Origin of the sequence: Kitasatospora azatica KCTC 9699, assembly GCF_000744785.1 — a bacterium.
Lineage (GTDB): Bacteria > Actinomycetota > Actinomycetes > Streptomycetales > Streptomycetaceae > Kitasatospora > Kitasatospora azatica.
In genome coordinates, this window is sequence record NZ_JQMO01000003.1 from 3,312,157 (window position 1) to 3,369,827 (window position 57,671).

General features: G+C 71.5%; 47 protein-coding genes and 1 pseudogene (2 of these 48 only partly in view). 22 read left to right on the forward strand and 26 right to left on the reverse strand.

Annotated elements, in window-relative coordinates:
• A protein-coding gene (locus tag BR98_RS25360; protein WP_051970208.1) for an MDR family MFS transporter crosses the window boundary here: on the reverse strand, window positions 1–170 show its 5' portion. It extends 1,414 nt beyond the left edge of the window; 170 of the gene's 1,584 nt are visible here — the first part of the coding sequence; the start codon lies at window positions 168–170; its stop codon lies off the left edge, out of view.
• 174 nt (window positions 171–344) lie between these two features.
• Between BR98_RS25360 and BR98_RS25365 the strand changes: the two genes are divergently transcribed.
• Entirely contained in the window at window positions 345–959 is a 615-nt protein-coding gene (locus BR98_RS25365) for a TetR/AcrR family transcriptional regulator (RefSeq protein WP_051970209.1), read from the forward strand.
• Between the two features lie 26 nt (window positions 960–985).
• Here the strand turns inward: BR98_RS25365 and BR98_RS41560 are convergent, their stop codons facing one another.
• Window positions 986–1,975 carry a M23 family metallopeptidase gene (locus BR98_RS41560; protein ID WP_051970210.1) on the reverse strand — a complete coding sequence of 330 codons (990 nt, stop codon included), beginning with the start codon at window positions 1,973–1,975 and terminating at the stop codon, window positions 986–988.
• Window positions 1,976–2,301: 326 nt separating this feature from the next.
• Between BR98_RS41560 and BR98_RS25375 the strand changes: the two genes are divergently transcribed.
• Complete coding sequence (locus tag BR98_RS25375; RefSeq protein ID WP_051970211.1) at window positions 2,302–3,486, forward strand: threonine aldolase family protein; 1,185 nt, start codon at window positions 2,302–2,304, stop codon at window positions 3,484–3,486.
• A 73-nt stretch (window positions 3,487–3,559) separates the two neighbouring features.
• Window positions 3,560–4,429 carry a hypothetical protein gene (locus BR98_RS25380; RefSeq protein ID WP_035847802.1) on the forward strand — a complete coding sequence of 290 codons (870 nt, stop codon included), beginning with the start codon at window positions 3,560–3,562 and terminating at the stop codon, window positions 4,427–4,429.
• 91 nt (window positions 4,430–4,520) lie between these two features.
• On the opposite strand, the gene BR98_RS25385 is transcribed toward BR98_RS25380, so the two are convergent.
• Window positions 4,521–5,279 (reverse strand): AfsR/SARP family transcriptional regulator, encoded by a 759-nt coding sequence (locus tag BR98_RS25385; RefSeq protein ID WP_035847805.1) that lies wholly within the window; start codon window positions 5,277–5,279, stop codon window positions 4,521–4,523.
• Between the two features lie 387 nt (window positions 5,280–5,666).
• Here BR98_RS25385 and BR98_RS25390 point away from each other — a divergent pair, with 387 nt between their 5' ends.
• The 4 genes from BR98_RS25390 (at window position 5,667) to BR98_RS36675 (ending at window position 13,021) form a co-directional block, all read left to right on the forward strand.
• The gene (locus tag BR98_RS25390; protein ID WP_232247541.1) at window positions 5,667–8,639 is read left to right on the forward strand and encodes an AfsR/SARP family transcriptional regulator; all 2,973 of its coding nucleotides are present in this window, start codon (window positions 5,667–5,669) and stop codon (window positions 8,637–8,639) included.
• A gap of 143 nt (window positions 8,640–8,782) precedes the next feature.
• The gene (locus tag BR98_RS39670) at window positions 8,783–8,971 is read left to right on the forward strand and encodes a hypothetical protein (protein WP_035847807.1); all 189 of its coding nucleotides are present in this window, start codon (window positions 8,783–8,785) and stop codon (window positions 8,969–8,971) included.
• 118 nt (window positions 8,972–9,089) lie between these two features.
• Entirely contained in the window at window positions 9,090–9,416 is a 327-nt protein-coding gene (locus BR98_RS25400) for a trypco2 family protein (protein ID WP_035847809.1), read from the forward strand.
• Window positions 9,413–13,021, forward strand: a complete 3,609-nt coding sequence (locus tag BR98_RS36675; RefSeq protein WP_051970212.1) for a tetratricopeptide repeat protein — start codon at window positions 9,413–9,415, stop codon at window positions 13,019–13,021. The genes BR98_RS25400 and BR98_RS36675 overlap by 4 nt, the downstream gene beginning before the upstream one ends.
• A 102-nt stretch (window positions 13,022–13,123) precedes the next feature.
• Here the strand turns inward: BR98_RS36675 and BR98_RS25410 are convergent, their stop codons facing one another.
• The 17 genes and pseudogenes from BR98_RS25410 to BR98_RS25490 form a co-directional block, all read right to left on the reverse strand.
• On the reverse strand, window positions 13,124–15,475 hold the full coding sequence (locus BR98_RS25410) for an immune inhibitor A domain-containing protein (protein WP_035847811.1): 2,352 nt from the start codon (window positions 15,473–15,475) through the stop codon (window positions 13,124–13,126).
• Between the two features lie 383 nt (window positions 15,476–15,858).
• Window positions 15,859–18,375, reverse strand: coding sequence for an ATP-dependent Clp protease ATP-binding subunit (locus BR98_RS25415; RefSeq protein WP_035847813.1), 2,517 nt, complete (start codon window positions 18,373–18,375; stop codon window positions 15,859–15,861).
• A gap of 636 nt (window positions 18,376–19,011) precedes the next feature.
• A complete protein-coding gene (locus tag BR98_RS25420; RefSeq protein ID WP_035847815.1) occupies window positions 19,012–19,362 on the reverse strand; it encodes a histone-like nucleoid-structuring protein Lsr2 in 351 nt (116 codons plus the stop codon).
• A gap of 93 nt (window positions 19,363–19,455) precedes the next feature.
• Window positions 19,456–19,983 carry an amino-acid N-acetyltransferase gene (locus tag BR98_RS25425; RefSeq protein WP_035847817.1) on the reverse strand — a complete coding sequence of 176 codons (528 nt, stop codon included), beginning with the start codon at window positions 19,981–19,983 and terminating at the stop codon, window positions 19,456–19,458.
• Between the two features lie 10 nt (window positions 19,984–19,993).
• Window positions 19,994–20,398, reverse strand: a complete 405-nt coding sequence (locus BR98_RS25430; protein WP_035847818.1) for a BlaI/MecI/CopY family transcriptional regulator — start codon at window positions 20,396–20,398, stop codon at window positions 19,994–19,996.
• Between the two features lie 91 nt (window positions 20,399–20,489).
• Window positions 20,490–20,651, reverse strand: coding sequence for a hypothetical protein (locus BR98_RS40525; protein ID WP_035847821.1), 162 nt, complete (start codon window positions 20,649–20,651; stop codon window positions 20,490–20,492).
• 4 nt (window positions 20,652–20,655) lie between these two features.
• Window positions 20,656–22,284 (reverse strand): annotated as a pseudogene (lysX, locus tag BR98_RS25440) (bifunctional lysylphosphatidylglycerol synthetase/lysine--tRNA ligase LysX); the annotation flags it as partial.
• A gap of 22 nt (window positions 22,285–22,306) precedes the next feature.
• The gene (locus tag BR98_RS25445) at window positions 22,307–24,004 is read right to left on the reverse strand and encodes a hypothetical protein (RefSeq protein WP_035847823.1); all 1,698 of its coding nucleotides are present in this window, start codon (window positions 24,002–24,004) and stop codon (window positions 22,307–22,309) included.
• A 181-nt stretch (window positions 24,005–24,185) separates the two neighbouring features.
• Window positions 24,186–24,911, reverse strand: coding sequence for a hypothetical protein (locus BR98_RS25450; RefSeq protein WP_198042280.1), 726 nt, complete (start codon window positions 24,909–24,911; stop codon window positions 24,186–24,188).
• A 65-nt stretch (window positions 24,912–24,976) separates the two neighbouring features.
• Window positions 24,977–25,753, reverse strand: a complete 777-nt coding sequence (locus tag BR98_RS25455) for a type III pantothenate kinase (protein WP_035847826.1) — start codon at window positions 25,751–25,753, stop codon at window positions 24,977–24,979.
• Window positions 25,754–25,824: 71 nt separating this feature from the next.
• Entirely contained in the window at window positions 25,825–26,808 is a 984-nt protein-coding gene (gene nadC / locus BR98_RS25460) for a carboxylating nicotinate-nucleotide diphosphorylase (protein ID WP_035847829.1), read from the reverse strand.
• Window positions 26,809–26,812: 4 nt separating this feature from the next.
• Complete coding sequence (locus BR98_RS25465) at window positions 26,813–28,474, reverse strand: L-aspartate oxidase (RefSeq protein ID WP_035847832.1); 1,662 nt, start codon at window positions 28,472–28,474, stop codon at window positions 26,813–26,815.
• A 9-nt stretch (window positions 28,475–28,483) separates the two neighbouring features.
• On the reverse strand, window positions 28,484–28,903 hold the full coding sequence (gene panD, locus BR98_RS25470; protein WP_035847834.1) for an aspartate 1-decarboxylase: 420 nt from the start codon (window positions 28,901–28,903) through the stop codon (window positions 28,484–28,486).
• 37 nt (window positions 28,904–28,940) lie between these two features.
• Window positions 28,941–29,837 (reverse strand): pantoate--beta-alanine ligase, encoded by an 897-nt coding sequence (gene panC, locus BR98_RS25475; RefSeq protein WP_035847836.1) that lies wholly within the window; start codon window positions 29,835–29,837, stop codon window positions 28,941–28,943.
• 3 nt (window positions 29,838–29,840) lie between these two features.
• Entirely contained in the window at window positions 29,841–30,755 is a 915-nt protein-coding gene (locus tag BR98_RS25480) for a Rossmann-like and DUF2520 domain-containing protein (protein WP_035847838.1), read from the reverse strand.
• 62 nt (window positions 30,756–30,817) lie between these two features.
• Entirely contained in the window at window positions 30,818–31,519 is a 702-nt protein-coding gene (locus tag BR98_RS25485; protein WP_035847840.1) for a response regulator, read from the reverse strand.
• A 37-nt stretch (window positions 31,520–31,556) separates the two neighbouring features.
• Entirely contained in the window at window positions 31,557–32,762 is a 1,206-nt protein-coding gene (locus BR98_RS25490) for a sensor histidine kinase (protein WP_035847841.1), read from the reverse strand.
• A 94-nt stretch (window positions 32,763–32,856) separates the two neighbouring features.
• Between BR98_RS25490 and BR98_RS25495 the strand changes: the two genes are divergently transcribed.
• Window positions 32,857–33,846 (forward strand): SAM-dependent methyltransferase, encoded by a 990-nt coding sequence (locus BR98_RS25495; protein WP_035847843.1) that lies wholly within the window; start codon window positions 32,857–32,859, stop codon window positions 33,844–33,846.
• Window positions 33,843–35,000 (forward strand): NADH-quinone oxidoreductase subunit D, encoded by a 1,158-nt coding sequence (locus BR98_RS25500; RefSeq protein ID WP_035847846.1) that lies wholly within the window; start codon window positions 33,843–33,845, stop codon window positions 34,998–35,000. The genes BR98_RS25495 and BR98_RS25500 overlap by 4 nt, the downstream gene beginning before the upstream one ends.
• A gap of 21 nt (window positions 35,001–35,021) precedes the next feature.
• Here BR98_RS25500 and BR98_RS25505 read toward each other — a convergent pair whose 3' ends face one another.
• Window positions 35,022–35,855 carry a hypothetical protein gene (locus BR98_RS25505; protein ID WP_035847849.1) on the reverse strand — a complete coding sequence of 278 codons (834 nt, stop codon included), beginning with the start codon at window positions 35,853–35,855 and terminating at the stop codon, window positions 35,022–35,024.
• A 53-nt stretch (window positions 35,856–35,908) separates the two neighbouring features.
• Entirely contained in the window at window positions 35,909–36,664 is a 756-nt protein-coding gene (locus BR98_RS25510) for an alpha/beta fold hydrolase (protein ID WP_035847851.1), read from the reverse strand.
• A gap of 119 nt (window positions 36,665–36,783) precedes the next feature.
• Here BR98_RS25510 and BR98_RS25515 point away from each other — a divergent pair, with 119 nt between their 5' ends.
• The 5 genes from BR98_RS25515 to BR98_RS25535 all read left to right on the forward strand — a co-directional run bounded on the left by BR98_RS25515 (window position 36,784) and on the right by BR98_RS25535 (window position 42,055).
• Window positions 36,784–37,725, forward strand: coding sequence for a Ppx/GppA phosphatase family protein (locus tag BR98_RS25515; RefSeq protein ID WP_035847853.1), 942 nt, complete (start codon window positions 36,784–36,786; stop codon window positions 37,723–37,725).
• Window positions 37,726–37,970: 245 nt separating this feature from the next.
• The gene (locus BR98_RS25520) at window positions 37,971–38,774 is read left to right on the forward strand and encodes a sugar phosphate isomerase/epimerase family protein (RefSeq protein ID WP_035853916.1); all 804 of its coding nucleotides are present in this window, start codon (window positions 37,971–37,973) and stop codon (window positions 38,772–38,774) included.
• Window positions 38,775–38,835: 61 nt separating this feature from the next.
• The gene (locus BR98_RS25525) at window positions 38,836–39,600 is read left to right on the forward strand and encodes a class I SAM-dependent methyltransferase (RefSeq protein ID WP_035847857.1); all 765 of its coding nucleotides are present in this window, start codon (window positions 38,836–38,838) and stop codon (window positions 39,598–39,600) included.
• 82 nt (window positions 39,601–39,682) lie between these two features.
• A complete protein-coding gene (gene ilvD, locus BR98_RS25530; RefSeq protein WP_035847861.1) occupies window positions 39,683–41,527 on the forward strand; it encodes a dihydroxy-acid dehydratase in 1,845 nt (614 codons plus the stop codon).
• Between the two features lie 54 nt (window positions 41,528–41,581).
• Window positions 41,582–42,055, forward strand: a complete 474-nt coding sequence (locus BR98_RS25535; protein WP_035847863.1) for a hypothetical protein — start codon at window positions 41,582–41,584, stop codon at window positions 42,053–42,055.
• Between the two features lie 4 nt (window positions 42,056–42,059).
• On the opposite strand, the gene BR98_RS25540 is transcribed toward BR98_RS25535, so the two are convergent.
• From BR98_RS25540 to BR98_RS25550, 3 genes are all read right to left on the reverse strand, one after another.
• Window positions 42,060–43,313: an SCO2583/SCO2584 N-terminal domain-containing protein gene (locus tag BR98_RS25540; RefSeq protein WP_035847865.1), complete on the reverse strand. Its 1,254-nt coding sequence runs from the start codon at window positions 43,311–43,313 to the stop codon at window positions 42,060–42,062.
• A gap of 103 nt (window positions 43,314–43,416) precedes the next feature.
• On the reverse strand, window positions 43,417–43,863 hold the full coding sequence (locus tag BR98_RS25545; RefSeq protein ID WP_035847866.1) for a hypothetical protein: 447 nt from the start codon (window positions 43,861–43,863) through the stop codon (window positions 43,417–43,419).
• Between the two features lie 79 nt (window positions 43,864–43,942).
• Window positions 43,943–44,533: an HAD family hydrolase gene (locus BR98_RS25550; protein WP_035847871.1), complete on the reverse strand. Its 591-nt coding sequence runs from the start codon at window positions 44,531–44,533 to the stop codon at window positions 43,943–43,945.
• 439 nt (window positions 44,534–44,972) lie between these two features.
• On the opposite strand from BR98_RS25550, the gene BR98_RS25555 reads away from it, so the two are divergent.
• The 5 genes from BR98_RS25555 to BR98_RS25575 all read left to right on the forward strand — a co-directional run bounded on the left by BR98_RS25555 (window position 44,973) and on the right by BR98_RS25575 (window position 52,765).
• On the forward strand, window positions 44,973–46,316 hold the full coding sequence (locus tag BR98_RS25555; RefSeq protein WP_232247543.1) for a sugar phosphate nucleotidyltransferase: 1,344 nt from the start codon (window positions 44,973–44,975) through the stop codon (window positions 46,314–46,316).
• A 47-nt stretch (window positions 46,317–46,363) separates the two neighbouring features.
• On the forward strand, window positions 46,364–47,056 hold the full coding sequence (locus BR98_RS25560; protein ID WP_035847875.1) for an NAD(P)H-binding protein: 693 nt from the start codon (window positions 46,364–46,366) through the stop codon (window positions 47,054–47,056).
• A 174-nt stretch (window positions 47,057–47,230) separates the two neighbouring features.
• Complete coding sequence (gene glgX / locus BR98_RS25565) at window positions 47,231–49,354, forward strand: glycogen debranching protein GlgX (RefSeq protein WP_157537934.1); 2,124 nt, start codon at window positions 47,231–47,233, stop codon at window positions 49,352–49,354.
• Window positions 49,351–51,516, forward strand: a complete 2,166-nt coding sequence (locus tag BR98_RS25570; protein WP_035847882.1) for an AGE family epimerase/isomerase — start codon at window positions 49,351–49,353, stop codon at window positions 51,514–51,516. Before glgX ends, BR98_RS25570 begins: the two co-directional genes overlap by 4 nt.
• A 73-nt stretch (window positions 51,517–51,589) precedes the next feature.
• On the forward strand, window positions 51,590–52,765 hold the full coding sequence (locus tag BR98_RS25575; RefSeq protein WP_232247545.1) for an IS701 family transposase: 1,176 nt from the start codon (window positions 51,590–51,592) through the stop codon (window positions 52,763–52,765).
• 129 nt (window positions 52,766–52,894) lie between these two features.
• On the opposite strand, the gene BR98_RS25580 is transcribed toward BR98_RS25575, so the two are convergent.
• Complete coding sequence (locus tag BR98_RS25580; RefSeq protein ID WP_035847885.1) at window positions 52,895–53,854, reverse strand: SDR family NAD(P)-dependent oxidoreductase; 960 nt, start codon at window positions 53,852–53,854, stop codon at window positions 52,895–52,897.
• Between the two features lie 345 nt (window positions 53,855–54,199).
• On the opposite strand from BR98_RS25580, the gene BR98_RS25585 reads away from it, so the two are divergent.
• From BR98_RS25585 to BR98_RS25595, 3 genes are all read left to right on the forward strand, one after another.
• Window positions 54,200–55,678 carry an MFS transporter gene (locus tag BR98_RS25585; RefSeq protein WP_051970213.1) on the forward strand — a complete coding sequence of 493 codons (1,479 nt, stop codon included), beginning with the start codon at window positions 54,200–54,202 and terminating at the stop codon, window positions 55,676–55,678.
• A gap of 133 nt (window positions 55,679–55,811) precedes the next feature.
• Window positions 55,812–56,723, forward strand: a complete 912-nt coding sequence (locus tag BR98_RS25590) for an NAD(P)/FAD-dependent oxidoreductase (RefSeq protein WP_035847887.1) — start codon at window positions 55,812–55,814, stop codon at window positions 56,721–56,723.
• A gap of 44 nt (window positions 56,724–56,767) precedes the next feature.
• Window positions 56,768–57,671 carry the 5' portion of a low temperature requirement protein A gene (locus tag BR98_RS25595; protein ID WP_035847890.1) on the forward strand. The gene runs 401 nt beyond the window's last position, so the window shows 904 of its 1,305 coding nt (coding positions 1–904); its start codon is at window positions 56,768–56,770; its stop codon lies beyond the right edge, outside the window.

The following is a 57,671-nucleotide window of genomic DNA, read 5'->3' on the forward strand; positions in this document are numbered from 1 at the left end:
GGCATCGCGGTGCCGACGATCAGGTTGTCGAGCATCGCGAGCAGCATCGTGATGACCAGCCCGATCATCACCAACCGAATTTCGCGCGCTGAGCGGGCTGGGCGCTGGTCGCCGCCCCCGTCGGCGGCGGGCGGGGTGTCCGCCGTCGCGTCGACCTGCTGTTGTGCCATGGTGCGTCTCCTGGAAGCGCGTGTGGTCCGCGTCTCGCGGCTCTGCTGTCTCTTGCTTACTTGCCGACCGGCTAGTTGTTTCTCCGGAGGCACGGTAAGGTCTGCGTAAGCTGGCGTCAAGCCGATTTCGGCCGCGCCCCTCCTTCCGCAGCTAGCTAGGCAGGCCACGAAGCCATGAGTACGACGCAGAGCCCCCGCAGCGACACCCGGGCGCGGATCATCGCGGTGGCGCTGGAGCTCTTCTCCGAGCAGGGGTACGAGAAGACCTCGCTGCGGGAGATCGCCGACCGGCTGGGCGTGACCAAGGCCGCGCTGTACTACCACTTCAAGACCAAGGACGACATCGTCCACGGCATCGTGGAGACGATGGCCGCGCCGATCGACGAGACCATCGCCTGGGGCGAGAAGCAGGACTGGTCTCCGGCGGTGCGCGACGAGCTGCTCCGCCGGTTCGCGGCGGGCATGGCCGAGCGGGCGCCGCTGCTGCGCTTCTTCCACGAGAACCAGCCGGCGCTGCGCGACTCGCCGGCCGGTCTGGAGTTCAAGGAGCGGATGATCAGGATGATCCGCCTGGTGCAGGGCCCGGGAGCCTCCTTCGAGGACCGGCTGCGCGCCACCATGGCGCTGTTCTCGGTGAACTCGGCCTTCTTCCTGCTCAAGCACGACCAGGAGGGCCACGACCGCGCCGAGCGGCCGCTGGGTGGCGCGGGCCGGGTGGACTCCGTGGAGGACGCGATGCGCGGGGCGCTCACGGTGGCGCTGGAGATCTCCCAGCTGATCAAGGGCTAGCGGGCTCCCGGTCGGCAGGCCCTCGGTCAGAGGCCGGTCACACCCCGGGCGGTGAGGTAGGCCACCGGGTCGACCACCGCGCCGTAGCGGTCGGCGGTGCGGATCTCGAAGTGCAGGTGCGGGCCGGTGGCGTTGCCGGTGCTGCCGGAGGCGCCGATCCGCTGACCCGCCGTCACCTGCTGGCCGGCGCGCACCGCCAGCTGCGACAGGTGCGCGTACTGCGCGAAGTGGCCGTCCGGCAGGCGCAGCACCACCTCGTTGCCGTAGGCGCCGTCCCAGCCCGCCGAGACCACCGAGGCGTTGCCGACGGCGAGCAGCGGGGTGCCGGAGTTCACCGCGAAGTCCACACCGGTGTGGTACCCGGCCGCGTAGCCGCGGTCCGGGCGCCCGTAGGGGTTGCTGATCGGCGCGCCGGGCGCGGGAGCCGACCAGGCCGGCTGAGCGGGCGCCGGGGCCGGGGCTGGGGCCGGAGTCGGCGCGGGTGCGGGGGTAGCAGCGGGCGCGGCAGCCGGCGACGGAGCGACTGCCGGGGCCGCAGCCGCAGCCGGCACGTCGGGCGCCAGGTTCGCCGCCACCGCCACCGCCTGCTGCGAGGCATGGGCGCCGCCGGGCATCCGGTACGAGGTCGGCGCCGCCACCTCCACCAGGTTCCGCGCCGGCCCCGACCCGTGCGGCGCGGTGAAGGCCGAGCTGCCGGGGGTGGTGGGCCGCACCGTCTGGGCCGCCGCACTGCCGGGCACCGCTGCCAGCGCCAGGCCGAGCAGCAGCGCCCCGGCCGCCGCCGAGGTCACCGCCTTGTGCCGGTGCGGCCCGGCGAAGACCGCGTACGGGTCCAGCCGGGGCAGCTGCAGCGGCCGGCTCGGCCACAGCTCCAGCCGGGGCAGTTGGAGCGGGCGGCTCAGGCGGAGCGGGAACGGTACGGCCAGGGGCAGGCGCGGCCGGGCGTGCCGGCCGTGGCCGCCACGCAGCCGGGCGAGCGTGTGCAGGCCGCGCTGAAGACTGGGACGGGACGCCATGGAGTGCTCCACCTCGCAGCGATCGGACCAGCGTGCCGTTGGGCGAGCGCACTGGGCGGGGACCAGACAGATGTAACCGTCCGCGAGCCGGTAGCGAAATCCGATGACCTACTACGGCGTGTAGTGCGAAGCATCCAAGAATTCCAGCCGATCGGCGGATTGATCCGCTGAGCCCACTTGTCCGACCGGTTTTCGGCCTACTACCACCGCTCGTATCAGTCCCACGCGCTGTGACCAGTACCACCGGCCACAGCATTCCCAACCCGTTCTCCGCGGGAGCTGTCACGGCCATTCCCGCCGACCGGCGCCGGGCGGACCATCAGGGGATGACCGACGAATCGAACCTCCCCACCGAGTCCGGTCCCACCCCCGAGGACCGCCGCTTCGCCCTGTGGCGCTCGGCCCGCCGGATCCTCTCCGGCCCACGACCCGTCACCCTGCACGAGCGCCTGGCCGAACTCGGCGCCGACGCCCGCAGCTGCGTCGGCCCCGGCGAGCGGCCGGACTTCTACGGGGACGCGGTGGTCGCCGCGCTGGAGCAGCGGGTGGCCGACCTGCTCGGCAAGCCCGCCGCGGTCTTCTTCCCGACCGGCACCATGGCCCAGCAGGTGGCGCTGCGCTGCTGGGCCCGACGGCGCGGCTCCCGGGTGGTGGCCGGCCATCCGCTGGCCCACCTGGAGACCCACGAGCGCCGCGCCTACACCCGGCTCACCGGACTGGACACCGTCTGGCCCACCGTCGCCCCGCGGCTGCCCACCGCCGCCGAACTGCGCGCCTTCGACGAGCCCTACGGCGTGCTGATGCTCGAACTGCCGCTGCGTGCGGCCGGTTTCGTGCTGCCCGGCTGGAACGATCTGGTCGAGCTGGTGGCCACCGCCCGCGCCGCCGGGGCGCCGGTGCACCTGGACGGCGCCCGGCTCTGGGAGTCGGCGGTGCACTACGGCCGTCCGCTGCCGGAACTCGCCGCCCTGGGCGACTCGGTCTACGTCTCCTTCTACAAGGCGCTGGGCGGGATCAGCGGCGCCGCGCTGGCCGGCCCGGCCGAGCTGGTGGCCGAGGCCAGGACCTGGCGCCACCGCTACGGCGGCCTGCTCTACCAGCAGTGGCCCGCCGCGCTCTCGGCGCTCGGCTCGCTGAGTCGCGAACTGCCCCGGTTGCCGGGCTACCTGAGCCAGGCCCAGGTGCTGGCCGACGGCCTGCGGCAGGCACTCGGGACGCTTTCCGGCGGCCGGATCCACCCCGACCCGCCGCAGACCCACCAGTTCCAGCTCTGGCTGCCGTACCCGGCCGAGCTGCTCACCGAGGCGAGCCTGCGCCACGCCGAGCAGACCGGGGACGGGCTCTTCGGGACCTGGTGGGAGAACAGAATTCCCGGTTTGTCGATGACCGAGATATCGGCACTGAGTCCGTCGTTGATCTGGACCGCGGACCAAGTCGCGGGCTCCGTCGAGGTATTCCTGGCCGAAGTCGGGAAAATGGTGGACGGTAAGGGACCGGCTCGGGCCGGATGATGGCCCGAAAACAGGTCTTTCATAGACCGTGGCGGCAGGCTCGTCGCGTAGCCACGACAGAAGGCGGTAGGAGATGGCGACCGAGAGCACGGGCTGGGAGGAGTGGCCGGTCCAGGTGTCCGAGCCGGCCGGTCGCGATCTGCGTGCCGCCCTGGCCCGTGGCACCGGACCGGCCGGGCGGGCCGGTGCGCTGATCGCCGCGGCCGAGGCCGCCGCCCTGCTGGCCGACCGCTCGGTGCCGGCGCTGCCGGCCGAGGCCGAACTCACCAAGGCGGTGCTCGCCGTGACGCTGCCTCAGTTGATCGCGCCAGGGCTGCCGTTGGCCGACGTCCAGCCGCTGGTCGGGCACTTCCCGCAACTGGTACGGGGGTTCGCCGCCGAGCTGGTGGACCGGGACGGTCTGGCGGCGGCCGTGCTGGGCCGACCGGCGGCCGACCCCTCGGGTCCGCTGCCCGCCCGCGGCTGCGCCCAGTCCACCCGCAGCTGCGCCCAGTCCACCCGCGGCTGCAGCGCGGTGCAGGCCCTGCCAGGCCTGTTACGCACCCTGCCGGGGCGCGGCGCGCCCCGGCAGGTGCTGGACGGCGCCACCGCGTTGCTGGCCGCCGGCGACGAGCTGCACCGCCGGATGGCCGAGACCCGCTCGGCAGCCGAAACCGCCGCCCGCCCGCTGGCCGAGGCGTACGGCACGCTCTACGCCGGCGCCGCCGCCCTGCACCTGTGGGCCGCGTACGCCGAAGCCCGGGCCGCGCACCCGCTCTGGGCGCAGGCCGGCTGGCTGCGGGCGGTGCTGGCCGAGTTGGCGGTGCGGCTGGCCGGCCAGCTGGGCGAGCCCGTCCCGTACCCCGTCGAGGCCTTGGACGGCCGCCGCTACGGCGCGCTAATGGCGCTCGCCGCCCGGACGCACGCCCCGCTGACGCCGTTCGGGAGCCCGAAACAGCCGTAGCGGTGACGTCCGGACAGACAGCGCGGACGGACGGCGGGCGGTGGCAGCCCCACGCCGCCACCGCCCACCGCCCACCGCCCGCGCCCGTCGTTCAGACCAACTGGTGCGGCATCAGGGTCCGGACCTCGCCGCTGAGGATCGCCTCGTAGGTGCGCACCAGCAACCGCCCCGGCTCCACCCCGAGTTCGTCGACCAGGATGCGGCGCCCGTCCCGGAACAGCGACATCGCCTCGGCCTGCCGCTCGGAGCGGTAGAGCGCGGTCATCAGCAGGGCCCGGAACCGCTCGCGCATCGGGTGCCGGGAGACCAGCCGGGTCAGCTCAGGGATCAGCTGCCGGTGCCGGCCGAGGATCAACTCCGCCTCGATCCGGCCCTCCAACGCCTCCAGCCTGGCCTCCTCCAGGCTCGGCCGCTCGGCCTCGACGAGCTGCTCGGTGGTGTCGGCCAGTGCCTCGCCCCGCCACAACGCCAGCGCCCGGGTCAGCTGCTCGGCCGCCCGGGCGTACTCCTGGGCTCGCAGTGCGGCCAGCCCGTCCCTGGTCCGGTGCGCGAACTCCACGTGGTCGCAGGGGACTTCCTCGGCCAGCAGGCGGTAGCCGGCGCGGCTGCGGAGCAGCGGGGTGTGCGGGTCGAGCCGGCGGCGGATCCGCGAGGCGTAGGTGTGGATCTGTGCGGCCGCGGTGTTCGGTGGGCTCTGGTCCCAGAGCAGCCGGCTCAGGTACTCGTCGGAGACCGCGCGGCCGCCGGCCACCACCAGTGCGGCGAAGGTGGTGCGCTGCTTGGTGCCGCCGAGGGCGTCCTCCTGCCCCGCGGCCCAGATCTGGACCGGTCCGAGGATCCGGTACTCCATGGTCTCGCCTGCCCTCCTGCTGGTCGTGGGCCCGCCACGGGCCCAGGCAACACCGTGAAGATTAGGTAGTTCTCACATCGGCCGGTTATTGCCTCGATATCGGCTGCTGACCTGGCACTTCGAAAGCCGGGCGGTGCCGGTGCGTCCCAACTGGGAGGGTTCGCGTGCGATCACTCGGTTCTGACGAGTAATCAGGCATCACAAGGACTAGGAAGAACATCCGCACCGGGTGGAGACGCTTCACAGGATTCGCCGTTGCACTGCCCCTCCCGCTGACCTTGACCTCACGTAGTCTGGGCGCCGCCGCTCCCCGCCACCGTTCGGGCACCGAGAACACTTCGAGAGCCATGGCGCAGGGGTCGTCGCAGCGATGCTTCGGGGGGAATTGTGAACGGCGGGCTCGAATTCGGCGTACTCGGGCCGCTGTCGGTGGCCACCGGCGGCCGGCGGATCACGGTGGGCGGTGCCCGCCAGCGCACCATCCTGGCCCTGCTGGTGCTCGCCGCCGGTCGGATCGTCTCGGTGGACACCATGGTGGAGGCGGTCTGGCAGGGCGAACCGCCGGCCACCGCGCGGACCCAGGTGGCGATCTGCATCGCGGCGCTGCGCAAGACCTTCAAGGCCGAGGGGTTCGGCGAGGAGCTGATCTGCACCGCCCACCCCGGCTACCAACTGGACCCCACCGGGCACCGGGTGGACCTGCTCTCCTGTACCGAGCTGGTCCGCGAGGCCGAGGCGCTGGTCGAGCGGGGCCAACCGGCCCGGGCCGCCGACAGCTACGAGCAGGCGCTGCGGCTGTGGCGCGGGCCGGCGCTCGGCGGGGTGACCGGGCGACGGGTCGAGGAGGAGGCCGAGCGGCTGGAGGAGTGGCGGCTGGTCCTGTACGACGAGACCATCGCGCTGCAGCTCGCGCTCGGCAACCACCAGGAGCTGATCGGCCAACTCGCCTCGCTGGTCCGCGAGCACCCGCTGCGTGAACGCACCAGGCACTCGCTGATGCTGGCCCAGTACCGGGCCGGCCGGCGGGCCGAGGCACTGGAGACCTTCCGGGACGGCCGGCAGATCCTGATCGAGGAGCTCGGGATCGAACCGGGCCCGGCGCTGCACGAGTTGCACGAGGCGATCCTGCGCGACGAGCCGGCGCTGACCCTGGCGGTGGCGGCGGTCCCCGAGGAACTGCCCGAGCCGACCCCGCTGCCGCCGGCCGAACTCCGGGTCACCCCCTCCGACCTGCCGCCGAACATTCCGGCGTTCACCGGCCGGACCGAGGAGATCGCCAGGCTCGACACCCTGCTCGGCGAGCGCCGCGACGACCAGCCGCCGGCGATCGGCTTCATCACGGGCGTGGCCGGGGTCGGCAAGACCGGCCTGGCCGTGCACTGGGCCCACCGCGCCGCCCGGCAGTTCCCCGACGGCCGGCTCTTCGTGGACCTGTGCGGACACGACGAGGCGAACGAACCCACCGCCGCCGCCGAGGTGTTGAGCCGCTTCCTGCGCTCGCTCGGAGTGCCGGCCGAGCAGATCCCGCCGGGCCTGGAGGAGCGGGTCTCGCTCTACCGCAGCATGCTCGCCGACCGGCGGCTGCTGGTGGTGCTGGACAACGTCCGCTCGGTCGCCCAGATCCGCCCGCTGCTGCCGAGCAACGGACAGTGCTGCGTGGTGGTCACCAGCCGCGACCCGATGGAGCAGCTGATGCTGCGCTACGGCGCGGTGCGGGTCCAGCTGTCGGTGCTCCCGGCGGCCCAGGCGGTCGAGCTGCTGGCCCGGATCGTGCCCGCCGAGCGGATCGCCGCCGACCCCGAACAGTCGGTCCGGCTGGCCGAGTTGTGCGACCACCTGCCGCTGGCACTGCGGATCGCGGCGGCCCGGCTGGCCTCCAAGCCGCACTGGACGGTGCGCCACCTGGTCGGGCGGCTGGCCGACGAGCGACGCCGGCTGGACGAGCTCAGCCAGGGCGAGTCCCAGGTCCGGGCCGGCTTCGCCCTCAGCTACCGCTACCTCGGCCTGGACGCCGCCCGGCTCTACCGTCGCCTCGCACTGCTGCCGGTGCCCGACTTCACCGTCTGGGTCGGCGCCGCCGTGCTGGACTGCGACCAGTTCGAGGCCGAGCGGCTGGTCGAGCACCTGGTGGACGTGCAACTGCTGGAGGTGGTCGGCGCGGACGCCACCGGCCAGCTGCGCTACCGCTTCCAGAACCTGCTGCGGCTGTTCGCCCGGGAGCGGGCGCTGCAGGAGGAGCCGCCGCAGGAGCTGGCGGCGGCCCAGGACCGGGCGTTCCGGGGCTGGCTGACCGTCGCGGAGCTGGCGCACGACCGGGAGTTCGGCGGCCGGTTCGGGATCCTGCACGGCAGCACCCCGCGCTACCCGGTGGACGCCGCCCTGGTCGAGGAGCTGATCAGCACCCCGCTCGACTGGTACGAGGCCGAGCGCCTGTGCCTGGTGGCGGTGATCGACCAGGCGGCCCGGCTCGGCCAGGACGAGCTGGCCTGGGACCTGACCGGCTCGACCCTGGTGCTCTTCGACATCCGCAACTACTTCGAGGACTGGGAGCTCTGCTGCCAGCGCGCACTGGCCGCCACCCGGGCGGCCGGCAACCTGCGCGGCGCCGCCCACATGCTGACCGAGATCGCGGCCGGCCGGGTGCGCAGCGGCTCGCTGGAGGAGGCCGTCGGCTACCTCGACTCGGCGCTGGAGACCTTCGCGCGGATCGACGACGAGCACGGCCGGGCCATGGCGCTCGGCCACATGGCGGTGGCCGACCGGCTCCAGGGCCGGCCCGCCCAGGCCGCGCTGCGGCTGCGCGAGGCCGCCGAGATCTACCACCGGGTGGGCGACGCCGGCAGCGAGGCCCATGTGCTCGGCCAGCTCGCGCACAGCGCGCTGGAACTCGGCGAGGTGGCCGAGGCGGTCCGGCTCGGCGGCCAGGCGGTGCAGGTGGCGCGGGCCACCGGGGAGAGCCGGATGACGGCCCAGGCCGTCTACCGGCTGGGCCGGGCCTACGCCACCCAGGGCGACCTGGACCGGGCGGTGGCGGCGTTCCTGGATGCCGAGCAGATCGTCCGGGCCAAGGGCGACCTGCTCGGCATCGCCTACACCCTGCTGGGACTCGGTGAGGCGCGGGCCGCCAGGGGCGAGACCGGCCCGGCCCGGGAGAACCTGACCGAGGCACTGGAGCTGGCCCAGCGGATGGCGGTGGACCATGTGCGCGGACTGATCCTGCTCGCCCTCGGCCAGCTGCACCGCGACATCGGCGAGCCGGCGCTGGCCCGGCGGTACTGGCGGCAGTCCTGCGAGGCACTCGGCCGGGTCGACTCCCTCGCCTCGTTGCAGCGGGCCGAGAAAGCTCTGGCCGAGCTTTAAAGCTCCACCCGGCGGGCGATAACGCCGCAGGTCACCGAGGGGTCGCCGGAGTAAAGGAAGCGATAGGAAAGCGAAGTTGCGGCTTTCTACTGTTTTTCCCGTCAGCACAGCACGAATCGACACCGACTCGAAAGAGGTCGACAATGCGCCGCACGGGCAACTCGGTCAAGCAGCAGGTCGCACTGGTCATCGCCACCGGCGCCGCCGTGGTGGCCGGCGTGTCGGGCCTCCTCGCCCCCGCCGCGACCAGCGCGATCGCTGCCCCCGCCGCCGGCCCGACGATCGCCGCGACCACCCCGGACGGTCCGACCGACATCAAGGACTGGGCCTGAACCGACGCTGGAAGCCCCGTGCTTGACGCATAGACGGACTTCGTCAAGGCTGATGGTGACCAACCGTCACATCCGCCGACTCCCGTCGGCTGACGTCACGCCACCAGGGGGTAACTGCGTGAACGACCGGTTCGCGGACATCGAACTCGCGGAAGCCGTGGAGTCCGTCCGCCGCCAACTCGCCACCGCCGCCGAACGGGCCGTCAACGAGCGGTTCCAGTTCGAGGTCGGCACGGTGGAACTGGAATTCTCGGTGGAACTGCGCCGCGACGCCAAGGCGGGCGGCAAGGTGCAGGCCTGGATCCTGTCGGCCGGGGCCGAGGGCAGCGCCGGTCGGACCACGGCCCACCGGGTGTCCGTCACCCTCACCCCCAAGGACCTCGCCACCGGCGAGAACGTCCGGGTGGGCCATGAGGACCTCGGCAGCCGAGACGGCTTCCGTTGAGCCTGACGGCTCAGCGCATCGCCGCCATCAGGGCGGCGCGGCAGGGCAGTGGGGTCCTGCTCACCACCCGACTCATCCTCACCGCCGCCCACCTGCTGCCCGCCCCGTCCCCGCGGGAGGCGCCCACCGTGATCGAGGCGGTGGTGCCGGGCGGCAACGGCTGGGTGCGCTGCACCGCGATCTGGCAGTCGGACACCGCCGACGTCGCGCTGCTGCTGGCCGGCGCCGACCTGGTCCGTCCCGAAGTCGCGGCCTCCTTCGGCGAGTTGCGCTGGGGCCGGGTCGGCGGACTGGAACCGGTCCCGCTCTGCCACGCGATCGGCTACCCGGCTGCCGGGCGCGAGGACGGCGGGGTGCTGCGCAGCCACCAGCTGGTCGGCACCCTGGCACCGGCCACCGGCCTGGGCGGCGGCCGCTACGTCCTCAGCACCGCCCACCAGCCGCCCGGTCCAGTGAGCGGCGCCGAGTCCCCGTGGTCCGGCATGTCCGGCGCCCCGATCGTCTTCAACAACCTGCTGATCGGCCTGGCCACCGCCGACCTGGCACCGGGCGTCTGGCACCACTCCCAGCTCGGCCTGGTCCCGCTGGCCCCGCTACTGACCAACCCGGCCCCGGCCGACGCCGGCCTCGCCGAGCAGCTCTCCCGCCGGCTGCCGGGCCCGGTCCGGATCCAGGGCATCTCGGCCCGCGAACTCCAGGACGCCGAGTTCGAGGAGGAGTACGCCCGCACCGTCCGCAAGGAGCACGGCCGGCTGCGCATCTTCGGCCTGCCGCAGTCCCTGCGCTGGGACCTCGGCACCGGCTACCTCAGCCTGCAGGCGGTGCAGCTGAGCCGCTCCACGATCGTCCCCGGCAGCGCCGACGCGGTCCTCGGCGCGGAACGCCGCGGCCGGGTCGAGGGCATGCTCAAGGACCGCCGCCGGGTGCTGCTGCGCGGCCAGGCCGGCTCCGGCAAGACCACCCTGCTGCAGTGGCTCGCCGTGAACGCCGTCTCCGGCACCCTGGTCGGCGAACTGGCCGAACTCAACCACCGGGTGCCCTTCCTGCTGCGCCTGCGCACCATGTTCCAGCTGGACAACCTGCGGCCGCGGCCCGCCGACTTCCTCACCATGGACCACAGCCCGGTGGCCGACAGCCAGCCGCCCGGCTGGGCCGAGCGGGTCTTCGCCGCAGGCCGCGCCATCCTGCTGGTGGACGGCCTCGACGAGATCCCGCAGGAGCAGCGCGAGGCCGCCGGCGAGTGGCTGGCCGAGCTGCTCGACCTGCACGAACACTGCTTCACCCTGGTCACCGTGCGCCCGTCCGGCGTGCCCGCGCACTGGCTGCGCCACCTGCGCTTCGAGGAGCTGCTGCTCTGCCCGATGGACGAGTGGGACCGCAACCGCTTCCTGGAACGCTGGCACCAGGCCGCACTGGCCACCGAGGAGGCCGCCGCCGATGACCCCAGCCCCGCCGAACTCGTCGTCCTGGACCGCCGGTTCCGCGAACTGAAGGACGCCCTGCGGCGGGCCCTGAAGCAGTCCCCGGACCTCGCCGAACTCACCGACAGCCCGCTGCTGTGCGCGATGATCTGCGCCCTGCACCGCGAGTGGGAGGGCGGGCTGCCGGAACGCAAGATGGACGTCTACGAGTCCGCGCTGGAGATGCTGCTGCACCGCCGCGACAAGGACCGCCAGATCACCGCGGTCACCGAGGGCCGGCCGCTCGGCCGCGAGGAGCAACTCGCCCCACTGCAGCGGATGGCCTCCTGGCTTGTGCTCAACGGCCAGCACGAGGGCGGCCACGCGGACGCGCTGCGCCAGATCCGCCAGGTGCTGCCCAGCCTGTCGGCCGGGCACAGCGACTTCGACGCCGAGCGGCTGCTGCGCCACCTGGTCGAACGCACCGGGCTGCTCACCGAGAGCAGCATGGAGACCTTCGAGTTCGTCCACCGCACCTTCCAGGACTACCTGGCCGCACGGGAGTTCATGGAGAACCGGGACTTCGGCCTGCTGGCCGCCCGGGCCGCCGACGAGCAGTGGGCGGACGTGGTCCGGATGGCCGTCGGCCACTGCTCCCGCCAGGACCGGGCCAAGCTGCTGCGGCTGCTGCTGGCCGGCGCCGAGCAGCGCGCGGACCCGCGCGAGGCCCGCTGGATCCGGCTGGTCGCGGGCACCTGCCTGCCCTACGCCCCGGTGCTGGACGCGGCGGTGCGCACCGAGGTGCTCGACCAACTGCGGCCGCTGCTGCGGATGTTCCCGCAGGAGGCGGAGGCGGCGTACGAGCAGCGCGAGTGGCAGGGGCTGTACGCGATCGGCGAGGACCTGCTGCCGCTGCTCACCCCGGACACCGACCTGCCGCTCTGGCTGGTCTGCCGGCTGCTCGAACGGATGGGCGGCGAGGAGGCGTTGGCACGGCTCGCCGAGATCAACACCCGGATCGCGGCCGAGCAGGGCGAGCCGGGCTCACTGGCCTCCCGCGAGGTGCTGGCCCGGGCCTACCAGAAGGCCGGCGACCTGAACCGGGCGATCCCGGAGCTGGAGAAGCTGGTGACGCTCTCCGAGCAGCTGCTCGGCGCCGGCCACCCCGACACCTTCTCGCCCCGACTGCACCTGGCCAACGCCTACCTGGAGGCCGGCTCGCTGGTCGGCGCGCTGCCGCGCTACGAGCAGCTGCTCGCCGACGCGCAGTCCCAGGGGGCCGCCGCCGACGTGCTGCTGATCCGCAGCCGGCTCGGCGCGGCCTACCTCCAGGCCGGGGCACTGGACCGGGCGGTCCCGCTCTTCGAGCAACTGCGCCTGGAGGCCGAGGGCCTGCACGGCTCGGAGAGCCTGGAGGCGATCACCGCCCGGGGCAACCTGGCCGCCGCACAGCGCGACGCGGGGCTGCTCGGCACCGCGATCACCAGCTTCGAATGGTTGCTGGTGGACGCCGAGCACGCGCTGGGCGAGGACCATCAGGGCACCCTGGTGATCCGCACCGACGCGGCCGCCACCCACGCCGAGGCAGGGGACCTGTCCCGGGCGATCACCGCTTTGGAGCAGATCCGGGCCGACGCCGCCCGGGCCCTGGGGGAGGACTACCCGACCACGCTGACCGCCGGCCTGCGGCTGGCCACCGCGTACGCCGCCGCCGGCGACCTGTTCCGCGCGGTGCCGATCCTGGAGTCGGTGGAGGCGGCGCGCACCCGCGAGTTCGGCGAGGACCACCCGGCCACCTTCGCGGTCCGCCGCCACCTGGCCGTCGCCTACCTCGGCCAGCGCGAGCAGTCCCTCGCCTTCGACCTGCTGCGCGGCACGCTGGACCGGGCGCACCGCACCCTGGGTGAACAGCACCCCGAACCACTGGCGCTGCGCCACGAGTTGGGCGTCGCGGAGCGCCGCACCGGTGACCCGGCGCGCGCCGCCCGGCTGCTCGACGGCGTCCTCAGGGACCGGTGGAGCCTGCTCGGCGAACGCCACCCCGACACCCTGCGCACCCGCCACCAGCTGGCCAAGGCCTACCGGGCCGCCGGCGACCCGCGCCGCGCCGCCGAACTGGCCGGCCGCACCCTGGCCCTGTGCGAGACCTGGCTGAGCCCGGGCCATCCGCTCACCGTCGCCGTGCAGGAGAGCCTGCGACGCTGATCGGTCGACGCCGCGCAGACCGCGCCCGGGTGAGGCGCACGGCAGCGCCCGGGGTCCGCGGACCCCGGGCGCTGCCGTGCTGTCAGATCGTGCGGATCAGGTTCAGTCCACCGGACGGACCCGGATCCAGGTCTCCAGGTAGTTGGAGCTCTCGTTCTCGATCTCGATGCTCGTCCCGGTGTCCGGCACGATCACGCTGCTGTACGGGTCGGCCGCGTCCCAGTAGGTGCGCTCGTGGTCGTTGAACTCGTCGACGCCCTTGCTGCGCGGGATGACGGTCAGCACATCGGCCTTGTGCAGCTCCAGGCCCGAGGTGCGGCGCGAGCCGAACGGCGAGTCGTAGCCCTGGATGCGCGGCTTCATCAGGGTGCCGTCGGACCACTTCAGCGCTGCCGGGTGGGAGTCGATCGGCAGCACCAGGCCGTGGCCGGGGTGCGCGCTGACGTTGTTGTCGGTCTGCGAGGTGTCCCAGTACCAGAGCAGCAGGCCGGGCTGGTAGGAGTAGTGCTCGACCCAGCTGGGCTTGCTCTTGAAGCCGAAGTTGTACGGACCGGTCTTCAGCGTCTCGTCGTAGGAGATCGGCTGCCGGTTCTCGGCCAGGTAGTACTGGGCGTAGTCCTTGGAGAACTTGCCGTTGATGATGGAGAAGCCCTTGGCCTGCCAGCCGCTGTTGCCGCTCTCCACGTTGTCGGTGAACAGCGCCGCGCCGTCGGCCGTCACGCTGATGTCGTCCAGCGCGAAGCCGTTGAAGTGCAGGCCGCCGTCGGTGGTGTTGTGGAAGCGGACCTTCACGGCCTTGCCCAGGTAGGCGTCCAGCGAGTAGGACAGGTCGCCCCACTTCTTGGCGTTGCCGGTCAGGCCGGCCTTGCCGCCGTTGTTCTTCGGGATCGCTACCCCGTCGAAGGTGCCGTCCAGGACGGTCCAGTTGGTGCCGCCGTCGGTGGAGACCTCGGCGTAGCCGTAGTCGTAGTCCTGCTCCAGGTCGTACCAGCCCTTGGCCTTGAGCACGGCGGAGGTCTTGCCGGTCAGGTCGACGTCACGGCTGAGCGAGACGTCCAGGTTGTCCGCCGCGCCGCTCCACCACTCGCCACTGCCGGCGAACGGCGTGTTGATGTCCGTGGTCACGGTCTTCTTCGGCAGGTCGACCACCAGGGCCTGCGGGAGCTTGGTGTTGAACTCCACCGGGCCGATGTGGTGCGTCGACTCCTTGCCCGCCTGGGCCTTGTCGTACTTGAGCCAGCCGAGCTGCAGCTTGCTCCAGACGTCGAAGTCGTTCGGCATGTCACCGATGGTGTCCTTGCCGGTGCCGAGCCAGGAGCCGGAGCTCATCAGCGACCAGAAGCCGACCGAGTTGTCGTTCGGACCCTGGGTGTCGTAGAGGTCCGGCAGACCGAGGTCGTGGCCGTACTCGTGGGCGAACACGCCCAGGCCGCCGTTCTCCGGCTGCATGGTGTAGTCGCCGACCCACAGGCCGGTGTTGCCGACCTGCACGCCGCCGCGCTTGTTGCCCTCGGGGCCGGTGACACCGGCGTCCGCGCCGTGCACGTAGGAGCGGTGCGCCCACAGGGCGTTGGTGCCCTGGACGCCGCCGCCGGCCGACTCGTCCTCGCCGGCGTGCACGATCTGGAAGTGGTCGATGTAGCCGTCGGGCTGGTTGAAGTTGCCGTCGCCGTGCGAGCCGTAGCGGTCCCACTTGTCGTACTCGGCGAGGTTGGCCTTGATGTCGGCGTCGCTGCGGCCCTTGGCCTTCTGGTCGGCGACCCAGGCGTTGAGGGCGTCGACGATCAGGTCCTGCGCGTTGGCGCAGATGTGCGCGCCGCAGTAGTTGGAGCCGTAGCGGGCCTCGTTCCACGGCACCCGCACCCAGTCGGTGACCTGGCCGTCGACCGAGTAGCGGCCGGAGGACTGCTTCTCGTAGAAGGTCTTCAGCGAGGGCTTGTCCTTGGCGAAGTACAGGTCCTGGTAGTGCTGCGGGTTGTAGTCGGCCTGCCAGGCGGTGGAGTTGTTGGTGGCCCGGTCCGGGGCGGCGATCTGGTTGTGCGCCGGGCCCGGGGTGCCGCCGTACTTCAGCGAGCCGTCCGGCATCTTGGTGGTGCTGTCCACCTGGTCGCCGAAGTCCACCAGGATGGTGAAGATCTTGTCGGTCCGCTCGCGGGCCAGCTCGACGTACTTGTCGCGGCCCAGCTTCACGCTGCTGCTGCCGTCGTGCTGCTCGACCTGGGCGGTGCCGGCCAGCAGCTGCTCGGTGGCGGCCTTCTGCTCGGCGTTGACCTTGTCGGTGTACGGGCCGGGCAGGTCGTGGTCGACCTGGGCGGCCTGGGTCGGGTCACTCGGGTCAGTGGTCGCTGCGCTGGGAGCGGCGGGGGCGCCGGCGGCTATCGCGGTGCCCGGCAGCAGGCCGAGGCCGAGGGCGGCGATCAGCGCCGCGCCCACGGCGGTGGCCGTGGCCTTCATGGGTGTCTTCAACGTGGGTGACGTCCTCCCCGGGACCGGGCGGGCTCATGGGGTACACAGCCGACCCGGTGAACGAATGTGCCAAGTTGAGGACATAGTTGACCCAACGGAAAGCAAAAAAGGAAGATCTTGACCACGCCATGACGGCGCGCTAAGCTGCGCGGCTTCCCGTCAGGTGACCTGACGTCATATCCGCTGGTCAGAACGGGTGTTGGCAGTGCCGCCCCGGTCGAATGGCGGGGGTCGATCGGCGGGGGGAGTGCGCTTCAGGTGTGAGGCGGGTCACGCCCGGCTGCTCGTGACTTCACGCACCGGACACAAAAGGCTTCGGCCCCTTCGGTCGTAACCGAAGGGGCCGAAGCCTGGTGAAGCTGGTGAACCTGTTACTTCGTCAGGTCCGGACCGGTCGCCGCGACGGCGGCCGGAGTGTCGGCCACGGCCGACTTCTCCTCGCCGCGGAAGGTGAACTTGGCTTCCTTGCCCTCACCCTCCACACCGACGACCACGATGTGGCCGGCCCGCAGCTCGCCGAAGAGGATCTTCTCGGAGAGGTGGTCCTCGATCTCGCGCTGGATCGTGCGCCGCAGCGGACGAGCACCCAGCAGCGGGTCGTAACCACGCTTGGCCAGCAGCTTCTTGGCCTCGATGCTGAGCTCCAGGCCCATGTCGCGGTCCTTGAGGCGGGCATCCACCTTGTCGATCATCAGGTCGACAATCTGGATGATGTCCTCCTCCGACAGCTGGTGGAAGACCACGATGTCGTCGACACGGTTGAGGAACTCCGGGCGGAAGTGCTGCTTGAGCTCCTCGCCGACCTTGGCCTTCATCCGCTCGTACCCGGTCTGGGTGTCACCGGTGGCCGCGAAGCCCAGGCCGAAGCCCTTCGAGATGTCCCGGGTACCCAGGTTGGTGGTCATGATGATGACGGTGTTCTTGAAGTCCACCACCCGGCCCTGGGAGTCGGTCAGTCGACCGTCCTCCAGGATCTGCAGGAGCGAGTTGAAGATGTCCGGGTGGGCCTTCTCGACCTCGTCGAACAGGACGACCGAGAACGGCTTGCGGCGCACCTTCTCGGTGAGCTGGCCACCCTCCTCGTACCCGACGTAGCCGGGGGGCGAGCCGAAGAGCCGCGAGACGGTGTGCTTCTCGCTGAACTCCGACATGTCGAGGGAGATCAGGGCGTCCTCGTCACCGAACAGGAACTCGGCGAGGGTCTTGGACAGCTCGGTCTTACCGACACCCGAGGGGCCGGCGAAGATGAACGAACCGCCGGGACGCTTCGGGTCCTTGAGGCCGGCACGAGTACGCCGGATGGCCTGGGAGAGCGCCTTGATGGCGTCCTTCTGGCCGATGACGCGCTTGTGCAGCTCGTCCTCCATGCGCAGCAGCCGGGAGGACTCCTCCTCGGTCAGCTTGAAGACCGGGATGCCGGTGGCGGTGGCCAGGACCTCGGCGATGAGCTTCTCGTCCACCTCCGCGACGACGTCCATGTCGCCGGCCTTCCACTCCTTCTCGCGCTTGGCCTTCGCGTTCAGCAGTTGCTTCTCGTCGTCGCGCAGCGAGGCGGCCTTCTCGAAGTCCTGCGCGTCGATCGCGCTCTCCTTCTCGCGGCGGACCTCGGCGATCTTCTCGTCGAACTCGCGCAGGTCCGGCGGCGCGGTCATCCGGCGGATGCGCATTCGGGAACCGGCCTCGTCGATCAGGTCGATCGCCTTGTCCGGCAGGAAGCGGTCCGAGATGTACCGGTCGGCCAGGGTGGCGGCGGCGACCAGGGCGGCGTCGGTGATGGACACCCGGTGGTGCGCCTCGTACCGGTCGCGCAGACCCTTGAGGATCTCGATGGTGTGCGGCAGCGAGGGCTCGGCGACCTGGATCGGCTGGAAGCGGCGCTCGAGCGCGGCGTCCTTCTCCAGGTGCTTGCGGTACTCGTCCAGCGTGGTGGCGCCGATCGTCTGCAGCTCACCGCGGGCCAGCATCGGCTTCAGGATCGAGGCGGCGTCGATCGCACCCTCGGCGGCGCCCGCGCCGACCAGGGTGTGCAGCTCGTCGATGAAGAGGATGATGTCGCCGCGGGTGCGGATCTCCTTGAGCACCTTCTTCAGGCGCTCCTCGAAGTCACCGCGGTAGCGCGAGCCGGCCACCAGGGCGCCCAGGTCCAGCGTGTAGAGCTGCTTGTCCTTGAGCGTCTCGGGAACCTCGCCCTTGACGATCGCCTGGGCCAGGCCCTCGACCACGGCGGTCTTGCCGACGCCGGGCTCGCCGATCAGCACCGGGTTGTTCTTGGTGCGGCGGGACAGCACCTGCATGACCCGCTCGATCTCCTTCTCGCGCCCGATCACCGGGTCGAGCTTGGTCTCGCGGGCGGCCTGGGTCAGGTTGCGGCCGAACTGGTCCAGGACCAGCGAGGTCGACGGGGTGCCCTCGGCGGGCCCGCCGGCCGTGGCCGACTCCTTGCCACCGCCCTGGTAACCGGAGAGCAGCTGGATGACCTGCTGACGCACCCGGTTCAGGTCGGCGCCCAGCTTCACCAGGACCTGGGCGGCAACGCCCTCGCCCTCGCGGATCAGGCCGAGCAGGATGTGCTCGGTGCCGATGTAGTTGTGGCCGAGCTGAAGGGCCTCGCGGAGCGAGAGCTCCAGCACCTTCTTCGCCCGGGGGGTGAACGGGATATGGCCGGACGGGGCCTGCTGGCCCTGTCCGATGATCTCCTCGACCTGCTGGCGGACCGCCTCAAGAGAGATCCCGAGGCTCTCCAGGGCCTTAGCGGCGACACCCTCACCCTCGTGGATCAGGCCCAGGAGGATGTGCTCGGTGCCGATGTAGTTGTGGTTGAGCATCCGGGCTTCTTCCTGAGCCAGGACGACAACCCGCCGCGCGCGGTCGGTGAACCTCTCGAACATCGTTAATCGCTCCTCAGAGCGGTCGGGCAGTTCGGGGACTGTCCCCGCCCTGTCCTTCCGCATGCTAGTCCCGCTCAGCGGCGCGGCCCACGTAGTTCCCCGCTACGGTGCGGGGAAATCAAGCTGCGCGACCAGCCGACACCCTTCCCAACCTGATGCTGGGAGACGGTGTTCCCGCCAGTGCGCCGGATGCACGTGCTGCCGCTACGCCAATGGCGAACACGCTCCGGGTCCCTCCGCTCCGGCGGCCCCGTGGAGCCTCCGGATGACCGTCCCACCTGCATTCATACCGGAAATTCCGGTCGTTCTCGTGCAGTTTCCGCGGTGGCGTTGTTCGCCTGGCGAGAAGTCCGTCCGGGGACGGCCCGGGTGACGGGGGTTCAGCGGTAGGGCCGAACGGGGCGCTCGGCGTGACCGTGTCCGCCCATCCAGCGTTGCACAATCCGTGAGCGTTCAACCGCCCCGGACTCTGCCAGGTCCCGCCCCCGCCCCGGCCGGCCTGCCCGGCGGCGGACTGCCCAGTGCCGGAGTGCCCAGTGCCGGACTGCCGCGTGCCGGAGTGCCCGGCCACGGCCACGGGGCGCGGAGGGAGGCCCTCCGCGCCCCGTCGTGGGGACGACTGATCGCGCCGGCCGGTCAGGAGACGTTGGCCGCCTCGTAGGCCTCGCGGACGTTGCTCGGGACCCGGCCGCGGTCGTTGACGTTGTAACCGTTGTCCTTCGCCCACGTGCGGATCTTGGCCGTGTCCGCACTGCCGGCTGCCGGGCGGGCGGTGCCGCGGCTGCCGGTGCGCCGGGCGCCGGTGAGCCGGCCGCTCTGCTTGCGGCCCTTATCGACGTACGGAGCGAGCAGGTTGCGCAGCTTCTCCGCGTTGCCGGACTTCAGGTCGATCTCGTAGGCAACGCCGTCGAGGGCGAACGTCACCGTCTCGTCCGCCGAACCGCCGTCGAGATCGTCTTCAAGAATGACCTGCACCCTCTGTGCCACGGGACTCCCTTTCCTCTTAACGACCCAATGCCTTAGGGAAAGGAAACCGCCTTTTCTCGGAAAACACAAACCCCGGGTCGCGCACGCCCGGCTTCACAGGTGCAGCAGCATGCGTGAGTTGCCCAGGGTGTTGGGCTTGACCCGCTCCAGGTCGAGGAACTCGGCCACTCCTTCGTCGTAGGAGCGAAGGAGTTCTTCATACACTTCCGTAGCGATGACGGCCGGGTCTGTCGTACCATCATCGGTTTCCCCGATCTCGACGAAGCCGTGTTTCGCGAAGAACGCCACCTCGAACGTCAAGCAGAAAATCCGACGGACGCCGAGCCAGCGCGCGGTGTCCAGCAGCTTGTCCAGCAGCACGTGCCCGATGCCATGACCACGGCAGATCGGATCCACCGCCAGGGTGCGCACCTCGGCCAGGTCCTCCCACATCACGTGCAGGGCGCCGCAGGCGACCACCGAGCCGTCGTCGTCGCGTTCGGCCACCCAGAACTCCTGGATGGATTCGAACAGCGTCACGGTGGGCTTGTCGAGCAGAATGCCGTCGCGTGAGTAGGCGTCGATGAGCCGTCGTACGGCCCGCACATCACTGGTCCGCGCCCGGCGGATGGTGACCTCCATGGGCGGGACGTTATCGCGTCGGGCCGGGCGGGGTCTCCTCGGTATCGACCTCCAGATCGGGACCGGCCACCCGAAGCGCGTCCCGCAGCGCCGCGCGCTGCTCGGCCGACATCATGCCGAAGAAGTGCACCAGGGCCGCCGCCGGATTCTCACTGGTGGCCCAGGCGTCGTTCATCAGTGAAGCGGTGTACGTCTCACGGGAGGAGACCGCTTCATATCGATAGGCCCGTCCGACCCGCTCCCGGCGCAGCCAACCCTTTCGATACAGCTTGTCGAGCACGGTCATCACGGTGGTGTACGCGATATCGCGTTCCGTGCGCAGATCGAGCAGTACCTCGCGAACCGTCACCGGGCGGTTCCAGCGCCACACCCGGGTCATGACGGCATCTTCGAGTTCGCCGAGCTGACGGACCATACGACCACTTTAGAGAGCTTTGTCGGACTAATGCCGCAGGCCGCCTCCCCGTTTCGGGGAAGCGGCCTGCTACGTCAAGTCCTACCGGGTCCTACTCGGTGGGAGCGGCAGCGGCGGACCGGGCCATCGCCTCGGCGGCGGCGTCCTCCTTGCCCTTCTGGGCACCGCCCTGGCTGCGAATGATGGCCCGCACCAGGAACCCGAAACCGATCGCCATCACCAGCGGCGGCACGATCGCACTCACGTACTGCATCAGGTCACTCCTCCTCGGTCTTCTCGTCCTCGGTCTTCTCGGCGGCCACAGCGGCCTTTTCGGGCTTCACCAGGGGGAAGAGCACCGTCTCGCGGATGTTCTTTCCGGTGAGCAGCATGATCAGCCGGTCCACGCCCAGCCCGAGCCCACCGGTGGGCGGCATCGCGTACTCCAGCGCCCGCAGGAAGTCCTCGTCCACCTGCATCGCCTCGACGTCGCCGCCGGCCGCCAGCAGCGACTGCGCGGTGAGCCGGGCCCGCTGCTCGACCGGGTCGATCAGCTCGGAGTAGGCGGTGCCGATCTCGGTCCCGAAGATCACCAGGTCCCACTTCTCCGCCACGCCCGGGATCGAGCGGTGCTGGCGGGTCAGCGGGGACACCTCGGTCGGGTAGTCCTTGATGAAGGTCGGCCGGATCGCGTTCTCCTCCAGCAGGCGCTCGATCATCTCCAGCACGATCTGGCCGTGGCCCCACTCCTTCTCGTAGGGCACGCCGGCCGCGTCGGCGAGCTTGCGCAGCTCCTCCACGCTGGTGGCGGGGGTGACCTCGGTGCCCAGCCGCTCGGAGATCCCGGGGTAGACGGAGACCTCCTGCCACGGCTCGGCCAGGTCGATCTCGTGCTCCACCCCGTGCGGGTCGGTGCCGCGCACCACGGTGGTGCCCAGCGCGTCCCGGGCGGCGTTGATCACGATCGCCCGGATCAGCTCGGCCTGGGTGTCGTAGTCGCCGTAGGCCTCGTAGGACTCCAGCGCGGTGAACTCCGGGTTGTGGGTCGCGTCGGCGCCCTCGTTGCGGAAGTTCCGGTTGATCTCGAAGACCTTCTCGGCGCCGCCGACCACCAGCCGCTTGAGGTACAGCTCGGTGGCGATCCGCAGGTAGAGGTCGATGTCGTAGGCGTTGATGTGGGTGATGAACGGACGCGCGTTGGCGCCGCCGTGGATCGGCTGCAGCATCGGCGTCTCGACCTCGAGGTAGCCGCGGCTCTCGTAGGTGTCGCGGATCGAGCGGACCACCTTGCTGCGCAGCTGCAGCATCTCCCGGGCCTCGGGGTTGACGATCAGGTCGACGTACCGCTGCCGGACCCGGGCCTCCGGGTCGGTCAGGCCCTTGTGCTTGTCGGGCAGGGGGCGCAGGCACTTGGCGGTCAGCGCCCAGCTGTCCACCATGACGCTCAGCTCGCCGCGCCGCGAGGTGATCACCTCGCCCTCGACACCCACCTGGTCGCCCAGGTCGATGTCGGACTTCCAGGCCGCCAGCCGCTCCTCGCCCAGCTTGTCCAGCGAGAGCATCACCTGCAGGTCGCCGGAGCCGTCCCGCAGCGTCGCGAAGCAGAGCTTGCCGCCGGTGCGGGCCAGGATCACCCGGCCGGTGACGCCGACCCGCTCGCCGGTCGCGGTGTCGGCCGGCAGGTCGGTGTGCTTGGCGCGGAGGTCCGCGATGGTGGTGGTGCGGGGGAAGCCGACGGGGTACGGGTCGATGCCGGCGGCGCGGAGCCGGTCGAGCTTCTCGCGCCGCACACGCATCTGCTCGGGAAGGTCGTCGGTCGCGGGAAGGCTGCTCTGATCGCTCACCTCACCAGGGTAGCGAGCGCATGGCACTGCCCCGCCACCGGATATCGCGGGCGGCGGGGCAGTACGGGTACCGCTGTGGGACGGATCAGCCGCCGTTGTCGGCCTTGCGGCGACGGGTGGCGTAGAACACCGCACCGCCACCGACCACGGCCAGGCCGCCACCGATCGCGGCGATGACACCGGCGTTGGAGCCGCCACCGGTGAAGGCCAGGCCCGTGCCGTCGTCGCCGGCGTGGACGACGGCGGGGTCGGTGGAGTCCTCACGGGGGGCGGAGGCGGTGGGGGAGGCGGCCGCGCCGGTGGAGCCCGCACGGGAGGCCGAGGGGGTGGGGGAGACGGTGCTGCCGCTGGGCTGGGCGACCAGGCTCACCTGGACGCTGTTGTCGGCCGGGTTCGGGTCGAAGGACAGCGTGCTCGGCTTCGCGTTGTCGAGCTCGTAGGCGCTCACCAGGTAGGCCTGGGCGGTGGGCGCGGTGCTCGGGTCGACCTGGAGCTGGAAGTCGAAGCCGGTCTTGCTGCCCGCCGGGACCATGTAGGAGGCCCGGCAGATGTAGACCAGCGGGCTGGCCTTGTCGCGCAGGTAGCAGTCGGCCGGGGACTTGGTCACCGTCGAGCCCTGCGGCAGCACGACCCGCAGGTCGGCCGGGTCGTCGCCGCTGCCGCCGTAGATGATCGAGGCCGGGCCGTCGTTGCGCAGGCCGACCGAGAGGGTGCCCTGCTTGCCGTCGCCCTGCGGCGCCCAGCTGCCCAGCGCGACGAAGTTCGCGGTGTTGTCCGCGGAGACCTCGAGGTCGCCCAGGTTGTCGCCGGAGCGGCGCGGGGCGTGCAGCAGCGCGTCATCGGTGATCTTGGTGGCGGTCAGCGGCGTGCCGGTCCCGGCCCGGAGCTTGTACTGCTTGTTCCACTGCGGGTACTGGGCGTTGCGCGCGTCCTCGGTGGTGAAGACCGAGATCCCGCCGCGCACGGCGAAGGCGGTCTTGGTGACGCCGAGCTTGACCGGGTCGATCCGGTAGACCTCGCCGGGCGCGACGGCGGCGTCGACGATGCACTCGCCCACCGTCTCGGCGGGCAGCCGCGGGCTGCCGATCGTGTCGAGGACGCCGGTGACGGTGGCCGGGACGTCCGCGTACACGCAGTTCGCGGCGCGCTGGTCGGCCGCGAGCCCGTCCGGCAGCACGAACTCCAGGTAGAGCTTGCTGGTCGGCAGCTGACCGAGGTTGGCCACCTCGACGACCGGGGAGAGGGTGTCGCCCGGCTTCGCGTGGGAGACCTGGGGGAAGTCCTTGAGCTTCAGGTCGGGCCCGCCGACGGTGACCTTGAGGTCGGCGCTGGTTCCGGTCGCCTCGGCCGAGCTGAGGGCGACGTGCAGCACCCCGGTGGTGCCCGGCTTGACGCCCGGGGCCGCGGTCAGCCAGAGGTGGTCGCCGATGCCGGTACCGCCGGCCGGCAGGTGGGACTCGGTGCAGGTGGTGACCGCGCCCTGGGCGGTGCAGGTGGAGCCCTTGGCGTGGAAGTCGGCGATGCCGGCCAGCGCGCTCGCGTCGAAGGTGAGCTTCGCCTGGTCGATCTGGCTGCCCCCGGTGCTGCTGATGGAGACCTCCAGCAGGCTGTTCGAGTCCGACGCCGGGTCGGCCGGCGGCGTCAGCGGGATCTGCAGCGAGTTGGGCAGCCTGAGCTGGAGCGAGATGCCGGCGGCGTGCGCCGGGACGGCGGTGGCCGCGGCGGCCAGCAGGCCTGCCGCCGCCGTGCCGATGGCGGCCCGGCGGGTGCGGGTCGAGAACACAAGTCCCCCCTGAGTTGTAAAAGTTCAGGGGAGACCATAGGCCGCGGCGGTGACCGGTGGCACTCGGATAGAGCGGGAGCAAACGGTCATCGGTGGACATGCGGCGGGTTGCGGTTCACGATCTTTGGCAAATCGTGACCATTGATCAGGTTCCGTGCCGTCACCTTGTCGACAAACCGGCTCACCCGGTCCCCGTGGCGAGCTCCTCCTCGGTCTCGTCCTCCTCGGTGGCGGCCGGGGTCTCGCGGACCGCGGGCGGCTTGGGGCGCCGGGCGAAGAGTTCGGCGGGGGTGGGGATCCGGCCGGGGGTCGGGGAGGGGACGGGCGTGGAGGCGGCGGGGCGGCGGGGCTCGGTGGTCATGGGGACGGGTCCTCCTCCGGAGCGGGCGGGTTCGGGGCTGGGGACCGCCGTCAGATGGCGCGGGGCGGCGGGGCGGGGCAGGCCGGCGGTCAGCGCCAGGCGTTCGCGTACCGCCGCCTCGGCCAGTTCGTGGCAGCGGCCGGCCAGCCGGGAGCGGCGGGAGCGCTCGGCCGGGCCGCAGGGCTGGCGGCTCAGCGCGCGCAGCGCCGACAGGTCGTCGGGCTCGGGGAGGTAGCCGTCGGTGACGGCCTCCTCCAGGCGCTCCAGGTAGCCGCGGACGCTGCCGGGCAGCGCGGACCGGTAGCGGGCCAGTTCGGCCAGGAGGAAGGAGCGCAGTCGGCCGCCCTCCTGGGCGGCCTCGTCGATCGCCTCGGCCAGCCGGAGCGCCTCCTGGACGTCCTCCGCCCAGAGGACGGCCAGGTCGGCGCCCAGCGGCAGCCGGGCGGGGACAGCGGGGTGGAGGGCTTGGGCGAGGGCACGGCGCAGCACGCGCACTTCGTCGGCGCTGAAGGCCATGCCGCCGCGGGACCCGTGTGGCGTAGGCATGAGTTGACACTACGTGAGGAATATCCGATTTGTCGGAAGCCTCGCGCGGCGAAGACCCGGTTGGGTTATGCGGCCTTGTTCCGCTCGTAGACCAGCCGCAGGCCGATCAGCGTCAACCACGGTTCGTGCACGTCGATCGTGCCGGCCTCGCCCAGCACCAGCGGTGCGAGACCGCCGGTGGCGATCACCTGGACGTCCTCCGGGTCCTTGGGGGAGAGCTCCTGGGACATCCGGGTGACCAGCCCGTCCACCTGCCCGGCGAAGCCGTAGAGCACGCCGGACTGCATGCCCTCCACGGTGTTCTTGCCGATCACGTTGCGCGGCCGGGCCAGCTCGATCTTGCGCAGCTGGGCCCCGCGCACCCCGAGCGCCTCGACCGAGATCTCGATCCCGGGCGCGATCGCACCGCCCACGTAGTCGCCGCGCTCGTTGATCGCGTCGAAGGTGGTGGCGGTGCCGAAGTCGACCACGATGCACGGTCCCCCGTACAGGTGGTTGGCGGCCAGCGCGTTGACGATGCGGTCCGCGCCGACCTCCTTGGGGTTGTCCATCAGCACGTGCACCCCGGTCTTCACGCCCGGCGCCACCAGCACCGCCGGGACGTCGCCGTAGTAACGGCGGGTCACCTCACGCAGCTCGTGCAGCACGGCCGGGACCGAGGAGCAGATCGACAGCCCGTCCACCTGCTGGGCGTGCGGCCCCATCAACCCGTTCATCAGCACCGCCAGTTCGTCGGCGGTGCGGCGCGGGTCGGTGGAGATCCGCCAGTGTTCGGCGACCTCCTCGCCGTCGAACAGGCCGAGCGTGGTCTGGGTGTTGCCGACGTCGATGGTGAGGAGCATGGGGTGCTTTCTCCAGTGAGTCCGGGCCAGTCGAGACCGGGCCAGTTGAGTCCGAGTCGGGTGAGTCCGGGTCAGGAGCGCAGATCCAGGCCGATGTCCAGGATCGGCGCCGAGTGGGTGAGCGCGCCGACTGCCAGGAAGTCGACACCAGTCTCGGCGACCTCGCGCGCGGTGGCCAGGGTCAGACCGCCGGAAGCCTCCAACTTGGCCCGGCCGGCCACCAGCTGGACGGCCTCCTTGAGCTCGCCGACCGAGAAGTTGTCCAGCAGGATCAGGTCCGCGCCGGCCTCCAGCACCGGCGGGATCTGCTCCAGGGTGTCCACCTCGACCTCCACCGGCAGCTCCGGGTAGGCGGCCTTGACGGCCCGGAAGGCCTCGGCCACGCCGCCGGCGGCGACCACGTGGTTGTCCTTGATCAGCGCGGCGTCGGAGAGCGCCATCCGGTGGTTCATGCCGCCGCCGCAGCGCACCGCGTACTTCTGCAGGGCCCGCAGGCCCGGGTGGGTCTTGCGGGTGTCGCGGACCACCGCGCCGGTGCCCTCCAGCAGGTCGCTCCACTGCCGGGTGGCGGTGGCGATGCCGGACAGGTGGCAGAGCAGGTTGAGCGCGCTGCGCTCGGCGGTCAGCAGGTCGCGGGTGCGGCTGCGCACCGAGAGCAGCACCTGCCCGGCCGCCACCAGGTCGCCGTCCTCGACGTGCCGCTCGACCTCGAACTCCTCCTCGCAGATCAGCGAGACCACGGCCTCGGCGATCCGCAGGCCCGCCACCACACCGGCCTCGCGGGCGGTGAAGTCGGCGGTGGCCACGGCCTCGGCGGGCACGGTGGCCACCGAGGTGACGTCCTCACCGCCGGCCAGGTCCTCGGCCAGCGCCAGGGTGGCGATGTCCTCGACCTCGACCGGGTCCAGACCCGCCTGCTCCAGCAACTCGGCCAGCGCCGGGTCCAGGCCGGTCTCGTAGCCCTCGTCGTCGCCGCAGGCGCAGCCGTCGCCGCAGCCGCCCTGGTCGGCCAGCGGGAGTTCCTCGTGCGAGTGGGCCGCGGTGGAATCAGACATGGGGTCAGTGCTCCTTGGAGATGCGGATGCCGTCGGCGTCCAGGGTGGTGATCAGGTGACGCCGCCACTGGGCGTCGTCCCGCTCGGGGTAGTCCTCGCGCCAGTGGCAGCCGCGGGTCTCCGCGCGCTGCTCGGCGGCCGCGACCAGGGCGGTGGCGACCAGCAGCAGGTTGGCCGCCTCCCAGGTCTCCACCCGGGGGTCGGCCGGCTTCTGCTCGCTGCTCTGCTCGGCGGCGGCGCGCTCGAGCGCGGCCAGGCCCGCGGCGGCCTGCGCCATCGAGGCCGCCGAGCGCAGCACGCCGGCGCCGCGCGACATCAGGTGCTGCACGGCGGCCCGGGCCTCGGGGGCCGGCAGCGGGACGGTACGGGCGGCCCGCGCGGCGGCCACGTCCACCGACCGCTCGGGCAGCTCGCCGGCCTGGTGGCGTTCGGTCAGGTCGGCCGCGATCCGCTCGGCGAAGACGAGGCCCTCGAGCAGCGAGTTGGAGGCCAGCCGGTTGGCGCCGTGCACGCCGGTGCAGGCCACCTCGCCGCAGGCGTACAGGCCCGGCACCGAGGTGCGCCCGTGCAGGTCGGTGCGGACCCCGCCGGAGGCGTGGTGCGCGGCCGGGGCGATCGGGATCAGGTCGGTGACCGGGTCGATGCCGTGCGCCAGGCAGGAGGCCAGGATGGTCGGGAACCGCTCGGCCCACATCTCGGCGCCGAAGTGCCGCCCGTCCAGGTACATGTGGTCGGTGCCCTGGAGCTGCATCTGACGGGTGATCGCCTTGGTCACGATGTCGCGCGGCGCCAGCTCGTTGAGCTCGTGCTGCCCGACCATGAAGCGGGTGCCCGCGGCGTCCACCAGGTAGGCGCCCTCGCCGCGGACCGCCTCGGAGACCAGCGGCTGCTGGCCCTCGGCCTCCGGGCCGAGCCAGAGCACCGTCGGGTGGAACTGGACGAACTCCAGGTCCGCCGCCTCGGCGCCGGCCCGCAGCGCCAGTGCGACGCCGTCGCCGGTGGAGACCGGCGGATTGGTGGTGGCCTCGAAGACCTGGCCCATGCCGCCGGTGGCCAGCACCACGGCCTTGGCGCGGATCGCGCCCACCCCGTCGCGCTGCCCCTCGCCCATCACGTGCAGGGTCAGGCCGGCCGCGTGGCCCTCGGCGTCGGTGAGCAGGTCGAGCACCAGCGCGTGCTCGACCAGTTCCAGCCCCGGGTCGCTGCGCACGGCGGCGACCAGGGCGCGTGATATCTCGGCCCCCGTCGCGTCGCCGCCCGCGTGCACGATCCGGCGCCGGTGGTGGCCGCCCTCCCGGGTGAGCAGGATCTCGCCGGCCGGGTCGGTGTCGAAGGCCGCGCCCTTGGCGATCAGCCGGCGGACCGCATCCGGGCCCTCGGTGACCAGGGCGCGTACGGCCGCCTCGTCGCAGACCCCGGCGCCGGCGACCAGGGTGTCGTCCAGGTGCTGCTCGGGGGTGTCGCCCTCGCCCAGGGCGGCGGCGATGCCGCCCTGGGCCCAGCGGGTGGAGCCGTCGTCCAGCATCGCCTTGGTGACCACCGTCACCCGCAGGCCCGCCTGCCGCACCCCCAGCGCGGCGGTGAGTCCGGCCACGCCGGAGCCGACCACCACCACGTCGGTGGTGGCGGTCCAGCCAGGGGCGGGGGCGGTGAGTCGGTGGGTCACAGCTGGCTCCTAGAGGGTGTGGACGGCGTCGCCGCGCAGGGTGTCCGTCCCCGGCAGGGCTTCGGCGGGGTCGGCCCCGGTCCCGGTGATCTTGTTCTCGGCATCCACGAAGACCACCTTGGGCTGGTACGCCCTGGCCTCGGCGGTGTCCATCTGCCCGTAGGCGATCAGGATCACCAGGTCGCCGGGGTGGACCAGGCGGGCGGCGGCGCCGTTGATGCCGATCACGCCGGTGCCGCGCGGACCCGCGATGGTGTACGTCTCCAGCCGGGCGCCGTTGTTGATGTCCACGATGTGGACCAGCTCGCCGGGCAGGATGTCGGCGGCGTCGAGCAGGTCCTGGTCCACCGTCACCGAGCCGACGTAGTGCAGGTCGGCCTGGGTGACGGTGGCACGGTGGATCTTGGACTTGAACATGGTGCGGAGCATGGGTCACGCCTCCTGTGAGTGCATGCCTGAGGGTTTACTACCGAACAATGATGCGGACGTTGTCGATGAGACGGGTCGAGCCCACCTTGGCGGCAGCGGCCAGCACCGCCTCGCCCTGGAAGTCGTCCGCCGCCTCGACGAAGTCGTGCGGGTCGATCAGGGCGAGGTAGTCGAGGTCGAGGCCGTCGGCCGCGTCGAGGACCTTCGCGGCCGCCTCGCGGACCGCCGCCGGGCCCTGGGCCGCCGCGTCGCGGCCGGCGAACAGCGCCCGGGAGAGCGCCAGGGCTTGCTCGCGCTCGGCCTCGGAGAGGTAGCGGTTGCGGGAGGACAGCGCCAGCCCGTCGGCCTCGCGGATGGTCGGCACGCCGACGATCTCCACGTCGAAGTCGAGGTCGGCCACCATCCGCTGGATGATCGCCAGCTGCTGGGCGTCCTTCTCGCCGAAGAAGGCGTAGTCGGGGTCGGTGATGTGCAGCAGCTTGGCCACCACGGTCAGCACCCCGTCGAAGTGGCCGGGCCGGGTGGCGCCCTCGAACCGCTCGCCCATCGGGCCGGCGGTCAGCCGGACCTGCGGGTCGCCGTTCGGGTAGACCTCCTCGACCAGCGGGGCGAAGACCACGTCGGCACCGCTCTCCTCGGCGAGCCGGACGTCGGCGGCCAGCGTGCGCGGGTAGCGGTCCAGGTCCTCGTTCGCGCCGAACTGCAGCGGGTTGACGAAGACCGTGACGGCCACCCGGCCCTCGGCGCCGACCGCCTTGCGCGCCGCCCGGATCAGCGCGGCGTGGCCCTCGTGCAGCGCGCCCATGGTCATCACCACCGCGTTGTCCACCGGGCGCTCGTCCGGCCAGAAGGCCGACTCGAAGTCGTCCACGGTGTGGGTGAGCTGGGTCTTTCGGGCTTTGGGAGCCTTGGCGGCGGGCTTGGGGCGGGCCATCGGTCAATTCTCCTCGTTGAGTACGTCCAGCAGCGCGGCCGCCGCTTCGTCCTTCAGCGTCCCGTGCGCCAGCGCGCGCTGGGCGGTGGCCTTCGCCATCGCCCGGTAGGCGGCCGGGATGTCCGGGGACACGGTACTGAGCTGGTCCAGGTGGCGGCGCACCGTCCCCGCATCGCCGCGGGCCACCGGGCCGGTCAGCGCGGCGTCCCCGGAGCGCAGGCTGTTGTCCAGGGCGGCGCCGAGCAGCGGGCCGAGCAACCGGCCCGGCTCGGCCACACCGGCCGTCCGCAGCAGCTCCATCGCCTGGGCGACCAGGGTGACCAGGTGGTTCGCGCCGTGCGCCAGGGCGGTGTGGTAGAGCGCGCGGACCTCCTCGGGGACCCACTCGGGCTCGCCGCCCATCTCCACCACCAGGGCCTCGGCCACCGGCCGCATCTCCTCGGGCGCGGTCACCCCGAACGGGCAGCCGGCGAGGCGGGCCAGGTCCACCGAGGTGCCGGTGAAGGTCATCGCCGGGTGCAGGGCCAGCGGCAGCGCGCCGACCCGGGTGGCGGGAGCCAGGATGCCGACGCCGTGCGCGCCGGAGGTGTGCACCAGCAGCTGGCCGGGGCGGATCGCGCCGGTGGCGGCCAGGCCGGCGACCAGGTCGGCCAGCGCGTCGTCCGGCACGGTCAGCAGCACCAGGTCGGCGGCGGCCAGCACCTGCGGGGGCGTCACCAGCCGGACCCCGGGCAGCAGCGCCTCGGCGCGACGACGGGAGACCGCCGAGACCCCGGAGGCGGCCACCACCTGGTGGCCGGCCAGCTGCAGGGCGGCGCCCAGGGCGGGGCCGACCCGGCCGGTGCCGACCACGCCCACGGCGAGGCGCGCGGGGCGGTCGGCGGGGTCGCGGGGGTCGGTCTCAGGGAAGTCGAACACTGCGTTCCAGTCCTCTACGGGTACCAGACGGTCCGTCCCATCCTACGGGTGTGTGAGGGGTGCTAACCGTGGCCGCCGGCGCGGACCAGGCCGGCCTCGTAGGCGAGGACCACGGCCTGGACCCGGTCGCGCAGGCCCAGCTTGGCCAGGATGCGGCCGACGTGGGTCTTCACGGTGGCCTCGGACAGGACCAGGCCCGCCGCGATCTCGCTGTTCGACAGCCCCTGGGCGACCAGCAGGAAGACCTCCCGCTCCCGCTCGGTGAGCGGCTCCAGGGCCGGCGGCCCGGCCGGGGTCTGCGGCGCCGGCAGCACCTCGGCGAAACGGTCGATCATCCGCCGGGTGGTGGTCGGCGCCACCACCGCGTCGCCCGCGTGCACCGAGCGGATCGCGGCCACCAGCTCCGGCGGCGGCACGTCCTTCAGCAGGAACCCGCTGGCCCCGGCCTTGAGCGCGGCGAAGGCGTACTCGTCCAGGTCGAAGGTGGTCAGGATGAGCACCTTGGGCGCGTCCGGCCGCGGCTGCCCGTCGGCGTCCAGGCAGATCCGCCGGGTGGCCTGCACCCCGTCCAGCCGCGGCATCCGGACGTCCATCAGCACCACGTCGATCGGGGCGTCCGCCGGGACACCGGAGAGCACCTCCACGGCCTGCGCCCCGTCGCCCGCCTCGGCGGCGATCTCGATGTCGGCCTGGGAGGCCAGCACCATCCGGAACCCGGTGCGCAGCAGCTCCTGGTCGTCGACGAGCATCACACGGATCGTCACCTGGGTTCGACTCCTCTGCTTGGCAGCTGCTCGGCAGCTACTTGGCGGTCTTGAGCGGCAGGACGGCGCGGATCCGGAAACCGCCGCCGGGTCGCGGCCCGGCGTCCAGGCTGCCGCTGACCATACCGATCCGCTCGCGCATCCCGATCAGACCGTGCCCCTGGCCGTCGGCGCCGCCGCGGGCCAGCTGTTCGTCGGTGCTGCCGCGCCCGTCGTCCTCGATCAGCACGTTGAGGTCGCGGTCGCCGAAGTCCACCGCGACCCGGGCGCTCACATTGGGCCCGCCGTGCTTGCGGACGTTGGTGAGCGCCTCCTGGACGATCCGGTAGACCGTCAGCTCGACCCCGCGCGGCAGTTCGCGCGGCTCGCCGGAGGTGGAGAACTCCACCGGCAGCCCGGCGGTGCGGACCTGCTCCAGCAGTTCCGGCAGTTCCTCGACGCTGGGCTGGGGCACGTACTCCTCGGCGGCGTCGGCGCTGCGCAGCACGCCGAGCAGCCGGCGCATCTCGACCAGCGCCTGGCGGCCGGTGGAGGCGATGGTGGCCAGCGCCTCCTTGGCCTGGTGCGGGGAGTTGTCCATCACGTAGGCGGCGCCGTCGGCCTGAACGATCATCACCGAGACGTTGTGCGCCACCACGTCGTGCAGTTCGCGGGCGATCCTGGCCCGCTCGGCGGCCACCGCCACCTTGGCCTGGGCGTCCCGCTCGCGTTCCAGCCGCTCGGCGCGGTCCTCCAGCTCCACCAGGTAGGCCCGGCGCACCCGGGTGAGTCGGCCCCAGGCCCAGCAGAGGACGAACGGGGTGGAGAGCAGCGCGGAGGTGAAGGCCAGGCCCCAGAAGCTGTTGCCGCCGGGCGGGCCGCCGTCCGAGGTCTTGTGGAAGCTGTGCACGGTGAGCGGGCCGGAGAGCAGGCCGCCGGCCAGCGCCAGCCGGGAGATCCACGGCCGGCCGAAGGCGGCCCCGGTGTAGACGAAGACCAGGTAGCCGATGGAGGAGCCGGACGGGTCGACGTTGGCCGCCACCTGGGCAAGGCCGAGCAGCAGCGCCGCGGTCACCGTGACGTCCGGCCAGCGGCGGCGGACCACCATCAGGAGGGCGATCAGCAGCGCGGTGAGGATGCTGGTCAGCCGGTAGGAGCCCGCGTTGGTGTCGTTGGACACGGCGAAGAGGAAGAGCACGATGGACGCCCAGGCGCCATCGACCACCATGGGGTGTCCGCGAAGCCAGGCGTTCAGTCGATGCACATGACCAGCCTAGGCAGTCGCGGGGTGCCCTCCCGTCCACCGCGAGGGCGATCCCTGTCTCGTCCGCAGGTCGGAGCCCGGTACCGTCGCGGGCATGAGCTGGATGCGCTGGCGACCCGCCATGGAGCAGGCCCTGTACGGGGACGGGGGCTTCTACCGGCGTCCGGAGGGGCCGGCCGGGCACTTCAGGACCTCGGTGCACGCCTCGCCGCTGTTCGCCCGGGCGGTCGGCCGGCTACTGCTGGAGGTGGACGAGGCGCTCGGCCACCCCGAGGAGATCGCCCTGATCGACGTCGGGGCCGGTCGCGGCGAGCTGGTGGCGCAGCTGGCCGGTCTGCTGCCGGGTCGGCTGCGCGCCTACGGGGTGGAACTGGCGGCCCGCCCGGACGGGCTGCCGGCCGAGGTGCGGTGGACCGAGCGGGTGCCGGCCGGCGCGGTCGGGTTGCTGTTCGCCAACGAGTGGCTGGACAACGTGCCGCTGGACCTCGCCGAGCGGGACGGGGACGGGGCGCTGCGCTACCTGGAGGTCGACGCCTCGGGTCAGGAGCGGTTGGGCGGGCCGCTGACCCCGCAGGACGCCGGCTGGGCCGAGCGGTGGTGGCCCGAGGGCGACCGGATCGAGCTGGGCCGGACCAGGGACGAGGCCTGGGCGGCCGCGGTGGGCTCGCTGGAGCGCGGGCTCGCGGTGGCGGTGGATTACGCGCACGGGAAGTCGGATCGGCCGACTTTCGGCACCCTGACCGGCTTCCGGAACGGGCGCGAGGTGTCCCCCGTGCCGGACGGTGGCTGCGATCTGACCGCGCATGTCGCGCTGGACGCGGCGGCCGTGCCGGGTATCCACAGCCTGTGGACAACTCAGCGCGAGGCGCTGCGGGCGCTGGGTGTGGACGGGACCCGGCCGCCGCTCGCGCAGGCCTCCAGCGACCCGGCCGGATACGTCCGGGCGCTGGCCGCCGCGGGCGAGGCGGCGGAGCTGACCGCGAGCGGCGGGCTCGGCGGCTTCGGCTGGCTGGTCCAGGCCGTCCGCATGCCGGAACCGGCGAGCCTGGCGGGGCTGCCGGGGTGGCAGACTCTGGAGGCATGAGCACTCTCAGGGAGACCGTGGTCGGCGTCGGCGCCGGTGTGGAGAACACCGCGACCGACATGGTGCTGAACATCGGCCCGCAGCACCCGGCCACCCATGGCGTGCTGCGGCTCAAGCTGGTGCTGGACGGGGAACGGATCGTCTCGGCCGAGCCGATCATCGGCTACATGCACCGCGGCGCCGAGAAGCTCTTCGAGGCCCGGGACTACCGGCAGATCATCATGCTGGCCAACCGGCACGACTGGCTCTCCGCCTTCGCCAACGAACTGGGCGTGGTGCTCGCCGTCGAGCGGATGCTCGGCATGGAGGTCCCCGAGCGCGCGGTCTGGACCCGGACCCTGCTCGCCGAGCTCAACCGGGTGCTCAACCACCTGATGTTCATCGGCTCCTACCCGCTGGAGCTGGGCGGCATCACCCCGGTCTTCTACGCCTTCACCAGCCGCGAGGAGCTCCAGCACGTGCTGGAGGAGGCCAGCGGCGGCCGGATGCACTACATGTTCAACCGGGTCGGCGGCCTCAAGGAGGACCTGCCGGCCGGCTGGCTGGGCCGGGTCCGGGCGGCCGTCGCCGCCGTGCGCGCCCAGCTGCCGGTCTACCAGGACCTGGTGCTCGGCAACGAGATCTTCCGGGCCCGCACCGCCGGGGTCGGCGTGCTCTCCGCCGAGCACGTGAAGGCCTACGGCGTCACCGGGCCGATCGCCCGGGCCAGCGGCGTCGACTTCGACCTGCGCCGGGACGAGCCCTACCTGGCCTACGGCGAGCTGCAGGACGTGCTCACCGTGGCGGTCCGCGAGGAGGGCGACTGCCTGGCCCGGTTCGAGTGCCTGCTCGAGCAGACCGAGAACTCGCTGGACCTGGCCGACGCCTGCCTGGACCGGCTGGCCGGCCTGCCCGCCGGGCCGGTCAACCTGCGGCTGCCCAAGGTGCTGAAGGCCCCCGAGGGCGAGACCTACGCCTGGACCGAGAACCCGCTCGGGGTCAACGGCTACTACCTGGTCTCGCGCGGCGACAAGACGCCGTGGCGGCTCAAGCTCCGCTCGGCGTCCTTCAACAACATCCAGGCGCTCACCGAGCTGCTGCCCGGCACCCTGGTGGCGGACATGGTGGCGATCCTGGGGTCGATGTTCTTCGTGGTCGGCGACATCGACAAGTAGGGCGGTACCGACAAGTAGCGGCTACTTCTTCTTGGCGCGCTTCGGGTCGGCAGGGTGGGGCGCCAGCTTGCGGTCGCCCTTGGCCGCGATCCGCTGCTCGCAGAGCTCGGCCAGCACCGCGTAGGCGGCCGGGCCCATCAGCTCGGTCAGCTCCGGGCGGTAGCTCACGTACACCGGCTCGGCGCCCTGGTGCGCCTCCGGGCTGCTGGTGCACCACCAGTGCAGGTCGTGGCCGCCCGGACCCCAGCCGCGGCGGTCGTACTCGCCGATCGAGACCTGCAGGTAGCGGGTGTCGTCCGGGCGGTCGATCCAGTCGTAGGTGCGGCGGATCGGCAGCTGCCAGCAGACGTCCGGCTTGGTCTCCAGCGGCTCCTTGCCCTCCTTGAGCGCCAGGGTGTGCAGCGCGCAGCCCTGGCCGCCGGCGAAGCCGGGCCGGTTGAGGAAGATGCAGGCGCCGTCCACCCGGCGGGTCTGCCGGTCGCCGTCCTCGTCCAGCATGGTGATGCCGCCGTCGAGCTTGAGCCGGCCCTTCTTGTCGGTGCCCTCGGCGAAGTACTGCCAGGTCTCGGGGGTGAGCCGCTCGGCGTGCCCGATCACCCGCTGCTCGTCCTCCTCGTCCGAGTAGTGCGCGCCGAGCGTGCAGCAGCCGTCGGACTCGCCGCGGCCGGGGCGGATGCCGTGGCAGCCCTGGCCGAAGATGCAGCCCCAGCGCGAGGTCAACCAGGTCAGATCGCAGCGGAAGACCTGCTCCTCGTCGGCCGGGTCGGCGAACTCGACCCAGGCGCGGGGGAAGTCCAGCCCGACCTCGGGGAGGGGCTTCTTACGGGTGGGGGTGGGGATGTCAATGGCGGCCACCCGGCAAGAGTAGGGCAGCCGGGTGGCCGTCCGCGTTGTCCGCGCCCGGCAGGTCAGGCGCGCAGGAAGGACTCCAGGGCGGTGGCGAAGTGCACCGGGGTCTCGTACTGCGGGTAGTGGCCGGCGGCGGGCAGCACCTCGAGTTCGGCCTGCGGGAAGAGCTGCAGCCAGGTGTCGCGCATCAGCTCGGGGGTGAGCGCCAGGTCGTGCTCGCCGACGAAGACCTTGACCGGCAGGGTGAGGCCGGTCAGCTTCTCGGTGTAGTCCTGGCCGGTCCACTCCTCCAGGTACGCGGCGAAGGCGTCCACCCGGGAAGTGGCGGTGGAGCGGGCCACCATCCGGTCCAGCCACACGGCGTTCGCCCGCTGCCCGGTGACCAGGTCGAGGATCATCCGGCGGGCCACCGGGTTCTGCGGGGCGGCGTGGAACAGTTCGTCCGCCTCGCCCTCCAGCGGGTACCGGGCGGCCGGCACCGGCGTCACCCCGGCCAGCTTGCGCACCCGCTCCGGTGCCAGCGCCAGCACCAGCTGCGCGGCCTTGGCCCCCATCGAGTGCCCGACCAGCGAGAAGCGGTCCCAGCCCAGTTCGTCGGCGAGCGCCAGCACGTCCGCGGCGATCTCGTCGAGCGTGAAGTCGCCGGGCACGTCGACCCGGTCGCCGTAGCCGCGGTAGTCGAGCATCGCGTAGCCGAAGCTGGTGCGGTCCAGGTAGTCCAGGAACGGGCCCCAGCCGGCGGTGGTGCCGAACCAGTCGTGCAGGACGATGACCTTGTGCTCGCCGGCACCCAGGCGGCGGTGACTGATCGTCATATGAGAAGGCTCCCAGGGGATGAGGGGTGGTCAGCAGGCCCAGGCTGGCGCCGGATCGGCTCGCTCGGCAATCGAACAGGCGGGATTTCCCCAGGTGCGGTGGCGTAGCGTGGTGAATTATGCGACTCGGTGTGCTCGACGTAGGTTCCAACACCGTCCACTTCCTCGTGGTGGACGCCCACCCCGGTGCCGCGCCGCTGCCCGCCTACTCGCACAAGGCGGAGCTGCGGCTGGCCGAACTCCTGGACGACCAGGGGGCGATCCGCGAGGACGGGGTGCGGCGACTGGTCGACCACGTCTCCTCCTCGCTGCGGGTGGCCGAGGACAAGGGCGTGGTGGACCTGCTGCCGTTCGCCACCTCCGCGGTGCGCGAGGCCGCCAACGGCGAGGCCGTGCTCAAGCGGGTGCAGGACGAGACCGGCGTCGAGCTGCAGGTGCTCTCCGGACAGGACGAGGCGCGGCTGACCTTCCTGGCGGTGCGCCGCTGGTTCGGCTGGTCCTCCGGGCGGCTGCTCGACCTCGACATCGGCGGCGGCTCGCTGGAGATCGCCTGCGGGATCGACGAGCAGCCGGACACCGCGATCTCGCTGCCGCTCGGCGCCGGCCGGCTGACCGCCGCCTGGCTGCCCGGCGACCTGGCCGATCCGGAGGCGGTGCGCGACCTGCGCCGCCACATCCGGGCCGAGATCGCCACCGTGGTCGGCGAGGTGGCCAGACTCGGCGCACCGGACCACTCGGTGGCCACCTCCAAGACCTTCAAGCAGCTGGCCCGGATGACCGGCGCGGCCCCGGCCGAGGCCGGCCTGCGGGTGCCGCGCAAGCTCACCCGCAGCGGACTGGCCGCCTGGCTTCCCCGCCTGGCCGCGATGACCACCGCCGAGCGGGCCCGGATCCCGGGCGTCTCCGAGGGCCGGGCGAGACAGCTGCTGGCCGGCGCGCTGGTGGCCGACGGGGCGATGGACCTGTTCGGCCTGGACGAGCTGGACATCTGCCCGTGGGCGCTGCGCGAGGGCATCATCCTGCGCCGACTGGACAGCCTGGACGGACAGTCCGCACGCTGACCGCGGTGCTGCGCGGCAGGGCGAGCCACCCGATCACCGAGCGCTGCGCATAACCTGTTTGCGTGGAGGACGAGGACCCGCCCCAGGCGAGTGCCCGCCCGCGGCGCCGGGCCCAGCGGGCGGACGAGGTGCGGGCGGGTGAGCCGCGCGCCCGGGCGACCCGGGGGGCCGGACGGCGGGCGCGCAAGGAGAAGCACCCGCTGCTGCGCACCACCGACCGCCTGGTGCTGCCGCGCCACCCCGCCCTGCACATCCCCGACACCAAGATCGCCCTGTCCACCGCCTCGGTCTACCCCGACAACACCCAGGTCGCCTTCGAGCTGGCCGCCAAGCTCGGATACGACGGTGTCGAGGTGATGGTCTGGAACGACCCGGTCAGTCAGGACCTGGACGCGCTGCGCGAGCTCTCCGACCGGTTCCGGCTGCCGATCCTGGCCGTGCACGCGCCCTGCCTGCTGATCACCCAGCGGGTCTGGAGCACCGACCCGTGGACCAAGCTCAAACGGGCCAGGGCGGCCGCCGAGAAGCTGGGCGCCGACACCGTGGTGGTGCACCCGCCGTTCCGCTGGCAGCGCCAGTACGCCCGCGACTTCGTCCGCGGCATCGAGCGGATGGCGGGCGAGACGGCGGTGCGGTTCGCGGTGGAGAACATGTACCCGTGGCGCTACCGGGACCGCGAGGTGCTCGCCTACGCCCCCGGCTGGGACGTCACCGAGGAGGCCTACCGGCACTTCACCGTCGACCTCTCGCACGTGGCCACCTCGCGGATCGACGCCTTCGCCATGGTCGACCGGATGGGGGACCGGCTCGCCCACGTGCACCTGGCCGACGGCTCCGGCTCCGGCAAGGACGAGCACCTGATCCCCGGGCGCGGCAAGCAGCCCTGCGCCGAACTGCTGGAGCGGCTGGCCCGGACCGGCTTCGACGGGCACGTGGTGCTGGAGGTCAACACCCGCCGCTCCGGTTCACCCGCCGAGCGGGAGGCCGACCTCGCCGAGGCGCTGGCCTTCACCCGGCTCCATCTGGCCACCGGGTCGCGCGTACTCTGACAGTACGTTGACCGTACGTCGGTCGTGCGGCGATCGTGTGGTGCTCAGGCAGGAGGCGGATATGACGGACTATCAGCTGAAGGTGCACGCGGAGAGCTTCGGCGCCGTCGCCGCCGAGTACGACCGGGCCCGACCGTCCTACCCGATCGAGCTGCTGGACACGATCGAGGAGTTGACCGGCCGCCCGCTGAAGGGCGCCACCGTGCTGGACGTCGGCGCCGGCACCGGCATCGCGACCCGGCTGCTGCGGGCCCGCGGCGCGCTGGTCACCGCGGTGGAGCCGAGCCCGGGGATGGCCGCCCAGCTGCACGCCGTCAGCCCCGAGATCCCGCTGGTCAAGGGCGACGGCAACGAACTGCCGTTCCACGACGCCACCGCCGACCTGATCAGCTACGCCCAGGCCTTCCACTGGACCGAGCCGGACAGGTCGATCCCGGAGGCGCTGCGGGTGCTGCGTCCGGGCGGTGCGCTGGTGCTCTTCTGGAACCTCAAGGACCGCTCGCTGCCCTGGCTCGCCGAGCAGGAGGCCCGACTGTCGGCCGCGCTGCCCTCGTACCACTACTACGGGCTGATGAACGCCGTAACCGAGCCGCTCGGCCGCTACCCCTTCGAGGTGCACAACCGGGTGCTGCGCTGGGAGCGCCGGATCACCGTCGAGGACGTGATCACCGACCTGCGGTCGAAGTCGTACTTCGCGGTGGCCGAGCCCGCGCTGCGCGAGTCGGTGCTGGCCGAGGAGCGGGCCGCGCTGCTGGAGGTGTTCCCCGACGGGGAGGTCACCGAGCCGTACTCGGTGGACCTGACGGTGGCCGTCAAGCGCGACTGACCGCGATGCGGACGGTGGGTCCGCCGGGCGGGACGGCGGCGTAGGCTCGATTGTTACCAACCGCCCAGGAGTGGAGAAGGCAGTGCCCGAGCTGAAGTCCCGTACGGTCACCCACGGTCGCAACATGGCAGGCGCCCGCGCCCTCCTCCGGGCCGCCGGCGTAGCCCGTGAGGACTTCGGCAAGCCGATCATCGCGGTGGCCAACTCCTTCACCGAGTTCGTGCCCGGGCACACCCACCTGCAGCCGGTCGGCCGGATCGTCTCCGAGGCGATCAAGCAGGCCGGCGGCATCCCCCGCGAGTTCAACACCATCGCGGTGGACGACGGCATCGCGATGGGCCACGGCGGCATGCTCTACTCGCTGCCCTCGCGCGACCTGATCGCCGACAGCGTCGAGTACATGGTCAACGCGCACTGCGCCGACGCGCTGATCTGCATCTCCAACTGCGACAAGATCACCCCCGGCATGCTGATGGCCGCGCTGCGCCTCAACATCCCGGTGGTCTTCGTCTCCGGCGGCCCGATGGAGGCCGGCAAGGCCACCCTGGTCGACGGCACCGTGCGCCGGCTCGACCTGGTCAACGCGATCTCCGACGCGGTCAACGAGAACGTCTCGGACGCCGACATCGCGATCATCGAGGAGAACGCCTGCCCGACCTGCGGCTCCTGTTCCGGCATGTTCACCGCCAACTCGATGAACTGCCTGACCGAGGCGATCGGCCTCTCGCTGCCCGGCAACGGCTCGGTGCTGGCCACCCACACCGCCCGCAAGGCGCTGTACGAGGCCGCCGGGCGGACCGTCGTGGAGATCACCGAGCGCTACTACCACCAGGACGACGAGTCGGTCCTGCCGCGCAACATCGCCACCCGCGCCGCGTTCGAGAACGCCATGGCGCTGGACATCGCGATGGGCGGCTCCACCAACACCATCCTGCACCTGCTGGCCGCCGCCCAGGAGGCCGAGCTGGACTTCGACATGCGCACCATCGACCAGGTCTCGCGCAAGGTCCCCTGCCTGTCCAAGGTCGCGCCCAACGGCAACTACTACATGGAGGACGTCCACCGCGCCGGTGGCATCCCCGCCATCCTCGGCGAGCTGTACCGCGGCGGGCTGCTCAACGAGGACGTGCACACCGTGCACTCCGACTCGCTGGACGAGTGGCTGAAGAGCTGGGACATCCGCGGCGGCTCGCCCTCGCCGGCCGCCGTCGAGCTGTTCCAGGCGGCGCCCGGCTGCGTCCGCTCCGCCGAGGCCTTCTCGCAGTCCGAGCGCTGGGAGTCGCTGGACACCGACGCGGCCGGCGGCTGCATCCGCAGCGTCGAACACGCCTACTCGGTGGAGGGCGGCCTGGCCGTGCTCTACGGCAACCTCGCCGAGGACGGCTGCGTGGTGAAGACCGCCGGCGTCGACGAGTCGATCTGGACCTTCAGCGGCCCCGCCGTGGTGGTCGAGTCGCAGGAGGACGCGGTGGACGCGATCCTCGCCAAGCGGGTCAAGGAGGGCGACGTGGTGGTCATCCGCTACGAAGGCCCCAAGGGCGGCCCCGGCATGCAGGAGATGCTCTACCCCACCTCCTTCCTCAAGGGCCGCGGCCTCGGCAAGGCCTGCGCGCTGATCACCGACGGACGCTTCTCCGGCGGCACCTCCGGCCTGTCGATCGGCCACGTCTCCCCCGAGGCGGCCGGCGGCGGCGCGATCGCGCTGGTCGAGGACGGCGACATCATCTCGATCGACATCCCCGGCCGCACCGTCTCGCTGGAGGTCTCCTTCGAGGAGCTGCACGAGCGCCGGATGCGCCTGGAGGAGAGCGGCGGCTACCGCCCCGCGCACCGCGAGCGCCAGGTCAGCCAGGCCCTCAAGGCCTACGCCGCGATGGCCACCTCCGCCGACAAGGGCGCGGTGCGGGACGTCAGCAAGCTGGGCTGAGTCGCAGCTGAGCCGCAGCCCGGCCGAGCCGGCCGGGCTGGGTAATCTGCAGACGTGAACGACGAGACCACCCCCGCCCCCGAGCCCATCCGCTTCTTCGGCACCAGCTGGGTCGACCGGGGCGGCGCGTACTGGCTGCGGCGGGTGGCGGTCTCGCTCGGGGCCCTGGTCACCGTGGCGGCCGGGGCCTTCGTGCTGCGCTTCGCCGTCGGCGGGGTGCAGATGTCCAAGGCGGGCGGCTTCGTGAACTACCTGCTGGTCGCGGCCATCGCACTCTGCTCCTTCCTCGCGGCGTTGCGGATGTGGAAGGTGCTGACCGAAGGCCGGGACTCGCTCACCGGCTGGATGGCCGAGGACAAGTCGCTGGGCGCCGTCTGGCTGATCGGCTGCGTCGGTGCGGCGGCGGCGTACTTCGTGCGGAGCCTGGTGGAGGCCCCGGGGGAGGGCGTCCAGCGGGCGGCCTGGGAAGCGCGGACCGCCCGCCACGAGAAGCGTGGCGGGCGGCCGGGGAAGCGGAAGAAGCGGTAGTGGGTCAGGTGCGGGAGACGGTGCCGCACTTGCCGTCGTTCTTCAGCTCCTTGCTGCGGTCGTAGGGGTCCGTGGTGGGACCGCTGGCGCTGGGGTCGCCGGGCAGGCCTGGCTCCGGGAAGCTGGGCTGCAGCCAGCCGTCGCCCACCTCGCAGTAGTTGCCCGCCATGTCGTACGCACCCTTGTCAAGGATGATCTTGTTGGGGTCGACCTTGTAGTGCGCGGGATCGTAGAAGCGGAAATCCTGAATCCGCCGGACGATCTCCCGGGTGACCTCGGCGGTCGGGGCGAGCTGGTGGAGAGAGACCGACTGCCCGCTCACGCCGCCCTGCGCGCTCGGGTGGTACCGCTCGGGGCCGGGGACCAGGGCGTAGACGAAGCTGTAGTCGGTATGGACCAGTAGTCCCTCCTTGCCGTCGCCCTCGAAGGTGATCCGGCCCTGCAGCTTGATCTCCGGGACGGCGGGCACGGCGGTGCGCGCGTTGAACCGGCTCATCCAGCTGGTCGGATCGTGGTCCTTGTCCGGGTGCGTCAGCGCGGCGGTGAGGTCCTCACGCTCCTGACGGTCGAGCAGGTCCAGCACCGGTTGGGTGGCACCGGCAGCGACCACGCCCTGGTCCAGATTGGCGGTCGCCAGATACTTCTTCACCAGCTCCAGATCGGCCTGTACCTCGTCCTTCCCGAACACCCCCGTCGCCTGCGCGTCCGGCAGCACGATCGCGTCCGCTCCGGTCGGCCAGGTCTCCGCCGGCGAGCCCGCCCAGGGGTGGGCCACGGTGGGCGTCTGCGGGGCCTGGGTGGACGGCGCGGCTGTCGGCTTGGCCGTCTCCGGGGCCTGGGTGGCCACCGGCTTCGGGCTGGCCGGAGCGGCCACGCTGGTGCCGCCGTCGTCCTTGCTCCCGAAGTGGTCCAGGTACCAGCCGTGCAGCCCGTTCACGTTCAGTGCGGCGGCCACCACGGCCACCGTGAGCAGCACGAAGACCGGCGCCTGCCAGTTCCTGGTGCGCTTGCGCTTGTTGCCCCAGGGGTCGACCCGCTTCGCCCGGCGCCCGAACCTGCGGCGGCGGATCTCGGTGGGCGGGCGGAACTCGGTGTCCGTCGGGGGTTCGCGTTGCCATTTGGCGGCGAGCATCCGGGCGCGGCTGGACGGCTCCTTGACGCTCGCGCTCCTGACGAACTCCTCGTCGAGGACGAGGTCGGCGAACGGGTCGGGCTCCTCGCCGGACGGGCGGGGCTCGGGGTCTTCGGCTATCGGCACGCGGTCAGTATGCAGACGCCGGGCAGCAGTTCGCGCACCGGGCGGGGGTTTGACGCCCGCGAGGTGCGCGTTCTGTGGTGATTGCTCCTCACCTGACCGCTGTTCAGTGCTGTCGTGCCGCCTTCACCGACCCGACCACGCCCGCGATCACCAGCAGGATGCCGGCCGGGAGCAGGGAGGTGAACAGGGCGCCGAACAGGCCCCAGCCGCCGAGCAGGGTCAGGGCGAGGGTGTTGAGCACGAGCAGGGCGCCGCTGGCGGGCAGGGCGGACTGCCAGGGGTGGGCGTCGGCCCAGCGGCGCAGCCGGCGGTCGCCGGTGTCCTTGCGCAGCTGGCCGCCGACCGTGCCGACCAGGAAGAAGAAGAACAGGGCCCACCCGGCCGGGCCGGCCAGGATCGAGGTGGACCAGTGGCCGGTCACCAGGTCCACGCCCAGGGCCGCGCCGCCGACCACCGCTCCCACGGCCGCGGCAGCTCGCCACGGTCCGGTGGTGGCGGAGGCGACGGCCAGGTGGCTGTTCTCGCGTCGCGACAGATCTCCGTGTTCCATGCCTCCACGGTGCTCCTCGCGGCGGCTGGGGGCCAGAGTGTGCGCCCCTGACTTTTCCCTACCACTGCGGATTCGCCCCCTACGGGGACGGTTGTGCGCCGGGTGGACAGGAGGGTTGCGGGAGTTCCAGCAGCGGCCAGCCGCGGCTGTTGGCGTGCTCGGTCAACTCGGGGTCGGCGCCCACTACTCGGGGGTTGCCGACCACGGTCAGGGTGCGCATCCCGGGCGCGTGGTCGACGTAGCCGAAGCAGCGGGCGGCGTCCAGGCCGAGCAGGGTGATGGCCTCGACCACGGTGACCGGCGGCTGCGGCGGGCAGGGGGTGCGGCCGGCACCCGCGTAGCCGTGCTCGAGGTGCGGGTAATCGTTGTGCGGGTAATCGCTGTGGGGGTAACCGCCGAGCGGGTAGCCGCCGCGCCGGTGGTCGCCGTGCTGGTGGTCGCCGGGGTCGCCGTCGGGCAGCAGGACCAGGTCGGGGCCGACGCCGAGGGCGTCCAGGCCGAGCGTGTGCCGGCCCGGGCGGGATTCGGACCGGGCCTCGCCGTGGGGTCTGGAGACCACCAGGACCACCAGGTCGCCGGCCGATCTGTGCCGGGCCGCCACCTCGTGGAGCGCTTCTCGGAAGTGCGGGGACGGGTGACGCTCCCCCAGGTCGAAGAATGCCGCACGCATCGGCTCAACCATGATCCTGCCAATCCCCCTCAGGCCACCGACTGCAGAATCCGAAGATATCTCTTCTTTTAGGGGTTCCAGGAGTGGATCAAGCTAATTCCTATTACTCACTACAGTTGGTTACGAGTTTTCCCCAATGCCCGAGGTTCGACGTGACGGTGCGTCAGGTCGGCCAATTCCGGGAGTCCGAATCGCCCCAATAGCGCCGCGAGTACGCATTGGCCCGGGGTCGTCCCGAGTCCCGGGGATTCGGTGCAGTCGGCTTTGGATCGGATGGCCTGTTTTTTTGTGTCATGGCCCTGGCGACAAGACCGGAGCAGTGATCATCAACCTGACGATAAAGAGTGCCGAGGGCCACGCACTTGACTACTCTGTTGACAGACTGTGACTCATGTTGTTGAGTCTTACTGGACAAGGTCGCCAAGGTGGGGGATGCGAGATGGGTGGCTCAGACATGGGGACCGTGGGCATCATCCTGGCCGGGGGACGCGGTGAGCGGGCCAAGCCGATCACCCTGGAGTCCGCCGACTACATCAGAAGCAAGGCGCTGATCCCGTTCGTCGGCCGCCGGCTCATCGAGTGGGTCGTCGACGCCTGCCGTGAGCAGGGCATCCACCGCTTCTACGTGGTCGCGCAGGGGTTGGAGAACCGCAGCCAGATCATGCTGCTGCTGGGCCACGGCGAGCGCTACGGCGTCGAGGTCCGCTACTCCCGACCGAGCTTCGACCGGTACAACGTCGGCTCGGGCGCGGCCACCCTGCACAACCTGGAGGAGTGGGACCTCAACGAGCAGGCCCTGGTCCTCCCGGTCGACTCGATCTTCGACTTCTCGCTCGCCGAGCTGGAGGCGACCCACCGCTCCACCAACGCCGTGGTCACGGTGGCCGCGGTGGCCCGTACCCCGGCCGAGGTGGCCGGCAAGTACGGCGCGATGCAGACCGACGAGCGCGGCCTGGTCGCGGGGTTCGTCGAGAAGCCCGGCATGGAGCGGATCCACGAGATCTTCCCCGAGGTGCGGCACGACAACTGCGCGATGATCCCGACCAACGCCGGGATGTACCTGATCGACTGCGCCCGGCTGCGCCAGGCGGCCCGCGAGCCGGAACTGATGCGCAAGGCCCAGCAGCGGCTGGACTGGGGCGGCGACCTGCTGCCCGAACTGGTCGAGCGCGGCATGCCGGTGGCGGCGCACCACATCGCCCGGCTGGGTGACCTCGGCAACGTCGAGGACTACCTGGTCACCCTCAAGGACGTGCTGGCGGGCGACTACCCGCTGATGAACCAGTTGATGGCGGAGCCGGCCAGCGCCTCGCCGCGGTACTGGATCCACGAGAGCTCGCTGGCCACCCGGGACGACATCACCGGCACCACGCTGGCCGCCAAGATCGAGGACGGCAGCGTGGTGATCGGACCCGGGGTCCGGATCGGCCGCCATGTCGCGGTCGGCAGCGACGTCCACCTCGAGTACACCGACGTCGGCGACGGCGTCGAACTGCGCGCGGGCGCCCGGCTCAGCCGCAGCTCCTGCGGCGACGCCTCGGTGATCGGCCAGTACGCGGACATCAGTGACACCTATGTCGGACCCATGGTGGAGATCCAGTCGGACCGGGAGAACCCGGTCCGGCTGGAGGGCTTCTCGGCCATCGGGGACGGCGCCCAGCTCTGGCCGGGATCGCGGCTCTCCGGAGTCAGCATCTACCCGCGCCTGAGAGTGCCAGCGATCGCGAACCTTCCTTCGGGCACCCGCCTGACCAGCTCGGACGACATCCTGCGCTGGATCTGACGACCCGACGACTCGTCCCACAACGACCGAGCTAAGGAGAGAAGGCGATGGACAATCCGGTGGTGGTGGTCGGCGGCGCGGGACGCGTCGGCCGGATCATCGTGCAACGCCTCCTGGAACGCCGGGAGAGCGTGCGCGTCATCGGCCGCAGCGTTCAGCACGCCCGCCGTCATCTGGCACCGGGAGCCGTCTTCAGCCAGGGCGACGTGCGGGTCCCGGAGACCCTGGCGACGCCGCTGGCCGGGTGCGCCGCAGTGGTCTACTGCGTGGAACCCGGCACCGACGACCGCGGCCCCGACCGGCCCGAGACCACGCTGCACCAGGGCGTGCGCCATGTGCTGGCGGCCGCCACGGCCGGCGGCAACCGACCGCACTTCGTGCTGGTCAGCCAGGTGCACGCGACCCACCAGGGGCACCCGCTGAACGCCTACGGGCGGCTGCTGGTCTGGCGGTTCGCGGGCGAGGAAGTGCTGCGCGAGTCGGGCCTGCCGTACACCGTGGTGCGGCCGGGCTGGCTGATCGACGACCACGAGGCGGGCCGGCGGGTCCGGCTGGAGCAGGGCGACCAGGGCACCGGACGGGTCGCCCGGGACGACGTGGCCGAGGCCTGCGTGCAGGCGCTGTACACGCCGGCCGCTCGCGGCGTCACCTTCGAGATCTTCAACGAACCCGGTTCGCCGTTCCCGTCCTGGAGCGAGGCCTACGGCTCGCTGGTCTGGGACCGGACACCGGTGGCCTAGCGGCGCCGGCGCAGCGGCGCCGGTTCTCCGCCCGCACCCGTGCGCGCAGGCGCGACGGCGGAGATCACGGCCGGTTCGGGTCCCCCGAACGGACCAATACCGGCCGGAATCCAGAATTCCGGGTGCATCATGGCAGGGGAGTTGACAGCGGATATGACCAGTAGTCAGGCAAGTATGTTGGAAGAAGAGCTCACCAGAACGCAGGCGGGGGTGACCCCGGGCCGCCCCCAGCCGTTGGGGGCCACCGTCGATGCCACCGGGGTGAACTTCTCGATCTTCTCGGAGCGGGCCACCAAGGTCGAACTGCTTCTGTTCGACAGTTACGACGACCTCGCCCCCAGCCGTGTGATCGCGCTGGACCGGGAGCACCACAACAGCTACCACTTCTGGCACTGCCATGTCAGCGGCGTCATCGCCGGACAGGTCTACGCGTACCGGATGGACGGGCCGCACCAGACCAGGGAGAGCGGCACCCGGTTCAACCCCCGCAAGGTGCTGCTCGACCCCTACTCGCGGGCCAACATCAACACGCTCTGGGACCGGGTCCGGGCGGTCGGCGTCGAGGACAACTGCGCCTACTCGATGCGCAGCATGGTCGTCGACCTCGACAGCTACGACTGGGAGGGCGACGAACCGCTGCGCACCCCGCTCGCCGAGACGGTGATCTACGAGGTGCACGTCGGCGGCCTGACCGCCTCGCCCACCTCCGGCGTCGCCCACCCGGGCACCTTCAACGGCGTGGTGGAGAAGATCCCGTACCTCAAGGAGCTCGGGGTCACCGCGGTCGAGCTGCTGCCGGTCTTCGACTTCGACGAGCGGCAGGTGCTGCGCACCGGACCGAACGGCGTGCCGCTGTACAACTACTGGGGCTACGACCCGTTCGGCTTCTTCGCCCCGCACACCGCCTACTGCTCGGACGCGTGCAGCTGCACCCACATCACCGAGTTCCGCAACATGGTGAAGGAGCTGCACCGGGCCGGCATCGAGGTGATCCTCGACGTGGTCTTCAACCACACCTCCGAGGGCAACGAGCACGGGCCGACGATCAGCTTCCGCGGCCAGGCCAACGAGGTCTACTACCACCTGTGGCCGCAGGACCGCCGGCACTACATGGACTTCACCGGCTGCGGCAACGCGATCAACGCCAACCACCCGGCGGTCGCCAAGTTCATCATCGAGTGCCTGGAGTACTGGGTCACCGAGCACCATGTGGACGGCTTCCGGTTCGACCTCGCCTCCGAGCTGTCGCGCGGCGAGGAGGGCTACGAGATGCCGGTCCCGCCCGCGCTGTGGGGGATCGAGCTGTCCGGGATCCTCTCCGAGACGAAGATCATCGCGGAGCCCTGGGACGGCGCCGGCCTCTACCAGGTGGGCCGGTTCCCGGGGAAGCGCTGGGCGCAGTGGAACGGGCCGTACCGCGACGACGTGCGGCGCTTCGTGCGCGGCGACGCGGGTCTGGCCGGTTCGATCGCCTCGCGGATCGGCGGTTCGCGCGACCTTTTCACCAAGGAAGGCGAACTGCCCACCAACAGCATCAACTTCATCACCTGCCACGACGGTTTCACGCTGAACGACCTGGTCAGCTACAACCACAAGCACAATGACGCCAACGGCGAGTCCAACGCCGACGGCGCGCACGAGAACTTCAGTTGGAACTGCGGTGTGGAAGGGCCGACCGATGCCGAGGACATCGAGCGGCTGAGGATCCAGCAGATCAAGAACATGATGGCGATCCTGATGCTCAGTCGGGGCGTGCCGATGATCCTGGCCGGCGACGAGTTCCGCAACAGCCAGGGCGGCAACAACAACGCCTACTGCCAGTCCAACGAGGTGGCCTGGCTGGACTGGGAGCAGGCCGAGAAGGAGACCGAGGTCCGGGGCTTCGTCCAGCAGATGATCGGGCTGCGCAAGCGGTTCCGGGCGGTCCGCGAGGCGCGCTTCTTCGACGGTCGGACCAACGACCGCGACCTGCCCGAAGTCACCTGGCACGGATGCCGGTTGGAGCAGCCGGGCTGGGAGGACACGGACGCCCGGGTGCTCTCCTACACGCTCGCCGGCTTCAACGGCGACCCGGATCTGCACGTGATCTTCAACATGTACCACCTCGGCCTGGACTTCGAACTTCCGCGGGTGGCCGGCCAGCAGTGGCACCGGACCGTCGACACCTCGCGCGGCGCCGGGCAGGACGTCCTGCCCGCCGGCGGCGAGGAACCGGTTCCTGGCCACACCTTCCACGCCCACGGCCGCAGCGTCGTCGTGCTGACCGCGCTGCCCGACAATGGAGGCACCCTTCGATGAGTGCACAGGACATCCGGCGGACCTACTCGGACAGCATCGCCGGCTACATCACCTCGTACGACCCCACCCACGACCGCTTCGGCCTGCGCACCAGCGACGGGCGGGAGTTCACCATCCACCTGGACGGGCTGCTCGGCTCCGAGATCGTCCGCAACCTCGGTGACAGCGGCCGCCGCGACACCAGTGGCGCCACCCGGGACATGCTGGCCGAGGGCCGCTACGTCTTCGTCTACGGCCTCTTCCACCAGTGGGCCGGCGGCGAGCGGATCGACGCCCGTCAGATCGTGTTCCCGGAGGAGCGGCGCGGCGCCTACGTCTTCGAGAAGCCGGGCTGGTGGGTCCAACAGGCCGCCGAGATAGCCGACTTCTACCTGCGCGGCCACTTCCCCGACGGCGTCTACGACTGGCGCGGCTTCCGCACCCGGCTGACCCTGCACGGCACCCATGTCGCCGACCACATCGAGCAGGACCTGCGCCAGGAGACCGACACCATCTCCCGGCTGGTCTACGGTCTGGCCACCGCCTTCCTGCTGACCGGCGAGGAGCGCTTCCTGGAGGCGGCCGAGTCGGGCACCGAGTACCTGCGCGAGCACATGCGGGTGAGCGACGAGCGCGAGGGCGTCGTCTACTGGTACCACGCGGTCGACATCACCCCGGGCGCCCAACGCAAGGTCTTCGCCTCGGAGTTCGGCGACGACTACAACGCCATCCCGATGTACGAGCAGATCTACGCGCTGGCCGGCCCGACCCAGACCTACCGGATCACCGGCGACCCGCGGATCCTCAACGACATCGACCGCACCGTGGCGCTGTTCCACCGGTACTTCAAGGACGACGAGCGGGGCGGCTTCTTCTCCCACCTCGACCCGATCACCATGGACCCGCGCTCCGACTCGCTGGGCCGCAACCGGGCCCGCAAGAACTGGAACTCGGTCGGCGACCACGCCCCGGCGTACCTGATCAACGCCTACCTGGCCACCGGGCGCGAGGACTTCGCGCAGCTCCTGGAGGAGACCGCCGACACCATCACCAAGTACTTCCCGGACGAGCCCAACAGCCCGTTCGTGCAGGAGCGGTTCCACGAGGACTGGAGCCCGGACCGCACCTGGGGCTGGCAGCAGGACCGCGCGGTGGTCGGCCACAACCTGAAGATCGCCTGGAACCTCACCCGGATCCGGGCGATGCAGGACAAGCCCGAGTACGCGGAGCTGGCCGAGCGGATCGCCGAGATCATGCCGCCGGTCGGCAGCGACCAGCAGCGCGGCGGCTGGTACGACGTGGTCGAGCGGATCCCCGACCCGGACAGCGGCGCGCACCGGCTGGTCTGGCACGACCGCAAGGCCTGGTGGCAGCAGGAGCAGTCGATCCTGGCCTACCTGATCCTGGCCGGCGTCACCGGCGACCCGGAGCACCGTCGACTGGCCCGCGAGGCGTCCGCGTTCTACAACGCCTTCTTCCTCGACTACGACGACGGCGGCGTGTACTTCAACGTGCTGGCCAACGGCATCCCGTACCTGCTCGGCACCGAGCGGCTCAAGGGCAGCCACTCGATGGCCGGCTACCACGCCCTGGAGCTCTGCTACCTGGCCGCGACGTACACCAGCCTGCTGGTCACCTCGCAGCCGCTCACCCTGCACTTCCGGCCGCGTCCCGACGCGTTCCCGGACCGGGTGCTGCGGGTCGCCCCCGACCTGCTGCCCCCCGGCTCGGTCCAGATCGACCAGGTCTGGATCGACGACCAGCCGTTCCACGACTTCGACGCCAAGGCGCTGACGGTGAACCTGCCGGAGAGCGACGGGCCGCTGAAGGTCAGGGTCACGGTCGAGCCGGCCGACCAGCGGATGCGGATCACCAGCGAGTTCGACGGTGAGACCGCGCACATCCACCTGGAGGGCACGGTCGACCTGGACGAGCTGGAGAAGTTCCGCCGCGGTGTCGGGGAGGCCCTGTCGGTCAGCCCGCGCCGGGTGGAGTTCCACCTCTGCAAGGTGGCCGAGATCAGTCGCCCGGCCATCAACGAACTGCTCTTCCAGCGCACCAAGGTCGGACCCGAGGTCGACTTCGTGATCGTCGGCTCCGCACTGCCCGAGGTCACCCAGATGCTCGTCGCCACCGACGCGTTCGTGCTTGACCCGAACCGGAGCTGCAACGAGGACGAGTGAACCCGCGCACCCCGGCTGTCCTCCCCCGCGAGTCGGGGGAGGACAGCCCCGCTCACAAACCCAAGGAATCGCTGTGACCAAGATTTCGGACCTCCGTGAACCGCTCGCGGGGGATCGGCAGGACGGGATCTCCGATTACTGCCGCGACCTGTTCTCCTGCTTCGCCCGTTCCGACCAGCGCCGTTGGGGCGAGGTCTACCTGCGGGGGCTGCTGCACGCCCCCGGTCGGCGGACCCCGGCCAACATCTCCGAGAAGGTGCTCGGCCGGCGCGTGGTCCAACCGATCCAGCAGTTCGTCAACCAGAGCACCTGGGAGTACGACAACGTCCGCCGCTATCTCGCGGAGCGGGCCAGTACCCTCAAGGCGCCGGAGGCCTGGGCCTTCGACGAGGTGGTCTTCCCCAAGAACGGCACACGTTCCGCCGGGGTCGGCCGCCAGTTCGTCGGCTCGGCCGGTCGGGTGATGAACTGTCAGCTCGGGCTGGCCACCTCGATGGTGCACGGTGGACACGGGCTGCCGGTCAACTGGCATCTGATACTGCCGCGGCACTGGGACGACGACCACGAGCTGCGCAGCCGCGCCCACGTGCCTTCGCACGAGCGCCACCGGCCGCGCTGGAGCTATGTCCTGGAGTCCCTGGACGAGATTCTCGAATGGGATGTACCGGACGCCCCGGTACTGGCCAACTGGAGTTACGAGCCGCAGGTCGAACCACTGCTGCTCGGCCTGGAGGAACGCGGCTTCGGCTATGTCGTCGAGGTCGGTCCGACCACCCTGCTGCCGGTCGGCGGCGCCCCCCGGCGCCCGGCCGCCCGGCGGATCCCCGCCGTCGAGGTGGTGCAGGGCATGCGCGGCTGGTCCGAGCGCGCGGTGCTGGCCCGTCCCGACGGGCCGGAGGGCCAGACCAGGCACTCCCAGTTCATGATCGGCGCGCTGGGCGCGATGCAGCCGGGCATGCGCTCGGCCACCCGCCACCTGGTGGTGGAATGGCCGTTCGGCCGGCCGCAGCCGCGCTCCTACTGGATGACCAACCTGCCCGCCGACCGGCTGGCCGACACCGTGGCGCTGGCCGAACTGCGCCACCAGGTCGGGCGCAGCCACGAGAAGCTGCACGAGGACTACGGGCTCAGCGACTTCGAGGGCCGATCGTTCCGCGGCTGGCACCACCACGTCACCCTGGCCTCCGCGGCGCTCGGCTTCCACCGGCTGCAGGAGCTGGAGGAGCAGTATGCCCAGCAGGCCCAGTAGCGGGCCGGCCGGCGCGGACCAGGCAGGCGCCGGCAGAGCAAGGGCGGGTGCGACCGAATCGGTCGCACCCGCCCTTCTGCGTCCGGGGGTTGGGCGGCCGACCAGCGGCCGGCCGGCCGGCCCCGTGGCTCAGCCGGCGACGAGCGTCTCGGAGAGCCGCCAGAGCGCCTCGGCGCGGTCCGGGTCGAGCGCGTACGGGCGGTAGTGGCCGCCCGGCATGCTGCCGCCGCCCGGCCACGGGCGGGCCACCGCGCAGTCGTCCAGGTAGCGGCCGCCGACGCCCTGCAGTTCCGCGGCGACCGCGGCCCAGACACTGGTGGCGGCGCCCTGCTCGGCGGTCTTCCAGCCGGGCGGGGTCCCGATCCGGCCGTCGGCGTCCTGGCGCCGCTGGCCCCACTGCGGGGTGTGCCGCCACAGCGGGGAGAGGATCACCCCGGGCATCACCGCGTTGGAGGTGATCCCCTCGGCCGCGTGCCGGTTGGTCAGGCCGACCGCGAAGAGCATGTTGGCGGTCTTGGACTGGCCGTAGGCGGCCCACGGGTCGTACCGGCGGTGGGCGAAGTTCGGGTCGTCCAGGTGGACGTCGTCGATGCCGTGCGCCCGCGAGGAGAGCGAGACCACCCGGGCGCCCCCGGCCGCTCGCAGCGCGGGCAGCAGGGCGGTGGTGAGGGTGAAGTGGCCCAGGTGGTTGGTGCCGAACTGGAGCTCGAAGCCGTCCTCGGTCAGGCCGAACGGGGTGGCCATCACCCCTGCGTTGTTGACCAGCAGGTGGAGCGGCCGGCCGTCGGCCAGGTAGCGCGCGGCGAACTCCCGCACCGAGCGCAGCGAGGCGAGGTCGAGCAGTTCGAAGGCCACCTGCGGATTGCCGGTGGAGCGCCGGATGTCGGCCGCCGTCGCCTCGCCCCGCGCGGCGTCGCGGGCCGCCACCAGCACCCGGGCGCCGGCGCCCGCCAGCGCCCGGGCGGTCTCCACGCCGATCCCCGAGGCGGCCCCGGTGACCACCGCCGTGGTGCCGGACAGATCATGTCCGGCGACCACCTCCGCCGCCGTGGAATTCGGCCCGAAACGTGTCTGCCGGGATGTATTCATCGGTGTCCTCCATGATCCGATCGGGCTTTCGTGCGAATTAAGTGGAGCCTCCGGAAATCCTTCCCGGCGACCCTAGTATCCATTCTCGGACGGCCCCTGGGCGAGCCGGCCTCATCCTGGCACTACGTCAAGTCCCGTGACAGAAACGCCTGGTGGGAACCGTGAGCAAGGCGGTCAAAGGTCCGACCTGACGTAGTGCGGGTGGTTCATGACGCAGTGCCGCCAGCATTCCGGAATGATCTCGGATATTCGCACTTTGCCGATCCAGCCGGGAACCGTGTCAGTTAGTGTCGTATTCACTGCGCCATATCTATGGCTTCCAGTTCTCTCTTGGAGGTTCCATCCATGACCGCACCAACGGATCAGCGGGCCCTCGCGCGCGACGCTGCCCCGAGTGCCCTGGCAGCGGGTGGCAACCGCAGGGCGGCACTCATCCTGCTCGTCGCGGTCCAGTTCATGCTGGTTCTGGACTCGACGATCGTCGCCGTGGCGATGCCTTCGCTCGGTACCGACCTCGGCTTCTCCCAGGCCAGCCTGTCCTGGGTGACCAACGCGTATGTGCTGCTCTTCGGCGGCTTCCTGATGCTCGGTGGCCGGCTGGCCGACCTGACCGGCCGCCGCAAGCTCTTCATCCTGAGCCTGGTGCTCTTCGCCGTCGCCTCGGCCGTCGGTGGCCTCGCCAGCTCCCCGGCCATGGTGATCATCGTCCGGGCGGTGCAGGGCCTGGCCTCGGCGCTCGCCGCGCCGGCCGCGCTCTCGCTGCTCATGACGGTGTTCCCGGACGACACGGCGCAGGGCAAGACCGAGCGCAACAAGGCCCTGGGCGTCTACGGTGCCGTCTCCGGCGCCGGTGGTGCGGCCGGCATGATTCTGGGCGGTGTGCTCACCGACTGGTTCGGCTGGCAGGCGGTCTTCTACGTCAACGTGCCGATCGCCCTGATCGCCGCCGCGCTGGCGGTCAAGTTCCTGCCCGCCGGTGAGAGCACCGTGGAGGAGAAGCGCTTCGACCTCGGTGGCGCGCTCTTCGTCACCGCCGGTCTCGGCCTGCTGGTCTTCTCCCTGGTCGACGCCGACAAGGCCGGCTGGGGCTCGGCCCGCACGCTGGGCGGCATCGCCGGTGCGCTCGTGCTGCTGGCGCTCTTCCTGGTGGTCGAGTCCAAGCACAGCCAGCCGCTGATCCCGCTCGGGATCTTCCGGCGCAAGGTGCTGCCCGGCGCCAACCTGGTCGGCGGGCTGATCCCGATGGCCATGATCCCGGCCATCTTCTTCCTCACCCTCTACACCCAGATCGTCCAGGGCTACTCGCCGCTGCGCTCGGGCCTGGCCCTGGTGCCGCTCGCCCTCGCGGTGGTGCTGGCTGCCACCAACGTGGGCCGGGTGCTGCCCCTGCTCGGCCTCAAGGGCACCACGATGCTGGGCACCCTGCTGGTGGCCGGCGGTACCTTCTGGGCCTCCGGGATCAACGGCGGCGGCTTCTGGCTCGAGCAGTTCGGCCCGGAGATCCTGGCCGGCCTCGGCGGCGGCACCGTCTGGGTCTCGGCCACCGTGGCCGCGACCAGCTCCGCCTCGGAGGAGGAGGCCGGCCTCGCCTCCGGTCTCTTCAACACCTCCAACCAGATCGGTGCCGCGCTCGGCCTGGCCGTGCTCGCCACGGTGGCCGCGGCCGGTACCACCAGCTCCACCAAGAGCGGCCACGCGGTGAACACCGCGCTGACCGCCGGGTACAGCAACGCGCTGGTGGGCGCCGCGATCATCGCCGTGGTGGCGACCCTGGCGGCGGCGTTCATGCTCCCCGGCAAGAGCGCGATGCGCTCCGGCAGCTGATGGCCGCCGCGCACAGAACCGGCCGCTGGGCCGCCACGAGCTGCCTCCGGGCTGCCCGTGGCGGCCCAGCGGACGTGTGACGGACCGCCGGCGAAGAGAGGAACACACCGCAGTGAGTCATGACCACTCGACGATGGCCGACTCCATCATCGTGGGCGGCGGCCCGGCCGGGCTGTCCGCCGCCATCTGCCTGGCCCGCTACAACCGGCGGGTGCTGGTCTTCGACACCGGGCACGGGCGCTCGACCCACCACCAGGTCAACCGCAACTACCTGGGATTCCCCGGTGGCATCGCCACCGTGGAACTGCGCGAGCTGGCGACCCGTCAGCTGAGCGACTACCCGGCGGCCCAGGTGCTGCGCCATGCCGTGACCGGCGCCGAGGGCGACGCCGAGCGCGGCTTCACCGTGCACACCCAGTCGCAGGAGTTCCGGGCCCGCACGCTGATCCTGGCCACCGGCGTGCTCGACCACTTCCCGCACTTCCCCGGCTGGGAGCGCTACGTCGGCGAGTCGATGTTCTGGTGCATCGCCTGCGACGGCTACGAGAACCGCGGCCGGGAGATCCTGGTGGTCGGCCACACCGACGCGGCCGCCGCCGAGGCGATGCAGATGCACAGCCTCAGCGACCGGGTCCGACTGCTGACGAACAGTCACCGCAACGAGATCAGCGAGGTGCTCTGCCGGCGGCTGCGGGCGGCCGGCATCCCGGTGCTGCACGACCAGATCCACACCGTGGAGGGCGACAAGGGGCAGCTGCGCACGGTGGTCACCCGGGGCGGCGAACGGCTCTCGCTGGACGCGCTGTTCAGCATCCAGGGGGCCACCCCGGAGACCCGGCTGGCGGCGCAGCTCGGCGTGCTGCTCGCGCCCAGCGGCTACATCCAGGTCGACACCGAGCAGAAGACCTCGGTGGAGGCCGTGTACGCCGCCGGCGACGTCACCTCGCTCCACTCCCACCAGGTCAGTGCCGCGGTGCACGAGGGGTCGCAGGCCGCCTCGGCGGCCAACTACTTCCTGTACCCGCCCGAGCTCAAGTCCGCCTGACCCCTGGCCGCGGACCCAAGGACGACGACTGATGGCTACGACTGATGGCTGACAACACCACCGGGCCGACCGCCGTGCGGGACGAGGACCTGGGCCCGGAGCTCGAACCGGAGATTCCCGAGGACTCGCTCGAGGACCCGGCCCCGGAGCCGAAACCGGTCCTGGCCAGCCGGCCGGCCGAGCAGCGGGTCACCTGGGCGGAGCTCTTCTTCGACCTGGTCTGGGTCTTCGCGATCACCGAACTCGCGCACGCGCTGGCCTACTCCTCCGGGCCGACCGGCATCCTGCGCACCCTGGTGCTGACCATCCCGCTCTGGTGGGGCTGGAACAGCGTGACGCTGCTCGGCAACGCCTCGGGGGAGCGGCTGGACAGCCCGCGCGGGCGGCTGCTGCTCTTCCTGATGGGGGCCATCGGCCTGGGGATGGCGGTGGCCGTCCCCGACGCCTACGGGGGCAACGGCCTGCTCTTCGCGGTCTGCTTCATCCTGTTGCGGCTGCTGCTCTGGATGGAGATGCACCGGCTGCACTTCTACGGTGAGTTGCGGATGGAGCCGTTCGCCCTCGGGCTGGTCATCGCCGGTCCGCTCTTCCTGGCCGGAGCGCTCGCACCGGACCCCTGGCGGCTCGGGCTGTGGGGGGCGGGCGCGCTGCTGGAGGTGGCCGGCCCAGCGCTGCTCGGCCACCGGCTCGACCACATCAAGCTGGAGGCGGCCCACCTGCCGGAACGATTCGGCTTGATCATCATCATGGCGCTCGGCGAGACCGTGGTGACCCTGGGCACCCAGGCCGCCAGCGGCCCGCTCGGGCCGAGCCGGGTGGCCGCGCTGGGCGTCGGCTTCCTGCTGGTGATCGGCCTGTGGTGGACCTACTTCCACTTCGGTGCGCCGGCCGTGCGGCACGGCCTGGAGACCAGCGCGGTGCAGGCCCGGATCCTGCGCGACGTCTTCC

Excerpts from the sequence above, each read along its gene's own strand:
- panD (WP_035847834.1), bottom strand. The coding sequence starts at position 28,903 with ATGCTCCGCACCATGTTCAAGTCCAAGATCCACCGTGCCACCGTCACC.
- glgX (WP_157537934.1), top strand. The coding sequence starts at position 47,231 with ATGTTGGAAGAAGAGCTCACCAGAACGCAGGCGGGGGTGACCCCGGGC.
- BR98_RS25525 (WP_035847857.1), top strand. The coding sequence starts at position 38,836 with ATGACGGACTATCAGCTGAAGGTGCACGCGGAGAGCTTCGGCGCCGTC.
- BR98_RS39670 (WP_035847807.1), top strand. The coding sequence starts at position 8,783 with ATGCGCCGCACGGGCAACTCGGTCAAGCAGCAGGTCGCACTGGTCATC.
- BR98_RS25495 (WP_035847843.1), top strand. The coding sequence starts at position 32,857 with ATGAGCTGGATGCGCTGGCGACCCGCCATGGAGCAGGCCCTGTACGGG.
- BR98_RS25430 (WP_035847818.1), bottom strand. The coding sequence starts at position 20,398 with ATGGTCCGTCAGCTCGGCGAACTCGAAGATGCCGTCATGACCCGGGTG.
- panC (WP_035847836.1), bottom strand. The coding sequence starts at position 29,837 with ATGGCCCGCCCCAAGCCCGCCGCCAAGGCTCCCAAAGCCCGAAAGACC.
- BR98_RS25570 (WP_035847882.1), top strand. The coding sequence starts at position 49,351 with ATGAGTGCACAGGACATCCGGCGGACCTACTCGGACAGCATCGCCGGC.
- BR98_RS25455 (WP_035847826.1), bottom strand. The coding sequence starts at position 25,753 with ATGCTCCTCACCATCGACGTCGGCAACACCCAGACCACGCTCGGCCTG.
- BR98_RS25555 (WP_232247543.1), top strand. The coding sequence starts at position 44,973 with ATGGGTGGCTCAGACATGGGGACCGTGGGCATCATCCTGGCCGGGGGA.
- BR98_RS25590 (WP_035847887.1), top strand. The coding sequence starts at position 55,812 with ATGGCCGACTCCATCATCGTGGGCGGCGGCCCGGCCGGGCTGTCCGCC.
- BR98_RS40525 (WP_035847821.1), bottom strand. The coding sequence starts at position 20,651 with ATGCAGTACGTGAGTGCGATCGTGCCGCCGCTGGTGATGGCGATCGGT.
- BR98_RS25585 (WP_051970213.1), top strand. The coding sequence starts at position 54,200 with ATGACCGCACCAACGGATCAGCGGGCCCTCGCGCGCGACGCTGCCCCG.
- BR98_RS25545 (WP_035847866.1), bottom strand. The coding sequence starts at position 43,863 with ATGGAACACGGAGATCTGTCGCGACGCGAGAACAGCCACCTGGCCGTC.
- BR98_RS25580 (WP_035847885.1), bottom strand. The coding sequence starts at position 53,854 with ATGAATACATCCCGGCAGACACGTTTCGGGCCGAATTCCACGGCGGCG.
- BR98_RS25510 (WP_035847851.1), bottom strand. The coding sequence starts at position 36,664 with ATGACGATCAGTCACCGCCGCCTGGGTGCCGGCGAGCACAAGGTCATC.
- BR98_RS25365 (WP_051970209.1), top strand. The coding sequence starts at position 345 with ATGAGTACGACGCAGAGCCCCCGCAGCGACACCCGGGCGCGGATCATC.
- BR98_RS25550 (WP_035847871.1), bottom strand. The coding sequence starts at position 44,533 with ATGCGTGCGGCATTCTTCGACCTGGGGGAGCGTCACCCGTCCCCGCAC.
- BR98_RS25380 (WP_035847802.1), top strand. The coding sequence starts at position 3,560 with ATGGCGACCGAGAGCACGGGCTGGGAGGAGTGGCCGGTCCAGGTGTCC.
- BR98_RS25425 (WP_035847817.1), bottom strand. The coding sequence starts at position 19,983 with ATGGAGGTCACCATCCGCCGGGCGCGGACCAGTGATGTGCGGGCCGTA.
- BR98_RS25415 (WP_035847813.1), bottom strand. The coding sequence starts at position 18,375 with ATGTTCGAGAGGTTCACCGACCGCGCGCGGCGGGTTGTCGTCCTGGCT.
- nadC (WP_035847829.1), bottom strand. The coding sequence starts at position 26,808 with ATGTCTGATTCCACCGCGGCCCACTCGCACGAGGAACTCCCGCTGGCC.
- BR98_RS25560 (WP_035847875.1), top strand. The coding sequence starts at position 46,364 with ATGGACAATCCGGTGGTGGTGGTCGGCGGCGCGGGACGCGTCGGCCGG.
- BR98_RS25375 (WP_051970211.1), top strand. The coding sequence starts at position 2,302 with ATGACCGACGAATCGAACCTCCCCACCGAGTCCGGTCCCACCCCCGAG.
- BR98_RS25500 (WP_035847846.1), top strand. The coding sequence starts at position 33,843 with ATGAGCACTCTCAGGGAGACCGTGGTCGGCGTCGGCGCCGGTGTGGAG.
- BR98_RS25410 (WP_035847811.1), bottom strand. The coding sequence starts at position 15,475 with ATGAAGGCCACGGCCACCGCCGTGGGCGCGGCGCTGATCGCCGCCCTC.
- BR98_RS25450 (WP_198042280.1), bottom strand. The coding sequence starts at position 24,911 with ATGCCTACGCCACACGGGTCCCGCGGCGGCATGGCCTTCAGCGCCGAC.
- BR98_RS25385 (WP_035847805.1), bottom strand. The coding sequence starts at position 5,279 with ATGGAGTACCGGATCCTCGGACCGGTCCAGATCTGGGCCGCGGGGCAG.
- BR98_RS41560 (WP_051970210.1), bottom strand. The coding sequence starts at position 1,975 with ATGGCGTCCCGTCCCAGTCTTCAGCGCGGCCTGCACACGCTCGCCCGG.
- BR98_RS25515 (WP_035847853.1), top strand. The coding sequence starts at position 36,784 with ATGCGACTCGGTGTGCTCGACGTAGGTTCCAACACCGTCCACTTCCTC.